Source organism: Microvirga sp., from assembly GCF_014699075.1.
GTDB lineage: Bacteria > Pseudomonadota > Alphaproteobacteria > Rhizobiales > Beijerinckiaceae > Microvirga.
The window spans coordinates 335390-390132 of record NZ_JACXAB010000002.1 but is presented as its reverse complement, the minus strand read 5'-3'; the positions used below and the strand labels follow the sequence as shown (position 1 = coordinate 390132).

Genomic DNA, 54743 nt, shown 5'->3' with positions numbered 1-54743 from the left:
CCCGGAGGCGGTCACCGGCCTGCACGGTGTCGAGCTGGACCTCTTCCTCAGTTCCGTGGTCCCGGATGAGCCTTGCCGTCTTGGGGGCAAGGTCGAGCAAGGCACGGATGGCACCGCTGGTGCTCTCACGGGCGCGCAGTTCGAGAACCTGGCCCAGTAGGACGAGGACAGTGATGACCGCGGCGGCTTCGAAGTAGACGGCGACCGAGCCGTCATGGCCGCGGAAGGCCGCCGGGAAAATGTCCGGTGCGAGCGTGGCCACCACGCTGTAGAGCCAAGCCACACCCGTACCCATGGCGATGAGCGTGAACATGTTGAGACTGCGGTTCTTGAGAGACTGCCAGCCGCGTTCGAAGAAAGGCCAGCCGGCCCACAGCACGACGGGCGTAGCGAGGGCGAGCTGGATCCAGTTCGATGTGCTGCGCGGCACGAGGTGTTCGAGCCCGGTGAGATGGGCGCCCATCTCCAGTGCGAACACCGGAACGGTCAGGGCGAGCGCAATCCAGAACCGTCGCGTCATGTCGATGAGCTCGGCGTTGGGCTTCACCTCCGCACTGACGAGGACAGGTTCCAAGGCCATGCCGCAGATCGGGCACGAGCCCGGGCCGACCTGCCGGATCTCGGGATGCATCGGACAGGTGTAGATTGTGCCCGCGGGCACGGCCTCCGCCTTCCGGGCTGTTGCCGGCTCAACGTACTTCGCGGGCTCGGCCATGAACTTCGACTGGCAGCCGGAGGAGCAGAAGTAATACGGCTTGCCCTCGTACTGCGCCCTGTGCGGGGTCTGGTGCGGATCGACCATCATTCCGCAGACCGGATCCTTCACCTTCCCGGCATCCGCCGCGGGCTCATGGTGGTGCCCCGTATGGGCGCCATGATCGTGGTGGTGGGCGTGGCCCTGGTGGCCGTGCTCTTCATTGGTCGGGCTGTGGGTCATGGCGGTTCTCCGCTGATGCCTCTATGGGATACGGTCAGCCTAAGGCTTCCCACGATGGGAAGGTCAAGCGTCCCTGTCACGGTGGCTGTGCCAATGCGGGCTCGATCAGTCCTCTGCCTCTGCAATGAACTGGACATGGGATCAGAACCACCCGAACGTCAGGGCCACCACCGCGAAGTACCGGGCCGTCTTCGCCACCGCCACGATGGCGAGAAAGACCGGGAACGGCTCCCGCAGCACGCCGGCGACAATCGTGAGCGGATCGCCAATGAACGGCACCCAGCTGAGAAGCAGCGACCAGCGTCCGTAGCGATGATACCAAGCCTCGGCCCGCTTGATTGACTCGCGCTTGAGCGGGAACCAGGGCCGATCCTCGAAGGTGGCAAGCAGGCGCCCCAGCAGCCAGTTCGCCGCCGAGCCGAGGGTGTTGCCGACGCTCGCCACGATTACGAGCAGCCACCACGTGTAGTGCTCCGAGACCAGGAGCCCGAACAGCACGACCTCGGACTGGAACGGCAGGACCGTCGCGGACAGGAACGCCGCCGCAAACAGTCCGCCATATTCCAGGAGGTGGTTCAACGCACGATCCCTTCCTGGGCGATGGCCCCGGCTTCATTGAACCGGACGGACAGGATGTCTGGCACGTCCTCATCGCCAGGGCGCCGCTCGACTGGACGGGCATCGAGCTGGGCGCGTCGGGAGGGCGTCAGCAGCCGCAGGAATCGCTTTGAGGCAACGACGCCCAGGTTGGCCTGCTTGGATCGCCGCTCCATCCGCGGCAGGGCGTTCATCGCGGGTCCGAGCAGCGTGAACTCGGCGCGCCGCCCGTCATCGAAGACGCCGGCGAGGACAAAGCCGCAGTGGAGCGTGGCGATGACGTGGGTGCCAGACGGCATTTCGTCATGGCTTCTCCAGGTGTTCAGGGGGCGCAGGATCTCGTTGGCTGCGTCGAAAGCCCGGGCCGCCTGGTCCTCGGGCGAGCCGTCGAGGAACACGGCGAGCACACCGTCCCCCAGATACTTGTCAACGATGCCGCCGTGGCGTGAGACCGCGTCGTGGACGAAGCGCCGGAACGCCATCAAATCATCGATGACCTCGCGGCCCGGCCGTTCCCGGGTCAGCGCGGAGAAGCCGCGGATGTCGACGGCGAGCAGACAGGCATGGCGCTCGGTGACCTCCGCTGTCTCCTCGTTGGCGACCACCTCGGCGGCGATCCCCTCGGGCAGGAAGCGCGCCAGGAGCATCCGGTCCCATCGCGCCTTCAGCACGGCCGCCCAGGCCAGCCGCGTGCGATGCACCGCGTAGAGGACGAAGCCGGCCGCAACGGCGAACGACAGGAACCCGAGCGTCTGCCGGAACGCGAAGGCGGGCGTGGGCCCGGTCGCGGGAAGTGATGCGGAATGCGTGAGCAGGGCAAGCGAGGCGAGCCAACCTCCGGCCACGATCCCGGTAAAGACGGCGACAAGATCACGGCGCAACCGCATCCCGGTCTGGATCAGGAGGAGAATGGCCGGCAGCAGGCTGACCGCGTCCGTCGCGAGGAAGAGATCATGGGCATCGCGCGGCAGGTGGTCGGCGATGACGTAGACCGCCAGCACCGCGTCGGTCACCGTCGCGGCCCACGGCAGCCATTGACCACCGACGGCAAAGCGTGACGCGAAGGCCAGCACGACGGTCGTCAGGCAGTAGACCACCAGCACGATCCAGTGGCCTTCCCGGTGCCCATGACCGTATTCGAGGAAGGCGCCGGCCCCGAGGATCGCCAGGACCAGAAGCCGTGGCACCAGGGCCCGACGGTCGAAGTCGTTCTCCATGTACTCGGGCAGCCCGCTGGCTGAATGCCGACCGCGGACGGGCCTGCCCAGGCCATCGCTCCGCGGTGGGGACGGATCCCAGCGGATCAGGTTCAGCATCCGGTGCGGTTGCGTGGCTGCCCCGGGGCCCCGTCGGCGATCTTTGCGGTGTCCGGACCGGCACTCCGGGTCGAGCCGGTGGCGACGGGACCGACATGGAGCGTCAGCGGGCTCTCATAGGAGCCGAGAACCAGGCGCCCCGGAACCGTCGTGTCCGGCTCCAGGTCCCGGGCGAGGGGCCCGACCTCGATCCAGACCTTGCGGCCATCCAGGCTCGCCGTGGCGCCCGGCCTGACCGGCAGCGTCCCGATCTCGCCGGTGTGTCCCTGGCCGAAGGATCCCATGATCCGCGACGGCTCCCCATCCGGCAGGCGCAGCCCCGTGATCAGAACGCGGTCCTCTCCGGAGTTCTCGACCGAGAAGGTGACGATGGCCGTTTCACCGGCCCGAGCCGGGGTGGCGGCGACCTGCGTGACCGTGACATCGCCGAAGACGGCTCCCTCGTCGTCAGCCCTGGCGGAGCAAGGCTGCAGGATAGAATAGGTTGCCATCGTCGCAACAGCCGCCCCGACGGCAACGAACCGCTTCATCGAATGCATAGAGGTTTCCTTGTTGTTCTTCGACGCCGCCGGCCGCCGCGGCGACTCCGAAAGCGCGGCGGCCGGCGACGGTCCGCCCGGCGTTGGGACCGGACGGAGTCCCGTGGCTACCTGCCCTTGCGGATGCTGACGACGGAGATCTGGCCGTTCACGCGGTCAGCCTGGAACTGAACCTTGTCCCCCGCCTTCACGCCCTTGAGCACCGCCGGATCCTGCGCCCGGAACACCATGGTCATGGCATCCATGTTCAGATTCGGGATCGGCCCATGGTCGATGGTGACTTTGCCCTGGGCGGTGTCGACCTTCTCGACCGTGCCGGACACCGTGGGGAGGTTCGTCGCGGCGGCCGGCTGAGCCGCAGGCCGGGTCGGGGCCGCCTGGGCCCTGCCGGTCTCGATCCTCACGACGGAGATCTGGCCGTTCACGCGGTCGGCCTGGAACTGGATCTTGTCGCCTTCCTTCACACCCTGGAGGATGGCAGGGTCCTGAGCACGGAAGACCATCGTCATGGCGTCCATGTTGAGGTTCGGGATTGCGCCGTGGTCGATGGTGACCTTGCCGCCAGCGGCATCCACCTTCTCAACCGTGCCGGAGACTATCGGGAGATTGGTTGCAGCGGGCTGCGCGGCGGGTTGCGCCGGAGCGGCGGCCTGGGTCTGCGGGGCCGGGGCGGCCTGCGCGCGCTGGTCCAAAGGCCCCGATCCGTGGGGTGGCTGGTCCGGCTGCGCGCGGTAGTCAGCCTGACGGCTGCGGACCTGCCACTCCTTTACCTCGGAAATCTGCTTCTGCTGCTCGTCCAGGATCTTCTGGGCCAACTGGCGCAACTGCCGGTCGCCGCCGTGCTCCAGTTGCGTCCTTGCCAGGAAGATCAGGTCCTCGTGGTGGGCTACGACGAGCGTGGCGAAATCCTTGTCAGGGTCGCCGGCAAGCTTCGTGTCCTTGAAGCGGCCGTTCATGACTTCGAGCACCCGCTCGAAGGCGGCCACCGCCCCCTTGGCGGGCTGCGCCTGAGCGATGCGGTCCGGTCCGATGGCGACGACGGCCAGCACGGCTCCGACGGCGGTCAGGGTGACAGTCAGGCGTTTCATGCAATTTCCCTCTGTTGCGGCGGAAAAGCCGCCCCGCGGCGGCAAACCCGCGGGGCGGATGGGCCTTACGAGCCCTTCTTGATCGACGTGACGCTGATCTGGCCGTTCACGCGGTCAGCGGTGAACTGCACCTTGTCGCCGGCCTTCAGGCCCTTGAGCAGGGTCAGGTCCTGGGCGCGGAACACCATCGTCATGGCGTCCATGTCGAGGTTCTTGATCGGGCCATGGTCGATGGTGACCTTGCCCTGCGCGGTGTCGACCTTCTCGACGGTGCCGGACACGACCGGCAAGTCCTGCGCGAGGGCGGCACCCGACAAAGTGAGGCCGGTGATCAGGGCCGTGGCGGCCAGGTTGATGCGCTTCATCGGAAGCTCCTGTGTGTGGGTTGGTTGAAGTCTGGTAGCCCGCGCCGTCACTTGACGACGACGGTGCCATGCATGCCGGACTCGTAGTGGCCGGGGATCAGGCAGGCGAATTCGAAGGTGCCGGGCTTGGTGAATTGCCACACCATCTCCCCGCCCTTGCTGACGGCCAGGTGCCGGGCATTCGGATCGTCGTGCTCCATGTCCGGGTTCTTCTGCATCTCGATCTTGTGCTTGGCGTTGCTCTCGACGGTGTCGAGGACAAACTCGTGATCGACCTTGCCGTTGTTCTTGAGGACGAACTTGACCTGCTCGCCCTGGCGCACCTCCACCTTGTCGGGGAAGTAGACCATCTTGCCGTCGTCGGTTTCCCGCATGCTGATCGACACGACGCGGGCCGGCTTCTTCGGGTCGCCGGGCTTGCCGTATGCGGCTTCCTTGTCGTGCCCGTGTCCGGCGGCTCCGGGACCCGCAAGCGCGAGGCCGGCCGAGAGGGCAAGGGCCGCGAGGCCGGTGCCAAAGGTCAGGATGTGCTTCATCGTTGAATGCTCCTAGTCTGCTATGGATCAGTGATTGCCGTGTCCGCCGGCTTTGGCCGCGCGGACGGGACGCTTGCGGGGATCGACGGCTTTGAACTCCGTCGCCTTGACGCCGCTGTCTGGGGACGCGCCGCGGGCTGGCTCGGCGAGCTTCTCGCCGGTCCACTCGTAGGCGACCGTACCCTCCGGGTGCTTGTACCAGCCCGGATCCTTGTAATCGTCAGCCGCGATGTCCGGACGGACCTTCACGACCGAGAACATGCCGCCCATCTCGATGGGCCCGAACTGACCGTAGCCGGTCATCATCGGCAGCGTGTTGTCGGGCAGAGGCATTTCCATCGAGCCCATCTCGCCCATGCCGCTGCCGCCCATCGGCATGTAGCCCGGCGCGACCTTCTTGAGGGCCGGCGCAGTCTTCTTCATGTTGACGCCGATGTAGGTTCGGACGTCGTGGCCCATGGCATTCATGGTATGGTGGCTCTTGTGGCAGTGGATGGCCCAATCTCCGGGAACGTCCGCGACGAACTCGAAGGCCCGCATCTGCCCGACCGCCACATCGACGGAAACTTCAGGCCATTGGGCGGACTCGGGCACCCAGCCACCGTCCGTGCCCGTTACCTTGAAGTCGTAGCCGTGCATGTGGATCGGATGGTTGGTCATCGTCAGATTGCCGAAGCGGATGCGGACCTTGTCGCCCTGACGGGCCACGAGGTGATCGATCCCCGGGAAAACCCGTGAGTTCCAGCACCAAAGATTGAAGTCCGTCATCTCGTTGACGCGAGGCACGTACGAGCCAGCCTCGATGTCGAACGCATTGAGCAGGAACACGAAGTCGCGGTCGACGCGGCGCTCGGCCGGATCGCGCGGATGCACGACGAAGAAGCCCATCATGCCCATCGCCATCTGGACCATCTCGTCCGAATGGGGGTGGTACATGAAGGTGCCGGACTTGCGCAGGATGAACTCGTACACAAACGTCTTCCCAGGCGGAATGTGCGGTTGGTTGAGGCCGCCGACGCCGTCCATGCCGTTGGGCAGGAGCTGGCCGTGCCAGTGCACCGCCGTGTTCTCCGGCAGCTTGTTGGTCACGAAGATGCGCACCTTGTCGCCCTCGACCGCCTCGATGGTCGGCCCCGGCGATTGGCCGTTGTAGCCCCACAGATGCGCCTTCATGCCGGGCGCGAGCTCGCGCACGACGGGCTCGGCGACGAGATGGAACTCCTTCCAGTCGCCGTTCTGGCGCCACGGCAGCGTCCAGCCGTTCAGCGTCACGACGGGCTGGTAGTCCGGCCCGCTCTTCGGGTAGAGCGGCGGCTGCATGGTGGCCTCGGTCATGGTGGGCGCCTCGGGCAGGCCCGCGGCCTGCGTGCGCCCGCTGATCATGCTGGCTCCGGCGAGGGCCAATCCCCCTGCGCCGAGAAAACCTCTTCGCGATACGGTCATTGGGTGTCTCCTCTAGGATTTCAGTGTCCGCCGGCGGCGGCCCCGCCGCCGGCCGCGGCCGTGGTGGTCTCGCCGCCTTCGCCGCCGCCGACCCCGCCGCCGATCAGGGCGGCCTTGAGGTCGGTGTCCGCGATCCAGAAGTCGCGGCGGGCGTTGATGGCGTCGACGTTGCTGAGGATGCGGGCCCGGGCGTCGAGGATGAGCTGGCTCACGTCGACGAGCATGCCGCTGTACTGGAGCAGGGCCTCGTCCTGGATCCGCTTCTGCAACGGCAGAACCCGGCTCTGGTAGTGGCGGGCGAGGTCGTAGTTGCCGCGGTAGCGCAGGTAGGCCTCGCGCGCCTCGGAGCGCACATTGACGGCGCGCTCGGCGAGGCGATTGGCTGCCGCCATATAGGTTTCCTGGGCATTGCGAACGGCGGTGCCGCCGAAGTCGAAAATCGGGATCGTGAACTCGACCTCCAGCCCGCGCCGCTTGATCCGTTCACTCTCGACCACGGTCTCGCCGTCCTCGGTGAAGACGGACGTGGAGCGCTCGTAGCTGGACAGGCCGGCGAGCTCGACGTCGGTCACGAAGCGCGTGGCATTGGTCAGCCCGAACTGGCTCGCGACCCCGGTCAGATCGTTGCGCAGGGCCTGGAGGTCGACACGTTTCTCCAGCGCCTGACGCTCGATGTCTTTGGCCGAGGCAATGCGGGCCGGCAGCGGCGGCAACGAGTTCGGCAGACGGAATTCAATGTCCCGCCCCCACAGCCCGAGCTGCCGGATCAGGCGTTCGCGGGCGACCTTCTGCTCGATCCGGGCGCGGGCGAGCTGGGCTCCGAGTTCCTGGTAGAAGGCATGCTCGCGGGCCTGCTCCAGCTTGTTGAGCGAGCCGCTCTCGCCAAGCTGCTTGGCGAGTTCCGAGGCGGTCTCCGCCGTCCCGAGCGCCTGCTGCGTGAAGGCGACCTGCTGGTTGGCCGCAATCGCGCGATAGTATTCCCGGCGCGTCTCAGCCGCGAGCCGCAGCACGGCCTCCGCGGTGCGGAACTGGGCCGCCCGGAACTGCTGCTGGGCGATGGCCGCGCGTGCCGGCAGGGTGGCGAGCTCGAACAGTCCGATGACGATCTGGCGTTCGATCTCCAACTCCAGGCTGCCGCCGAGGCGCGACAGGGCCACCGTCGGGTTCGGGGGCAACGTCGCCTGAACGTACTCGGCCTCCGAGACGCCAAGCTCGTTGAAGTCCGCCTGCAGACCCCGGTTCTTGAGCAGCGCGATCTGCACGGCGCTGTCCGCTGTGAGCGGACGGCGGAGCAACTCCTCGGCCCGCTGTTGGGTGGCAATCGCTTCGGCCTCGTTCGTAACCTTGACGACGTCCTTGTTGAGTTCGGTGTAGGCCACGTTCTGCGCCACCGAGAGCCCCGCGTCGGGCGAGAACGAGACGCAGCCGCCCAGGAAAAGGGTAACGGCCACCCCTCCAAGCAGCTTCAGGCGCTGGCCGGATGTCCCCTTGCCGTCTTGTTTGTTCATTGTCTTGCCTTCCTTAGCGCGTGCGTTGGCGCGCCGCCCCCTGGCGGCTGATGTGCCTGTTGGTCCAGTCATGGGTCACCGCCCGCGCCGGGCGGCGTCGTCGGAGTCGCCCCGCTCCGGATCGCCCTCTGGCGCCACACGCCGGTTGAGCTCACGCCAGTCGCCGGGCTCGACGACGTCGTAGCTGCGCACGCCCGCCGTGACGGAGGCATAGCCCGGGCTGCGGGTTCCGATGGAAGGATCGGCGGGCGCGGCCAAGTAAGTGGGAAGGGTGGTGGGCACGCATGCGCCAAGGCCGAGGCCAAGGACGACAAAGGGGATTAGCTTCATCATGGGGTCCGTCTCCGGGCGGACCTCCACAGGGCGGTTCTGAAACGGGGCCGGGTGTTGGCGGACCAAGGGTCCATCCATCACGGGCCTGGCGTTCTGATCGCGTTCTGGGAAGGGTGACCGGTTCGAGCTTCAGGGCGGTCGCAGCCGGCTCTCAGGAGCGGGCACGCCGGTTCGTGCGGGCCTGATGGCCCGCGCCTGGCTCAGACGGTTCGCGGGGGGCGGTCGAGGCCGCCCGTGGTGATGCCGCCAACCTGCTCATCACCGGCCACAATCATAGGAGCCTGAGAGACGGTCGGGGAGTAGACGGTGGGGGCCGCACTCTCCTGGAAGGCGTGGCATGTGCTCATGCTGCAGCAAACGGGGCCGGAGCAATCCTGAAAGCCCTGATGGTGATCGGTCGAAGCACCCAGGGCAGCTTCGTGGGGCGACGCCAGTTCATCGGCGTGCTCGTGATCCCCGTCGACGGCGGCATGCTCGTGCCCGGCGTCGACCCTGACGGCGTGGTGGTTTCCAGCCGACGCGGCCGCCTGCGGCACGGAGATCGGAATGATCGCCATGGTGATTGCAAGCAGAGCAACAATGATGGCGCCCATCAGCCGCAAGGGGAAAACGCTCCAATTCGTCGGAAATGGATATGTGTCACGAAAGGTTGGATTCGACAAGGTGTGGCTGGACAGAATGCCTGCGGCATTCCTGGTCGGGGGGGGTGACGGCAGAACATCAGGATCCCTGCCTCAGCTGCGATCCCGGCTTCTCTGCACCTTGCCACGGTGGCAAGGTCAATACCCTGTGGGGCTGGTGCGGAGGCCGCCGCCCTCTCCAGGGCTGGGCAACCTGCAGATATGCGTTTCCCAACAGCGAACCGGGCGCGGTTCGCCTTCAAGGGGTTCGAGTGCTTGGAGCAGGTGCTCCGCCACCTCCAGCCGGTCCTGGGCCATGCCCTCCCTTGAGGACGACCAGAATCGTGTGGTCAAGCGGGCGCCGGGCAGCCATGTTCATCCCGTCATCAACGAATTCAATGATGCATCCCGACGTCGTTGGACGGTCAAGCACGCCATCAGTCCAAACGCCGCCCAAGCCTTCTCGTTCATCCGTCCGTCACAGGGGCATGATGCTTGGGGCTGGCGGAGATGATGGGCTTGGTGTGCCGGGCAGCCTTAACCCGACAGGCTGATGGACAGCCTCGACCCGATAGCCGGCCCGTGGAGGGCCCGCAGAAGGGTGGATCCGAATTTGCATTCTCCTTGCCTGAGTGCGCCGGGGATCCGCCTGCAACGACAGCAGGCTAGTCAGCCAGCGCGAGGCGATCCAATGCCGGCCGGCTTCCGCGCCCCTGACCGTCGGCTCGGAGGGAGTGCGGACATGCGAAGCGTTCGCTGGAGGCGGGCTGGAACCGCGTCGCACGCCGATGCCAGCCCGGCCGTGGCCGCTCGTCTCGGCCGAGCAGAATCATGGGGCGTGCCTACAGGTTGGGTCAGTCCAGCGGCCCGGGCGCACCCGGGCCAAGTTCGCCCATGCCGCTTGCGCTACTTGTTGCGCTTGAGCCAGCTGTTGTAGTGCTGGTTGTCGACTGCCGCGGCTCCGTTTCGGGCCAAGGTCTCTTGCAGCGGCGTCGGTCTGTATCCAGGGGGGAAGCTGCCCTCCGGAAACCGTCCGGTCAGCCTGCGGTAGGGTCTTTGCGCGCCCGGGTAGGCTTGTCCCGCGTCGTTGTAGCCGGACGTGGCAGGGTGCCCGGACATGGCAGGCTGGGCCTGCGCGGCACCTGAAATGATCGTCGCAACGGCGAACGCGAGGAGAAGGCGTTTCATGGGAATGAGGCTCCGATCTTGTTGGGAGCGCAAGCTTGGCGCTCCTATATTCAAGTTCGGCGCGAAAGGCCTTTTGGTTACAGCGCCTTGCGCACGACGTGTCAGGCATTCCAGCGCATCCGATGGTCGCCACACCGACACCCGGAAGGGCAACCTGAGACCGGGATACGGGACTTCGCGCCTGGCAGCAGGGCCTCAGCATCCGACGGCGCGATCACTGCGCGGCAGTGATTTGAGAAGCTGGGCATGACCCATTTCATCTCTCATTACAGTTTGCCGATCCACGCCATCGGACCGAGGTGCATCCGAGGACGGCCTGTTCGTTGTAAGTTTCTGCGGGGCAGAGCACGGGCAGGTTCTGCCTTGCCGGCTCCGGCTGCGGAACAAGCGCCAGATCCATCGGTCTTTCCCGAATGGCACCAGAAGCAGCCGGATCCAAGTGAGTGAGCGCGGCAGCGCAGAGCTAAACGATCACACCTCAGGGAAATGCGGTCGACGCCATCCGGACCAGCCCGCTTGCCTGCGGAGGAGCCCCATGCACCGTCACCCGGGCTCGCCCTTCGCCTCAGCCGATCCCCAGGCAAAGGCTCTCGGCGGGCAGGATCTCGCGCCATTCCGCCACGAGTTGCCGGTAGGCCTCTCCCACGGGCCTGATCCGCCGGTCGAGGTCGAAGAGCCCGAGCGGGTTCACGCGCCCGTTGTCCTCGCGCAGCGCCGTGTCCCAATCGATCTGATCGATCAGGCTGTACCAGGTAAAGCCGATGATGGGCACACCATCCTGGCGCAGGCGCACCATGTTCGCCCACTCCTTCATCAGCCAGCCCGGCGCGCGCTCCGCGTCGGCCAGGTTCGTCTCGGTGTGCATCACCGGCAGGTGGTAGCGGTCGTAGTACTGCCTGGTGATGATGTAGTAGCCGAAGATTTCGCCGGATGCGGTGACCGGCCCATCCTGTGCCGGCACCAGATGCTCGTTCGTGACATAGTAGTCGTTGCCCATGATGCAGAACGGCTTCACCGCCCGGCCCGCGCGCATGAACCAGTGGTACTCCCCGCGGGTCATCCCGTGGTCCTGGAGGTACTCGTACATGCAGGCGCGCACGTCGACGCCGTAGCACAGGTCGAGGGACAGGAAGCGCTTCTGGTTGTGGAAGTCGGCGCGCTCCTCGGCCACCGGCTTCTCGGCGTGGAAGTATTCCGTCGACTCGCTCTGAATGAAAAACGTGCCCTGCGGCCCCCGGGCGCGCAGGATTTCCTCCTCCGCCAGGAGATTGGCTTGAACCAAGTGCTTGAGCGCCGTGACGAAGCCGCGGTCTGAAGTGAGGCGCTCGTTCCACCACCCGATCTGGCCGGAAAAGGTCGCCGTGATGAAGATCTCATTCACGGGCGTGTAGAACCGGACCCACGGATAACGCGCCGCGAAGGCGCCGGCATAGGCCGCGAAGAGTTCCGGCCACTCCGGGTTCTGGAAGTTCCCGATCCAATCCGGCACGCCAAAATGGCACAGGTCGACGATGGGCACGATGCCGAGCCGCCGCAGCTCGGCGAGCGCCGCGTCGGCATAGGACCAGTCGTAGCGGTCCGGCCCCGCGTGGACCCGGTAATAGGGCGGCCCCCAGCGCAGGTACTCCAGGCCGAGGTCTCGCACCAGGGCGAAGTCTTCCTGCCAGCGCCCGTAATGCCCTGTCTTCTCCATCTCGTCGACGCGCTGCGTGGCGCCATCACGCCCGAGGATCGTCGGGTAGCTGTTCTCGATGCCGGTCGCGAACATGAACCGATGGGCGGCCCCGGGCAGCCGGCGGACTGGCGAGAGGGAGGCATGACGCTCTTGAATCAGCATTCCGGTCCTCCCAACCGCTGGGCCCGGTGGCTGCTGTCCGCCGCGAGGACGGCTCCGCCGCAGCGGGATGCCTTTCCCTCGGCCGCGAACCGCTCCGCCACCCCGCAGCCGGTGCTGGTGATCTCCCACTTGTCCGTCAGCCGCATCTGCGCCTCCCGCAACCCCGCCTCACAGCACAAAGCGATCCCAGCTCGCATAGTGCTCCCCGCTGCGCCGGCCCCGCGGCAAGCTCAAGCCCATCAGCGCCAACCCGAGAGCGACGCTCACTGACGCGGCGGTCGCATCGGCACCGTCCAGCGCCCAGGGCGCCGCGGTGAGCCACGCCCCGAACAGCAGGTTGATGAAACGCAGAGTGCGCGCAACCTCCGCGGTCGCGATGATCGCGACCGTGATCGTCAGGGCGCCGACGACGTGGTCGCTGTTCGCCATCGCGCCCGAGGTGCCAAGGACCAAACGGGTCAGCATCAGGAACCCGCCGATGGCCATCGCGCCGGCCAGTGTCCATGGCAGCGTGATGCCACGGGTTGTGTCCGCCCAGAACTTGGCCGGGCTCGCGAGGGCGTCAGAGGTGTCCTCGCGGCCGCCCTCCACGGCATCGCCTTGGAAAAACGTGCGCAGCAGCGGCTTGCCCCGGCGATGGGCCCAGGAGAGGAACTGTCCCATCGCGATCACCTCGTCGAGGGCGAACGGGATCATGATCAGCATCGCCAGCGCGGCGATGAGCGCCGGCGTGCTCCAGGTGCCGATCATGATCGGCTGGATGATGATGAAGTAGATGCTCACCACCCCGAGTGGGATCACGAGAATGCCGAAGAACGTCACCATCCAGGGCATGGTCCGCCAGCGGTCACGGGTTCCCATGACCGCCATCAGGATCTCCAGCATGTAGGCCACCGCGCCCAGGCCTGCGTCGGGGATCGGCCAGGCCTTTGACATGGCGGAGGTGATGATTTCCTCGGTTCCGTTCCTCGGGTCTGCCAGGTCGCCGGCAAAGAACGGCTCCCAGGCGTAATCGACGTGGCCGAGTTGATAGGCGGTGAGCATACGCGCGATCAGAAGTCCGACGAGTCCCATCGCGGCGATGGGCAGCCGCTGCGCCCCGGTCGACGGGCCGAACGTCCAGCCGGGTGGAACCGACTTCGGGTCCATCATGCCGGCCATGCTCATCCCCGGCATCATCGGCACGATCACGGAGAATGCGATGACCAACCCGCCCACGATGAGGTCGTTCTGGTACTGCGCCGCGCTCGGGCTCCAGAACAGGAGCGGCGCGAACAGAAGCCAGAGGCCGATAAAGGTGTTGGCCCATGGCGCGAACCAAGCCGTCCGCCGGTGCAGCGACAGTGCGGCGAAGACGGTGATGAGCAGGCCGCTGACCAGGTCGCTCGCCATCAGCACGCCTGCCCGCCACTCGACCGACGGCAGCCCGCGCTCGACTGTCACCGCCCGCACCGCTGCGCCAACTGTTTCGCTCGTCACCGCGTCGTAGACGAGGGGGCTCGCCGCGAGCCACAGGCCCAAGCCCATGTTGGCGAAATGCGCCCAGCGTGTCCGGCGGGCGTCCTCCTCCATCATCGCCATGTGATCGTGACCGCCCATGCCGGGCTTCGCGCAGGCGTCCGCCGCGGCACCGATCCCGTCGGCATGGCTCATCCCGGCATGGCCGGTTCCCTGGCCGCCCGCCTCATGGCCTTGGGCCGGCGGGCCTTGCCAGGCGACCAGCGCCGGGTTGAGCTTGTTCGTCTTGTACCAGCCGACCGGGTCCCGTTTCAGCGCGGCCACGATGCGCGGGAGCGTGCCGCGGAGGGAGTGCTTCGGCTCCCAGTCGAGCAGGCGCCGGGCCTGCGCGATGTCGAGGATGTAGTGGTCGTTGGACTGCTCGACCATCCACGGCTTGATGAAGTCGTCGTCGCCCAACACCTCGTTTTGGATCCAGGAGCCTGCCAGGGCGAGCGATTTGGGCATCCGGATTGTCGCCCAGTCTTCTCCATGCAGGCTGCGGCCGACAATGTTCTGCACCTCGGCATAGCCGAGCGCGTCGGGCTCGCCCACCAGCAGCGGCAGTTCGGGCGCGAGCGCGCGCCGGCGGTCAACAACCCGGAGAATGGCCTCGGCGAGGTCGTCGATGTGGAGAAACGACTGCCCGGCGCAAAGCATGCCCGGATAAAGGTGCGCCGTCACCCGTTGCTCATAGATGCGCGCCACCTGCTCCGCGATGAAAGGTGAGTGGCCGACGTCGTCGTAGACGCCCGCGATGCGCAGGAAGACCACCGGAATGCGGCCGTGCCGCTCGCGCAGCACGGCTTCCGTGTGGACCTTCGATTCCGGATAGGCCCAGGTGGGCTCGACGGGAGAGCGCTCGTTGATGGTCTCGTCGGGCCGCCCCGTGGGCTTGTGGACCAGCATGGTGCTGGCGAACACGAACTGCCCGACTTCGAAAGCCTGGAGACCGTCGATCAGCCTGCGCGTGCCCTGGACCGTGATCTGGTCGTAGAGCGGGTTGGGCTCGCCCGAGACGTCATAATAGGCGGCAAGATGGATGACTGACGCGATGCGCGCCCCGAACCGGCGGCGCACCTCGTCGAGCGCCGTCTTCACCTTGTCGTCCGAGCTCAGGTCGAAGTCGACGGCGTGCGCCGGCGCGGGGGGATCCGGGGGGCCGGCGCGGTCGAGCCCGACGAGCGTGTAGCGGTCGGCCAGGCGCCTGATGAGCGCTCGCCCGATGAACCCGCTGGCGCCCGTGATGAGGACAATGTCCCGTTCCGTGCCCATGCTGTGCTTCCTCCCGGCATCCGGTGCCCCGCCGCCGGCCCCAGGCCGACGATCATGATCGGCCGAGGCGGGAGGAGGCGTCTTGTGCCAGTTCGACAGCAGGAGCCGATTGGTTACATCCCCATGGCTGGATCGATGCCGCTCTGCCGGCTGCGTGAGAACGGCCGGCGCAACCTGCGGCGGGCATCATGGCGGCTCGGCCCAGCGGCCGACACGGCTCGGCGGGAAGCTCCAGGTCCAGGCCGGCACCAATCCAGCACCTTCGCGGCGAGCCCACCGTTCACAGGCGCGTGAGGCGTGTAACCACCGTGCCGTCGCCTCCGAATAACAGGGAGAATGCGCCGCCTCCCGCGGCGAGAAGGCAAGGCAATGTTCCTCATATCAGCACTGGCAGCCCTCCTGCTCCTCCTCGCGGCCATCGCGCGGTCGCGCGTCCCGACCGTCGCGCCGGCTCCTGTCCGGGTCCGGCGTCCAGGATCCCATACGCCGCACCCGGACGCCTGAGGGCGGTGTCGAAGCCCTTGGGCTTCATCGTCAGACAAGTCGCTCCCACAAACCCCGACAGCCTGAACAAGGAACAGCACATGGGTTCGAGCTCCGATCACGATCCGAAAACCGCCGTCAAGACGGGTGGCAGGCTTGGCCACAGCCAGCGGCCAGCGGCGAGCGGCTTCCCGTGGGCGATGGCCCTGTGCCTGGGGGCCGGCCTGCTGATCGTGCTGTTTGCCGTTGCCCGGCTTTTCGAGTGAGGCCGGGGCACCATCGCCGCCGCCCGATTGTGCGCCTGCGCGGCAGGGGGGCTGCGCCATCCAAGGATCGAAGCCCAGAACCGGGCGTTTTTTCACCGGGCGCGCGGGTTCGCGCCATTGGCCGACAAGGAAACCGCACATGACCCACGACCGAGCCAAGGCGGCTTCGTGTTGCAACCACGATGCTTCGGTCCACGCCCACCTGGGCGGCCCGGCCGACACGGGCATGCACCCAGCCGGCGCCGACGCGGAGCACCGCGTGAAGGACCCGGTCTGCGGCATGATGGTCGACCCGCACACCACGCCCTATCGGGCACAGCACGGCGGACACCCGTTTTATTTCTGCTCGGCCGGATGCCGGGACAAGTTCGAAAAGGACCCGGCCCGCTACCTGTCCCCGCAGGCCGTCAAGAATACCGACGAGCCCGTCCCGGAGGGCACGATCTACACATGCCCGATGCATCCCGAGGTCAGGCAGGTCGGGCCAGGGTCCTGCCCCATCTGCGGCATGGCGCTCGAACCCGACATCATCACCGCGGATGCTGGTCCGAACCCGGAACTCGTCGACGTGACGCGCCGGTTCTGGATCGGCACGGCCCTGACCGTTCCCGTCGTGCTCCTGTCCATGGGCGGCGATCTGATGGGGCTCACCCACGTGATTGGCCAGCAGGCCTCCAACTGGGTGCAACTCGCCCTCGCCACCCCGGTGGTGCTCTGGGCCGGCTGGCCGTTCTTCGTGCGCGGCTGGCAATCCGTGGTGGCGCGCAGCCTCAACATGTTCACCCTGATCGCACTCGGCGTCGGCGCGGCCTGGGGCTACAGCACCGTCGCGACCCTTGCCCCCGGCCTGTTCCCGGCGGCCCTGCGGGGGCCCGACGGCGCCATCCCGGCCTACTTCGAGGCAGCGGCCGTGATCACCGTCCTGGTTCTCCTCGGGCAGGTGCTGGAGCTCAAGGCCCGCGACCAGACCTCCGGCGCCATCCGGGCCCTGCTCGACCTCACGCCCAAGACAGCGCGGCGCCTCAGTGCGGACGGCGTCGACGAGGAGATCGCCTTAGACGCGGTCGGTGTCGGCGACCGGCTGCGGGTCCGTCCGGGCGAAAAGGTGCCGGTCGACGGCGAGGTCCTGGAGGGACGCTGCTCGGTCGACGAATCCATGGTCACGGGCGAGTCGATGCCCGTCACCAAGGAGCCCGGATCCAAGGTGACGGCGGGCACCCTCAACCAGACCGGCAGCTTCGTCATGCGTGCCGAGAGGGTCGGGCGCGACACCATGCTCGCGCGCATCGTGCAGATGGTCGCCGACGCCCAGCGCTCCCGCGCCCCGATCCAACGGCTCGTCGATCAGGTCGCCGGATGGTTCGTGCCCGCAGTGATCGTGATCGCGGCGCTCGCCTTCCTCGCGTGGTTCTTCTTCGGCCCCGAGCCGCGGCTCTCCTTCGCCCTCATCGCCGCGGTCGCGGTGCTTATCATTGCGTGCCCGTGCGCGCTCGGGCTCGCCACGCCCATGTCGATCATGGTCGGCGTCGGGCGGGGCGCCCAAGGCGGGGTTCTCATCAGGAACGCCGAGGCGCTGGAGCGGATGGAAAAGGTCGACACCCTCGTTGTCGACAAGACCGGCACCCTCACCGAGGGCAAGCCCGCCGTGACCGCGGTGGTGCCGGCGCCAGGCTTCGGGGAGGATGAGATCCTGCGCCTCGCCGCCAGCGTCGAGCGCGCCAGCGAGCACCCGCTCGCCACGGCCATCGTCGCCGCGGCGACGCAGCGGCGCCTCGCCCTGGCCGACCCGGAGGGGTTCGATTCCCCCACCGGCAAGGGCGCCCTCGGGACGGTGGACGGCAGGGCCGTGGTGCTGGGCAACGCCCGCTTCCTCGCGGAGCGGGGCGTCGACGTCGCCCCCCTGTCGCAAGCCGCGGACGAACTCCGGCGCGAGGGCGCCACGGCGATCTTCGTCGGCATCGACGGACGCGCCGCGGGCACCATCGCCATCGCCGACCCGGTGAAGGCCACGACCCCCGAGGCGCTGGCCGGGCTCAAGGCCGAAGGCATCCGCGTCGTGATGCTCACCGGCGACAACCGGACCACCGCGCAGGCCGTCGCCCGCCGGCTCGGCATCACCGAGGTCGAGGCGGAGGTGCTGCCGGAGGAGAAGAGTGCCGTGGTCAACCGCCACAAGGCCGCGGGCCGGGTGGTTGCCATGGCAGGCGACGGGGTCAACGACGCCCCGGCGCTTGCCGCGGCCGACGTCGGCATCGCGATGGGCACCGGCACCGACGTGGCCATCGAAAGCGCCGGCGTCACGCTGCTCAAGGGCGACCTCAACGGCATCGTGCGGGCACGGCGGCTGTCGCAGGCCACCATGCGCAACATCCGTCAGAACCTGTTCTGGGCCTTCATCTACAACGCCCTCGGGGTGCCCGTAGCGGCCGGCGTGCTCTTCCCGATCCTTGGCGTCCTGCTGTCGCCGATCATCGCCGCCGCGGCCATGGCGCTGTCGTCCGTCAGCGTGATCGCCAACGCGCTGCGGCTCCGCGTCGCCCGGATCTGATGCCCGGGCGCGGGCGTCGGCGGGCGGGAGCCGACCAAGTTTTACCCCGCTGCCGATGCCGCGGGTAGCGCAATGCCTCTGCCCGGGCCTCGGCGCCACCTCAAGCGCGCCGGCCCAGAAAACTTCAAAGTGGAGATCCTAATCGTGAACTTGCCTTCGCTCATCGCTGTCGCCGCCGTCGCGCTCGCCAGCCTCACAGCCGACCCTGCGTCGGCGCACTCGCTCGACAGCCTCCAGGGCGAGATGCACAAAAAGGAGAAGTACTTCGAGGTGAAGGACCGGCCCGCTCCGGAATTCACGCTGCGGGACGCCAAGGGAAACGATCATCGCCTCTCCGCGCTTCGCGGCAAGGTCGTCATCGTCAATTTCATTTACTTGGGCTGCACGGACGTGTGCCCGCTCCACACTGAAAAGATCGCCGAGATCCAGGGCATGGTGAACAGCACGCCGATGCGCGATCAGGTGCAGTTCCTGACCATCACCACCGACCCGGACCGTGACAAGCCGGAGGTCTTGAGCGCCTTCGGTGCGGAGCGCGGGCTCGATTTACGGAATTGGGCGTTCCTGACGACCACACCCGGGATGCCCGAGGAGGCGACCCGCAAGCTGGCGGAACAGTTCGGGCACAAGTTCACCAAGACTGCCGACGGCATGCAGATGCATGGCATCGTCACCCACGTCATCGACCGCGAGGGACGCTGGCGCGCGAACTTCCACGGCCTGCAGTTCGAACCCACGAACCTGGTCGTCTACATCAACGCCCTGGTGAATGACCGCGACCGCCACGACGTGGAGCGAAGCCCTTCGTTGTGGGAGCGCCTGCGGTCCTTTTTCTGACCGCGGCTGCCGTGCGGGCGATTTCCGTCCCGCCGCACGAATCCTCAACCGGGTCCAAGTGCCGCTTTGCCCAGTCCTCATAGGCAGGAAAGCCCAAGCCGCAGCACTGACAGGCCGCCGACGGCCGGGCCCAGCGAATAGGAAGCCTCGCCGGCCGACGCGCGCGCTTACGCCTTGTCGCCTTCGTAGATCGGGACGGTGAAGCGCGAGATCCCTGGCGCCCACGGCACCCTAGGGCGCGAGCGACCGCGCCACCTCCCAACATGCTGACATTGCTGCTCTGGAGGTTGAGAGGGGCGGCAGTTCGAAGAGCGCCCATGTCGGTCATGCGCCGTGCATGAGGAGGGCCTGCGCAGCGTGGCGCGGGTTTCCCGCGCGGTGGGCCCATGAGTCCGATCATGCGAACGCCGTGCACGAACTCGTGCCGTTTGCGTCCCGCATTCAGCTGTGGGTTCGCCGCATTGGCACACGCGCGGGAGCCTGCCAGCGGGAGTCTTGCACCGCAGCAGGGAGAAAGTCTCTCCCGGGGCGAACAAGGCGCGGCCCCTGGCCGCTGCCGGTCAGGCCGGGGGAGGGGCCGGAGACGCCACTGCGCCTCCGGCGGGACGGCTTATTGCGCTGGGCTGAGCGACTGAACGGTGTAGCTGCCGTCCGTGCCCTTGTTCAGGGTGAACTTCACCTTGGCCCCGGGCTTCACCTGGGTGAGGTCGACCGACGGCGCGGTCGCCATCTCCATCGACATGGCCGGCCAGCCGAACGCCGGGATGGGCTCGTGGTTGAGCTTGATCTTGCGCTGCTGGGCGCTGACCGACTCGACGGTGCCGGTCGCCGAGGCGCTCGTCGCCGCCGTGGCCGCCGGCGCCTTGCCGCCGCCCATGCCGGGCATGTTCTGCATGTTGCCCATGTTGCCGCCGGAGTTGCTCTGGGCGTGCGCCGGCAGGGCCAGGGCCGCGGCGGCGAGGCCGCCCAGGACCAGGGCCTTCAGGGCCGGGCCGCGCAGGCGCGGTGCGAGGATGAGGTTCGACATCGGGATCTCCTGTTGTGGTCGAATGCGGTTCTTCACGTCGCGTGAAGGCTGTGTCGCGGGCGCGGAAAGGTTCGATGCCAAACGCAGCCGGCGCGCGCCCACGATGGCGCCGGCCCCAACCGTCGGGTCGGGTCGAAACGGGGTGAAGGGAGGCACGCCGCTCATGACGCCGCCACGGCCACGTCGGGCTGGGAATGGTGCAGCTCGGCGGGGGGCTTTTGCCGCAGCAGGCGGAGGGGTTGGCGCCGGCCGCGCAGGGCCTGGTCCGGCACGGGCTCCCACATGGCACCGTTCCCGAGCTGCCCTGCCGCCCGCAGGGCGGGCTCGGACACGAGAAGGCGAACGCCGAGCGCGCCGGCGAGCTCCTCGATCCGGTTGGCGGCGTTGACGGTGTCGCCGATAACCGTGAACTCCAGGCGCTCCTCGTCGCCGAGCGCTCCCGCGGTGACCTCGCCGTAGTGGATGCCGATCCCCACCTCGACAGGGCCGAGTCCCGCCGCGGCGCGCTCTTCGTTCCAGCGGTCTGTCGCATCGAGGATGTCCAGGCCGCATTGGACGGCATTGCCGGCGTCCGCCTCGGTCGGATGCGGCACGCCGAACACGGCCATGATCCCGTCGCCGATGAACTTGTCGATGACGCCGCCCCGCCGCGTCACCGGCGCCGCCATCCGGCGGCGGTACTCGCTGAGGAACAGGGCGAGCGCGTCTGCGGTCATCCGCTCGGCCATCGGGGTGAAGCCGCGCACGTCGATGAACATCACGGCGGCCTGCTGCGGCCGGAAGGATGCGGTCACCGGCTCGAAGCGTGCGAGTTGGTCGGCGATGCCCGCGCTGAAGAAGCGGGACAGGTTGGAGCGCAGCCGCGCCTCGCGGATGGCGTCCGCAAGCGCCCGGCGCGTCCGGCCCACGGCCACGAACAGCACGACGGCCGTGAGCGCCACGACGGAGAGGCGGGTGATCTCCCCTGGCAAGACGAAAGCGGCATCCGGTGCCTGCGTCCCGGTCGCGACCCACAGCACCGCCCAGCCCGCCACGTACAGGCCTGCGGTGTAGAGGACCAGGTAGGGCCGGTGCCGGACCGCGGCAATCGCCAGGAGGAGGAAGATCAGAGACGCGATTGGAGCGGCCAAGATGCCGGACGCCGACGTTCCGAACGCAAGGGCCAGCGGGCCGATGCAGTGCAGGAGGAGGCCAACGTCGAGGGTGGCGAACACCCAGGGCAGCCAGGGCCGAAAAAAGCCGATCCAGGCCAGTACCAGACTCACGGTCGCGAACGCTCCCAAGGCGACAAAGGAGAACATGGCCATGTGCGCATGCTCCAGCGCGCCTCCGGCCCAGAACACGGCCGTGATGGCGGAGAACACCAGGAGCCGCAGGACGGCGAGGAGAGCCTCGGTGTCCTTCTCCGCGTGCGCCAGGCTCCGGTCGATGTGCGACCTCATCACAGAGCTCCTCGGGCGGCGAGGGCCCCGCGGACAGAGCACCGGCACCCGTGGGGTAGGCGGCCTAGGCGGCGGCTTTGATCCATGGTGGTCACTTGCATGACAGGCACATTCATGACGCTCACTCGGCCGCCCGCGGCAACGCGTTTCCGGGGCGTGCGGACAGGGTCTCGGGGCTGCCGTCGCGGCTCGGGATCGTGTCCTGCCGTCGCGGCAGCCTGCGCCCTTTCACGAGGGCGTAGATCGCCGGGATGACCACGAGCGTCAGCACCGTCGACGAGACCATGCCGCCGATCATGGGCACGGCGATGCGCTGCATGATCTCCGATCCGGCGCCCGTGCTCCACAGGATCGGAATCAGGCCCGCCATGATGGCGACGACGGTCATCATCTTCGGCCGCACCCGCTCCACGGCGCCGACCATGATCGACGCGTAGAGGTCCTCGCGGCTGAAGGCGCGGCCCTGGGCAGCACGCTCCGCCTGCACCTCCTTCATCGCGTGATCGAGGTAGATCAGCATGATGACGCCGGTCTCGGCCGCCACACCGGCAAGCGCGATAAAGCCGACCGCCACGGCCACTGACATGTTGAAGCCGAGCCACCACATCAGCCACAGCCCGCCGACCAGCGCGAACGGCAGCGACAGCATCACAATCAACGTCTCGGTGAGCCGCTTGAAGTTGAGGTAAAGCAGCAGAAAGATGATCAGGAGCGTAACGGGAACCACAATCTTGAGGCGCGCCTCGGCGCGTTCCAGGTACTCGAACTGACCGCTCCATTGGACGTAGTAGCCCGGCGGGAACTTGACCTCGTTGGCAACTGCCTGCCGGGCCTCGGCGACATAGCCGCCGAGATCGCGTCCGGTGATGTCGACGAAGATGTAGACCGCAAGCTGGCCGTTCTCCGTGCGGATCGAGGTCGCGCCCCGATTGAGCTTCACCTCCGCGACCTCGCCCAAGGGCACGGCGCCCCCGTTTGACATCGGCACCTGCACTTCGGTGGCGATGGCCTGCGGGTTCGAGCGCAGCTCGCGGGGATAGCGCACGTTGACGCTGTAACGCTCGCGCCCTTCGACCGTGTTGGTCACCGTCTCACCGCCGAGCGCCATGGCGATCACGTCCTGCACGTCGCCGACCGTCAGCCCGTAGCGCCCAAGCGCCTCCCGGTTTGGCGTGATGTCAAGGTAGTAGCCCCCGATGACCCGCTCAGCAAATGCACTCGATGTGCCGGGCACCGCCTTGACCACGGCCTCGACCTGGCGCGAGATCTTCTCCATCTCGGCAAGGTCGGTGCCGAACACCTTGATGCCGACAGGGGTGCGGATGCCGGTCGAGAGCATGTCGATGCGCGCCCGGATCGGCATGGTCCAGGCGTTCGACACGCCGGGGAACTGCAGCGCCTTGTCCATCTCGGCCTTGAGGCTGTCGATGGTGACGCCGGCCCGCCACTCGCTCTTTGGCTTCAGGTTGATGATCGTCTCGAACATCTCCGTTGGCGCAGGGTCGGTGGCTGTCGAGGCGCGGCCGGCCTTGCCATAGACCGAGGCAACCTCAGGGAACGACTTGATGATCCGATCCTGGGTTGCCAGAAGCTCGGCGGCCTTGGTGACCGACAGGCCCGGCAAGGTGGTGGGCATGTACATCAGCGTGCCCTCGTTCAGGGTCGGCATGAACTCGGAGCCGATCTGGCGCGCAGGCCAGACGCTGGCGCCGAGCGCCACGAGGGCGACGAGGATCGTCAACACCTTGGCCTTGAGCACGCCCCGGATGACCGGCCGGTAGATCCAGATCAGAAAGCGGTTCAATGGATTCTTGTGCTCCGGAATGATCCGCCCGCGCACAAAGATCACCATCAGGGCCGGGACGAGCGTCACGGACAGGAAGGCGGCGGAGGCCATGGCAAAGGTCTTGGTGAAGGCGAGCGGCCCGAAGAGGCGGCCTTCCTGGTTCTCCAGCGTGAAGATCGGCAGGAACGACACGGTGATGATCAGCAGGCTGAAGAACAGGGCCGGGCCAACCTCGCTTGCGGCCTCGATCAGGATCTCGACGCGTGGCTTGTCCTTGGGGGCCCGTTCCAGGTGCTTGTGGGCGTTCTCGATCATGACGATAGCCGCATCGATCATTGCCCCGACCGCAATCGCAATGCCGCCCAGGCTCATGATGTTGGATCCAAGCCCGATCATCTTCATGGCGACGAAGCTGATTAGGATACCAACCGGCAGCATCAGGATCGCAACAAGCGCGCTGCGCAGGTGGAGCAGGAACACGATGCAGACGAGCGCGACGATAACGCTCTCCTCGATCAGCGTGAACTTGAGCGTCTCGATGGCGGCCTCGATCAGCTGCGAGCGGTCATAGACGGGAACAATCTCGGTGCCCGCGGGCAGGCTCGGCAGGACCTCCGCAAGGCGCTGCTTCACGCTCTCGATCACGTTCAACGCATTGGCCCCGAAGCGCTGCAGGATGATGCCGCTTGCGACCTCGCCTTCGCCGTTGAGCTCGGTGATGCCGCGCCGCTCGTCAGGCCCCAATTCGACACGGGCGATGTCGCCCAGGCGCAGGGGCGTGCCGGCATCGGTCTTGAGCACGATGCTCTCGATGTCCTGAATGTTCTTCAGGTAGCCGCGGCCACGCACCATGAACTCGAACTCGGAGAGCTCCACGGTGCGCCCGCCGACGTCCATGTTGCTGCCGCGGATGGCGTCGCGGATCATGGTCATCGAGACGCCCTGCGCCCGCAGGCGGCGCGGATCGACCACGACATTGTACTGCTTGACGAAGCCGCCGACCGCGGCGACTTCGGCGACGCCCTCGGCCTTGGCGGCGGCGAAGCGCACTTTCCAGTCCTGCACCGAGCGCAGTTCCGCCAGGGTGAGATCCTTGGCCAAGAGGGCATACTGGTAGACCCAGCCGACGCCAGTGGCGTCAGGGCCAAGGGTCGGCGTCACCCCCGCAGGGAGGCGACTTCCTGCGGCATTGAGGAATTCGAGCACTCGCGAGCGCGCCCAGTACGGGTCCGTGCCGTCCTCGAAGATGATGTAGACGAATGAGACGCCGAAGAACGAGAAGCCCCGCACCACTTTGGATTTCGGTACGGTCAGCATGGCGGTGGTGAGCGGATAGGTGACCTGATCCTCCACCACCTGCGGCGCCTGACCCGGGTAATCCGTGTAGACGATAACCTGCACGTCGGAGAGGTCGGGGATGGCATCGAGCGGCAGGCTGCGCAGGGAGTACAGCCCCGCCGCGACCGCGAACAGCGTCCCGATCAGGACGAGCATGAGGTTGCGGGACGACCAAGCGATGGTACCGGCGATCATTGGGGCTTCTCTTCGGCAGGAGCCGTCATGCCCTGCAGAGCGGCTTTCAGGTTGCTTTCGGCATCAATGAGGAAGTTGGCGGACGTCACCACCTGATCCCCTGACGCGACGCCCTCGCGGATCTCGACGAAGCCGTTCCCGCGGGCGCCGACCTTGACCTGGCGCGGCTCGAAGCGGCCCTCGCCCTTGTCGACGATCACGATCTGACGTGTGCCGGTGTCGATGAGCGCGCTGTCGGGCACGGCCACGACGGGCTTGCCGGAGCCGGTGGCGAACTCGACGTCCGCGTACATGTCCGGCAGCAGTGCCCCGTCCCGGTTGGGGATCTCGATCCGCACCCGGGCCGTGCGGGTTTCCGGGTTCACCTGCGGGTAGATCAGGTCAACGCGGCCCGAGAACGTCTGCCCCGGCAGGCTGCGCACCCTGAGGGTCACTGCCTGGCCCGGCTGGACGGCACCCAGGTCGTGTTCGGGCACGTCCGCGAGGATCCAGACGGTCGAGATGTCGGCCAGCCGGAACAGCACGTCACCGGGCATAGCCCGCATGCCCTCGATAGCGCTGCGCTCCAGGATGACGCCGTCACGCGGTGCTGACCAGGTGATCGACAGCGGCACCTTTCGGGTGCGCTCGATCTCGGCGATCACCTCCGGGGGCACGTTGAGGTTTTCAAGCCGGCGCCGGGCGCCGTCCAGTACAAGCGGGCGCCCGGCGCCCGAATTCGTGCCCTCGTTGAGGACGCTGAGGTACTGCGCGCTCGCCGCTGCGATGTCAGGGGAATAGAGGCGCAACAGCGGATCGCCTTTGCGCACCCGCTCGCCGGTGGTCACGTCCTCGACCTTGTCGATGAAGCCCTCGGAGCGCAGCGAGATCACGGCGATGCGGCGCTCGTCGAGCTTCACGGTGCCAGGGGCGCGGACCGGACGGATCACCACGCGGCGCTCGACAGCCTCCGAGCGCACGCCCGTGCGCTGCAGCTTGCCCGGTGAGACCGTGACGGTCGATCCATCCTCCGCCTCGCCTTCGTAGACCGGGATGTAGTCCATCCCCATCGAGTCCTTCTTCGGCACCGGTGAGGTATCGGGCAGGCCCATAGGGTTGCGGTAGTACAGGATCTTCTTCCCGCCGGCCTGATCGGCAGCAGGCTGTCCGGCCGGCGCGTCCTTCGGCTTCTCATCAAAGCTCACGTCTGCGCTGGCCGGCACCGGCAGGAAATCCCGGCCGTCCTCCGTCTTCTTCGGCGAGATCGAGTAGGCCGGCTGGCCGTCGGGATGTCGGTAGTAGGCGACCGGCCCCCCAGCGGCCGGCGCAGGGCCGTTCAGGATCGCTACGGCCGGGGCCGGGATCCAGCCCGGCAACGGCCAGTTGGTCCGGCCGCCATGGAACCCCGCCGCGAACCCGCCCGCCAGCGCCGTGGCCGCCAGCACGGCGAGCGCGAGCCGCTTCAGGGTTCGTCCGCGGCGCGGCGGCTGGGCCCTCTCGGGAGCCGTGCCGGGCTCGAAGGGGTCATGGCTCGCGAAGGGGTCCTGGCGTTCCAGTGAGTGGAGGGGGGAGATCTGGTCCATTACTGCACCGCCTTGAGAATAAGCTTGCCTTGCACGGTGCCGGCCTCGCCGGGCACCTTCGCGGCGAGCGACACTTGCCAGCCGCCCTCCATCGCGAGATTGGTCTTGAACAGGTAGGTGCCGGGCTTGTCGGCCGGCTGCGGCTCCAGAGGCGCCGTCATCATCGCCATGTCCTCGGGGGCCATGTCGATGCGGCGGGCGAAGATCACCGCATCAGGCACGGGCTTGCCGGTCGGCTTATGGACGAGCTCGACAGCGACCAGAGCCTCACCCGAGCGGGCCTGCGGACTAACCAGCCGAAATTCGTAGCCGTTCAGAGCCTCGGACGAGACCGGGGTGACGGCACGGGCGGGGAGCAGGCTGGCGAGCGCTGCCGTGACCTGTGGTGGCACCCAGCCCGGCAGGGTGAGCTCGCCCGCGCCGACACGGTAGCCGGCCGCGGTGGCCGCGCCGAGCACGACGAGGAACAGGAGCGTGATGACAGCTTTCTTCATGATTGCAGCCTCGTAGATTCTCGTGTGGGGAGTCCGGAGCGAAGCATCATGGAACCGCCGTCACGATGAGCTTGCCGCGGACGTAGCCGTCCGCATCCGGCACCTTCGCCATGAGCACGAGCGACCAGTCGCCCTCCATGACGAGGTCGGTCTCGAAGCGGAAATAACCCGGCAGTACGTCGGGCACCGGCTCCAGCGGCGCCGTCATCTCACCCATGCCGTCCGGCGACATGTCCAGCCGGCTGATGAACACGACCGCATCGGGCACCACCTTCCCGGTCTGTCGATGCACAAGCCGCACGGTCAGGACGGCGCCGTAACCCTGCTTGAGTTCACGGTCGACGAGCTCGAATTGGTAATCGGACGCGCCGACGTCCTGTGCCAAGCTTGGGCTGGCGAGAACGGAAAGTGCTATCACGACAGCCATCGTCATGGCCCGGAGAGCCGCCTGCACGGCCCGGCCTCCAAAGGGACGGGCGGCGCTCCTGTGCGGCAAACCTGGCGACACGATGTTCAAGACTCTCACGGAAAATCCCCAATTGTAGGTGAGTTCGCTGGCACCAATGAAACGGTTACAGCCCCCACGGCGATTTGAGCGCCGCGGACCGGAACCGGTTTGGGCGCCATTCCCTGTGCCTCACGCCGCGTCCTGAGAGGGAGTTCGGTGGGGAGGCGGCGCTGGTTACACGCCGTGGCCATCCGGCTCGGTGAATAAGCGGTGTTGCAGGCGCAGTGGAAACGGCTTGGCCTTGTCGCGCGGCGGCTGCAGCTCACAGGTGCGGGATGTAACCAAACCCGCAATCCCAGCGAACTATCCCGAAGAATGGCGGTTGGTCGCCCAGGAGCCTGCCGCGCTTGCGACGGGTCGAGAACAGGAGAGGACTTCGATGCAACCCTTTGAGCAGAACCCCACCGCCTATGGCACCGGCCTGGCCCGGACGGCTGCACAGGTCGACCAAGGCCTGCGCAGCTTCATGCTTGGCGTGTACAACAACATGGTCCTGGGCCTTGGCATCTCGGCGCTCGTGGCTCTCGGTGTCAACATGGCGGCCACCACGAGCGACCCCGGATCCGCCGCCGGGCAGGTCGGAGGCGTCACTCTCACGGCGTTCGGCCGCCTTCTGTACACCACGCCGCTGATGTGGCTGGTGGCACTGGCGCCTCTGGCCTTCATCTTCTTCTTCACGTTCCGGATGGACCGGATGTCGGCGGCGTCCGCCCGCACCACCTTCTTCGCCTTCGCGGCGGTGATGGGCGCTTCGCTCTCGACGCTGCTCATCCGCTACACCGGCGCGAGCGTCGTGCAGGTGTTCTTCATCACGGCGGCCTCCTTCGGTGCGCTGTCGCTGTGGGGCTACACCACCCGCCGCAGCCTGTCGGGCATGGGCTCGTTCCTGATGATGGGCCTCGTCGGCCTGATCATTGCCTCGATTGTGAACATTTTCGTCGCATCGAGCGCGCTCCAGTTCGGCATTTCCGTAATCGGCGTTCTGATCTTCGCAGGCCTTACCGCCTACGACACGCAGAAGCTGAAGGAGATGTACCTCATGGGCGGCCTTGACGCCGAAGCTGCGGCCAAGGTGTCGATCTTCGGCGCCCTGACGCTCTATCTCGACTTCATCAACATGTTCCAGTTCCTGTTGTCGCTCGTGGGCGTCAATCGCAGCGAGTAGCCTGCCATGCGGTCCGCGCCGGACGCCGTCACATTGGATGTAACCAAAGCCATGCGCCCTGCGAAGTGATCCTGGGCCTCCGGTGGCACCCGCCACCGGAGGCCCAGGATTGTGTGCGCCCCTCGGGCGCCTCTTGGTGGGCTTGACGCCCATGACATGAAGGAGCTGCGCCCATGGCTTTAACCGCACACGTCGCCATCGCATCGCTGCTTCTGATGATCGGCGTGAAACCGGCGGGCGCCCAGACTGCAGAGGCGGCGAGGCCCGACCCGGAGGCGGCCCGGCGCGGGGCGTATCTCGCCACGGCCGGCAACTGCGCCAACTGCCACACCAACGGCGCCGGCGGCGGGGCGGCCTTCGCCGGCGGGCGGGCTCTGCCGACCCCGTTCGGGGTCTTCTTCGCACCGAACATCACGCCCGATCCGACGCACGGCATCGGCGCGTGGAGTCTGGAGGATTTCAGCCGGGCCCTGCGCCGCGGCGTGTCCCCGCGCAACGAGCATTACTATCCTGTCTTTCCCTATACCTCGTATACGGGGATGACCGACGGCGACATCGCCGACCTGTGGGCCTTTCTGCGCCAGGTTCCGACCGTTCCCCAGCCGGACCGGCCCCACGAGTTGGGATTCCCCTTCAACGTGCGGCTCGCGATGGCGCCGTGGAAGATCCTGTTCCTGGATCGCGGCCCGCTGGCGCCGGAGCCGGCCCGCAGCCCGGAATGGAACCGGGGCCGCTACCTCGTCAACGCGGTCGCTCACTGCGCCGATTGCCACGCGCCCCGCAATCCCTTGGGCGCGGTCGACCGCGCCCGGCATATGTCGGGGACGCGCGAGCGGCTCGAAGGCTACGAGGTGCCCAACATCACCCCCGACATCGAGACCGGCATCGGGCGATGGACCGTGCAGGACCTCGCCGGCTTGCTGGCCGGGCGCGGAATGCGCGCGATGCATGTCGGCGGGCCCATGCGGGAGGTGGTCTCCAACACGGCGCGCCTCACCGAGGCCGACCGGCTCGCGATGGCGACCTACTTGAAGTCGCTGCCGCCCCGCTACGGCGAGGTCCGGCCCGGCGGCAGGATGTGTGGCGGCATGATGGGTGGGATGATGGGCGGCGGTATGATGGGTATGTGCCGATGATGGGCCGGGAGGAGTTGAGATGCTGAGATTGGCGGCCATGATCGCGACGGCGGCCGTCGCGCTGGGACCGTTGGCGTTCACGGGGGTGGCCGGGCGCGGCGCGCGGCTGTTCAGGATCCTCTTCGCCCTGCTGCTTGCCGCGGCCGCGGCCGCGGCGGCGACCGGCCTTTTGGCCGGGGAGGCGTTGTTTTGAGAGCGGATGGTCCCGGACCGGCGGTCACGGTCCTGCGGGCGGGTCCCGTGCCACGGTCGGTTGGCCGGGGTCCGTGCGCAAAGCGCGCGCCGGGCTGTGCCACTCGACAAACAGATCCGGATCCGCTCCCTTCCGAACAGCGCCGGCCTGCCCATCGCCGACGCGAGTTTGGACAGGGGATCGGGTCTTCCAGGATGATCGTCAGGACATCGACTGTGCGCCGTGCCGTGCTCATGACAGAGCCCGCGCTGCCTGTTGCGGAACTCGCGCAAACCGCGCCCTTCAGCCCCGACCAGCGTCACGCCATCGGGGAGGTCGTCTGCGAATGCCCCCTGCCAAGCGCGGAGCCGCCGCGGCAGGCGACCGCGACCATGCGCCAATGCGGCAAGGCCCGATGCCGAGCGCCCCGGTCGCCAACGGGCATTCCGGCGGAGCGAAGCTGGAAACGCGGGATTTACCATGGCCGGTGCACGGATTCCCGCGCCGCTGGACATTCGGACACACCGGCCTTGCGCCCTCACCATGGGCTGCTATCTTGGATTCGATGACCTGGGCTTCCCTCCACCGCCTGTGCGCGCTCGTGCTGGCCCTCACCCTGGCGGTGGGGCTGGCGACGCATGGGGTCAAGGCGGCGCAGATGAGCGCCCAGATGGCCGCCGCGGCGATGAGCGCGCCGATGCCTGACGGCTGTGACGGATGCGATCAGGACGGCAATGCAATGCCGGCCTGCGCCGCCCTGTGCGCGGCCATGATCGCCGTCCTCCCGCTCCCGCCCGACCTCGTGTCGGATGCGCGGGCGCCCGCGCATCCTGTCTTGGTCCTTCGGGCGACGGGTTTGCGCGGCCCGCCCGAGCCCTTTCCGCCGAAACCCAACATCCTGAGCTGAGGCGCGCCGCTCGCGGCCGCGCCTGAACCCGCGCGCCGGTGGTCGACACCGCGCGCCGGGCGCCCGTGTTCGCCCGGGCCGCCCCCACACGTTTCAGGATGAAGACCATGTCAAATCGCTCCGGGCCGGCGCTCAGCCGCCGCGCCCTTCTGGCCGGCGGTGCGGGCCTCGCGCTCGCCGCCAGCCTTCCGCCCGGCCCCCGGGCCCATGAGGGCTCCCATGACGCAGAGTTCCGGCTGCTCGCCGCACCTGGCGAGGCGGCGCTCGCCGGCGCTGCACGTCCGGCAACCCCGGTGTGGACCTATAACGGCGCGGTCCCTGGCCCCGGGATCCGGGTCCGCCAGGGCGAGCGCGTGCGCGTCCTCGTGGAAAACCGGTTGCCCGAGGAGACCACAGTGCATTGGCACGGGCTGCGGGTGCCGAACCCGATGGACGGCGTGCCCCATCTCACCCAGGCGCCCATCCGCCCCGGCGAGAGCTTTACGTATGAGTTTGCCTGCGAGGACGCGGGCACGTTCTGGTACCACCCGCACCAGAGGAGCCATGCCCAGGTCGGGCGCGGCCTCTCCGGCCCGTTCATCGTGGAGGAGCGCGAGCCCTATCCGGTCGACCGCGATGTCACCTGGATGCTGGGCGACTGGCGCCTTCTCAAGGACGGGTCGATCAGCGACGACTTCGGCAACCTGCACGATGTCAGCCACGCCGGCCGCATCGGCAACACGGCGACGGTCAACGGGGCCGTGGCCCAAGCCTTCGAGGTCCGCCGCGGCGAACGCATGCGGCTCCGTCTCGTCAACGCCGCCAACGCCCGCATCTTCGGCCTGGAGTTCGAAGGGCACGACCCCTGGATCGTGGCCCTCGACGGCCACCCGGTCGAGCCGCACGCGCCCGAGGGTGGGCGGGTGGTGATCGGACCGGCCATGCGCGTCGACCTGGTGATCGACATGACGGGTCGGCCCGGCGGCCGGTTCAAGGTCACGGACGCCTTCTACAAGGGTCTCGACTACCGGCTGCTCGATCTCGCCTATGCCGGCGGGCCCCTGCGCGAGCCTCGGGAGACTGCTGTCCTGCCACTGCCCGCGAACCCGGTGCGGGAGCCGGACCTGTCCTCCGCCCAACGCCACGATGTGGTTCTCGCCGGCGGCATGATGGGGACGATGGCCGGGGCGATGGTGCATGGCGAGATGACCGACGTCCGCGCCATGCTGCGCCAGAGCCTGGTGTGGGCCATGAACGGCGTCGCCGCCACGGGGCACGTCCACGAGCCGATGGCCACGCTCGCCCACGGCAGCTCCCACATCCTCGCGATCAAAAACGAGACGGAGTGGTGGCACCCGATGCATCTGCACGGCCACACCTTCCGGGTGCTCGGCCGCGACGGCGTGCCAACCCGCCGTCGCGAATGGCAGGACACGGTGCTGGTCGCGCCGCGCGAGCGGGTCGAGATCGCCTTCCTGGCCGACAACCCCGGCGACTGGATGTTCCACTGCCACGTCCTGGAACACCAGGCGGGCGGAATGATGGGCTCCATCCGCGTCGCCTGACACCACGATCCTCAAGGAGAAATCACATGCGCATCCTCAACACCGCCGCCCTCGCCCTCGCCCTGACGCTCGCCGGTCCCGTGCTGGCACAGAGCGCAAAGCAGGCCACACTCTACAAGAACCCGCAATGCAGCTGCTGCGAGGAGTACGTGAAGTACCTTCGCGAGAACGGCTTCGAGGTGAAGGTCGTGACCACCCACGACCTGCCGCTGGTCAAGAAGGAGCACGGCGTCCCCACCGACCTTGAAGGCTGCCACACCACCCTCGTCGACGACTACGTCGTCGAGGGGCACGTGCCGCTGAAGTCCCTCAACAAGCTCCTCACGGAGCGCCCGGCGATCAAGGGCATCTCGCTCCCGGGCATGCCGATGGGCTCTCCTGGGATGGCCGGTCAGAAGATGGAGCCGTTCACGATGTACGAGATCTCGGGCGACGCCACGCCCAAAATCTTCGCGGTCGAGTGAAGGAACGAACCATGATGCATGACATGATGAGCGGCCCGATGGGCTGGATGATGGGGGGCATGGGCCTCGTCGGGCTCCTGCTTGGCGTCGCGCTGGTCCTCGCGATCATCGCACTGGTCAAGGCCATTGCCGGGAGCGGGCGATGATATCGCTTCTCCTCGCCCTCCTCGTCCTCGCGGCGGCGCCGGCCGCCGCGACGGAGCGCCCCGCCGCCTTCGTTCTCCACCACGAGCCGCGCCCCGTGCCCGATCTGCGCTTCGTCGACGGCGAGGGGGGCACGCGGACCCTTGCGGACTTCCGGGGCAAGGTCGTGCTCCTGAACGTGTGGGCGACCTGGTGCCCACCGTGCCGCCAGGAGATGCCGGCGCTGGACCGCCTGCAGGCGATGCTTGGCGGCCCGGGCTTCGAGGTGGTCGCCCTGTCCGTCGACCGTGCCGGGGTGGGGCCGGTGCGCCGGTTCTACGGCGAGACCGGGGTCGGCCGGATCGCGGTGTATCTCGACGCGTCGGGGCGGGCCCTGCGCGACCTCAACGCGGTCGGCCTGCCGACCACGCTCCTTCTCGACCGGGAGGGGCGGGAGGTCGGGCGGCTGATCGGACCGACGGTCTGGGATGCGCCCGAGATGGTCCAGATCCTGCGCGAACGCATCGGTCCCGCTTCGGATGGAGGGGCGCCATGAGAACGCCACTGATCCCGCGCGCGCGCCGCGCATTGATGAATGCGCGGCGGTGTAACCGAACACCCATGTGGCACGAACTAAGGGGTGAACGCTCATGATTGCGAACGAAGCCGAGCTGCGGGCGCTCATGACGGCCGGCCTGAACGGCGATGCGGCGGCCCACCGCGCGCTCCTGGACAGGCTCAGCCGCCACCTGCGGGCCTACTACAAGAACAAGCTCGCGCGGATCGGGCGGAGCGCGGACGAGGCGGAGGATCTGGTGCAGGACGCGCTGATGGCGATCCATACCCGACGGCACACCTACGACCCGGGCGAGCTCTTCACCCCGTGGGTGCACGCCATCGCGCGCTACAAGCTCATCGACCACCTGCGCCACACGAAGACCTCCATGACGGATGTGCCCATCGAGGATGCCGCCGACTTCGAGGCCCAGGACGACCATGCCGGGGCGGAGAGCGCCCTTGACCTCAACCGCCTGCTCGCGCGGCTGCCCGAGAAGATGCGGCGCGCGATCCGGCACGTTAAGATCGACGGCCTGAGCGTCGCCGAGACCGCCGCCCGTTGCGGCATGTCGGAATCGGCGGTCAAGGTGAGCGTGCATCGAGGCCTCAAGGCCATGGCGGCGGCAATCGCCCGAGGAAGGACCACATGAAGACCGACGACCTGATCAACATGCTCAGCATGAACGTTGAGCCGGTGGACCGCGGCCAGCTCAGGCGCAGCCTCGGCCTCGCGGTGGCGCTCGGGGCCGGTGGGGCGCTCGTTGCGGCCCTGCTGACGCTCGGGGTCCGTCCGGACCTGCACGAGCCCGGCGCCCTGGCCTTTCTCGGCCTGAAGCTCGCCTTCTCGGCGGGCGTCGTCCTGATGGCCTCGCTGCTGCTGACGCGCCTCGCCCGCCCGGGCGGAGAGCGCCGGACCCGTCCCGTTCTGGCGCTGCTGCCGTTCGCCGCCATCGTGCTGCTCGCGGGCCTGAGCCTCGCCTATGCACCGAGCACCCATTGGGAGGCGATGATCGTGGGCGACATGTGGCTTGAGTGCCTCGTGTCGATCCCGATCATCGCCATCGTGCCCTTTGCGGTGATTGTCTGGACCGTGCACCGGTTTGCGGCGCCCACGGACCTGGCGCGGACCGGTGCCTTCGCCGGCCTCGCCGCCGGCGGCGTGAGCGCGATGGGCTATGCGCTGCACTGCATGGACGACTCCCTGCCGTTCATCGCGCTCTGGTACGGCGGCACCATCATCCTGTGCACCGTGGCCGGAGCGCTGCTCGGTCCGCGTCTGCTGCGTTGGTGACCGGAGACACCCGCGGCCAACTGCGTCGTCGGGCGGTCAGCAGGCCTGTGAACGGCCGGCCCAGTCTTGCGAAGTCCTGATGACGTATACGCAGCGTCCGGCTGGGCACGGGAGCCCTGATGCAAAGCGTTGGGCCGGAGGGCTTCATGGCACGACAATCCGCATTTCGGGCGCAACGGTCCGACATCACCTGGCACAAGGGCCGGCGTCCGAGGCGGCGCATCCGGTCGAGCCAAGCCAAGGCCGGCGTGCGTGCCTTGCGCAGGCTCGTCTGGCTTTTGCTGGGGGCCATGGCCGTGTTCATGGTGCTGTCATTTCAAGGCATCGGCCAGGGCACGCGTCCGGCCCCATCCTCGCGGGCTTTCCTGGACCGTGCGCGCTCGACTTCCACGCCCTCAAGGTCGCCTGCAGCCGCAGGAGCGTCACAGAACCAAGGCTTAGCCGACATATCCGGGGCGCAGATGCCTTGACGATGTCGGGACCGGCCCTTCACGACCGCGTGAGCATGTAACCGATCCGCGGCTGCCTCCGAACTTATGGTCAGAAGTGCATGGAGCACATCAACGGAGGTCTCCACATGAACGCAAGCAACGGTTCCGTCATGACGAAGTCGAGCCGCCTGCCGCAGCCATTCAGCCGGCTCGGATGGGGCGGGCGGCGTACCTGGATCGCCCTAGCGGCGATCCTGCTGGTCGGCGGCGCCGCATTGAACTGGGGCTGGCTCGTGGCCGCGGGTATTGCACCGTTGCTGTTGGCCCTGGCGCCGTGCGCGGCCATGTGCGCGCTCGGCCTGTGCATGAAGGGCGGCAACGCCTGCAAGAGCGAGAGCAATGGCGCCGTCCCGGTGCGGGCGGCCAACGCTGGCCAAGGGGGCGCGGAACCGGCCTGACCGCAACTGAACCCATTCACAACATTCAACACGACATCCAAGGAGATGCAGACATGAACACCTTCACAAAGACAACTCTCGCCCTCGCCGCGCTCGGTGCGACCGTGGCAATGGCTCCGGCGCTCCACGCCCAGGGTGCCCCCGCCCCGGCCGCACCGCAAGGCCAGGGCATGGGCAACATGGGCGGCATGGACAACATGGGCGGCATGGGGAACATGAGTGGCATGGGGAACATGAGTGGCAACATGAGCGGCGGTGGCATGGCCGGCATGATGAAAATGATGGAGGACTGCAATCGCATGATGCAGTCGATGAAAAATCAGAATCCGTCGCGCGAGACCCCGCCGGCCACCCCCGAACAGAAGGGGTAGGCGGCGCGACGGGCGGCCGCCGCGTCACTACCTCCCCCTGCGGCGGCCGCATCCCCCATCACGGACAGGGCCGGAGGCCGGCGAAGTCCGTCTTCCGTGGACGGAGAAGGATCGGTCGCCGCCCCCTGCGAGGCGGCAGCAAGCCAAAGGAGTGCCATCATGCCCCGTAGTTTCGATGCGCTTGAGCGCCAGGTGTTCCTGGCCTTCGAGCAGGCTGTTGCGGACAAGCGCTTGGACGTGGCAGACCATCTGCTTTACGCCCTTGAGGCGCTCGATCCGGAGTTCGAGGGACCCGCGATCCGTCGCGCCTGCCGTTCGATCCTGGAACCAGCCTCGGGGGCGGAGGACGCCGACACCGCTCCCCCGAGCCGGCACTGACCCTAGCCGATCACGAGCCCTGCGGAGCGGTGTCGCGCCGGCCGGGCCCATCAGAAATGAAAGAGCGCTGCGATGAGATCTTCACGAGGACCCTGTTGGCTCGCCCTTGCCGTGATCGGCCCGTTGGTGGTCATCGGCGCGACTGCGTCGAAGGCATCGGAGACCGTGCGCGTCGCGGAGTTGCCGCGCCAGACGCATATCCACGGGCTTGCCGTGGACCGTCAGGACCCGTCGCGGCTCCTGATCGCGACCCATCACGGCCTTTTCCGGGCTGGCCCGGACGGACGCGCGGAGAGGATTTCGGAGGTTCAGGACTTCATGGGGTTCACCCCGCATCCGACAGACCCGAAGACGCTGTTCGCGAGCGGGCACCCCGCACGCGGAGGCAACCTGGGTTTCATCGCCTCCACTGACGGCGGTGCCACCTGGCGGCAGGTCTCGCCGGGCGTGAAGGGACCCGTCGATTTCCACCAGATGAGCGTGAGCAGCGCGGACCCCGCGACGATCTATGGCGCGTACGGCGGGCTCCAGGTGAGCCGGGACGCCGGCAGGACCTGGACGGTCGTGGGCCCCATCCCGGACAAGCTGATCGACCTCGCCGCTTCCGCCAAGACATCCGACACGCTCTACGCCGCCACGGAGAATGGCCTCCTTGTGAGCAGTGACGGCGGCAAGGGCTGGACGACCGTCCTCGCCGGGGCGCCCGTGAGTCTGGTCGAGGTGACCCCGGACGGTTCGCTCTACGCATACGTCGTCGGGCGTGGCCTCCTGCGCTCCGACGCCGAGTCGCTGGCGTTCGCAACCATCAGTGACGACTTCGGCGGGGGCGTTCCTCTGCATCTTACGGGAGATCCCGCCAATCCGGCTCGCCTCTTCGTCGCAACGGCGCGCGGCCGCGTGCTCACCAGCACGGACCGGGGACAGACATGGTCTGAGCTGGGAGCCGGTGGCTCTTAGATGGCTCCGGGCGCAGACCATCCCCGGGGGCACCGCGCCCTCATCCGGGGGAGCCGGTGCTCCGGCGGGGCTGTCTCGGCACGGGCTTCGGAGAACGGGCACCAACGATCAGAGGAGGCGAATTGACCACCGGCGCAACCCACACGGCCACGGGCCGCCATCCCGGGATCACTCGTTCCTGGCACGCGGCACTGCGCCGTTACTTGATTGCCATGGCCCTGGGCAACCTCGCTTGGGAATTCGCCCACATGCCGCTCTACACGCTCTGGACGACCGGATCCTGGGCTGAAATCGCGTTTGCGGCCGTCCATTGCACGGGCGGGGACATCCTCATTGCCCTCTCCAGCCTGACCATCGCCTTGCTGACCGTCGGCACCGGCGCCTGGCCGGCCGAGCGGTTTCGCACCGTGGCTGCGCTGACCGTTGCCTTCGGGCTTGGCTATACGACCTTCAGCGAGTGGCTCAACATCGTGGTCCGGGCGGCGTGGGCCTATTCCGACCTAATGCCCGTGTTCCCGGTGTTCGGCTTCCATGTCGGGCTGTCCCCGCTGCTGCAGTGGATCGTCGTCCCGCTCGCCGCCTTCGCATGGGCCGCCCGAACCGGGAATGAACGCCACCCTGTCGAGCCTCTCAGTGCGGTCTGACAGGACGGCTAGGCTGCGCCCCCACCGGCCCTGGCTCGCGGTGGGTGCCGTCACCGTCGTAGGAGCCGCGACGGCTTGGTTTGGTCTTCGTCTCTGGGCCGCGGACCCGATGGTGGCCCATGGTCGGCAGCTCTACGACGCCCACTGCGCCTCCTGCCATGGCCTGAAGCTCGAAGGCCAGCCGGACTGGCAGACGCCGAAGGTGAACGGCCGCCTGCCGGCACCTCCCCACGACGAGAACGGGCACACCTGGCATCACAGCGACCACGAGCTCTTCCTGATCACCAAGAAGGGCATGGGAGCGGTTGTGCCGGGGCACGAAAGCGACATGCCGGCGTTTGAGGGAATGCTGGCCGACCAGGAGATCGAGGCGGTGCTCGCCTACATCCGGAGCACATGGCCGGAGCGGGCTCGCCGCTACCAGGACGAACGCAGCCGGGCGGACGCTGCTCGCCAGAAGTAGCGGCGGCACCGTAGAGACCCGCCGCCACAAGGGAGAAAGGCGAGGAATTATGCACGGCGCCCCGGCTCGGGCGAGAGGATGTCGAGCACCGGGCACTCGGGGGCGGTGCCGCCCTCGCACCGGTCGATGGTCTGCCCGAGCAGCCGCTCAAGTTTCCTGAGGTCGGCGATCTTCATGCGGATGTCGTCCAAGTGTCTTGCGGCAATCTCACGAACGTCGCCGCACGGGGCCCGCTCCGGCCCGCCCAGCGCCAGAAGCGCCTTGATCTCGTCCAGCGTGAACCCGAGCTCGCGGCCGCGTCGGATGAAGGCCAGTACGCGTGTATGGTGGTGATCATAGACCCTTCGGCCCCCCTCACTTCGGGGTGGCGCGGGCAGCATCCCGATCCTCTCGTAGTAGCGGATGGTCTCGATGTTCACCCCTGTGAGCCGTGACAGCTCGCCGATGGGGAACGTGTCACCTCGCGAATGCGTGATCGCCTCCATCAAAAATCCTCTTGCTCCTGTAGTCACTACAGGATGCACGGTGGCTCCATCGACGTAAAGGAGATTGTTTGATGCGTTCATTGACCCGTGCAGAGGCACGTGACCTGGAGAGCCGGCCAGCGAGCGAGAGCGCTCCCCGTGACAGCCAAGGTCTGCTGGCGGTGGGAGGCCTTCTGGCCGCGCTCGGAGCCTCGTCCTGCTGCATCCTGCCACTCGCGCTCTTCGGTTTCGGGGTGGGTGGAGCATGGATTGGCAACCTGACCGCGCTGGCGCCCTACCAGCCCGCCTTCGTGGCCGTGGCGGTGGCCTTCCTGACGTTTGGCTTCTGGCGGATCTATCGTCAGCCCAAGGCTGCCTGTGCGCCGGGAAGCTCCTGTGCGCGGCCGGGATCGAGCCGCATCGCCAAAATCGGCCTCTGGACGGCTGCCGTGCTCGTCCTGGCGGCCGTCACCTTCCCCTACACCGCCCCGCTGTTGATCAGCCTGTGAGGAGACCTGAGATGAAGACCCTGTTTCGTATCGCCCTGACCGCCTCCGCCCTGATGCTCGCGGGTGGAGCAATAGCCGCGCCACGGACCGTCACGCTTGAGGTTGAGAACGTGAGCTGCGTGAGCTGCGCCCCGATTGTGAAGAAGGCGCTCTCCCGCGTTCCGGGCGTCAGCCAAGTCACAGTCATTGAAGCTGACGGCATGGCGACGGCGACCGTCACCTTCGACGATGAAAAGGTCACGCCCGAGGCGCTGACCCAGGCAACGACCAATGCCGGCTTTCCCTCGACCGTGAAAGGCTCTTCATAAACCACGTCCCGACCGAAACACACGAAAGTTGAGATCATGAGTGACTGCTGCGCCACAGGCGCGAAGAACGGCAACGACTGCTACGATCTGGTGGTGGTTGGGGCCGGGTCGGCCGGGTTTTCCGCTGCCATCACGGCTGCCGAGCAGGGAGCGCAGGTCGCCCTTGTTGGCTACGGCACGCTGGGCGGCAGCTGCGTCAATGTCGGCTGCGTGCCCTCAAAGGCCCTGATCCGGGCCACCGAGGCGGTGCACCACGCGAACACAGCCTCGCGCTTTGCCGGGATCGACGGAACCGCGCGGGTCGCCGACTGGCAGGCCCTGGTCGCCCAGAAGGACGATCTCGTCGCGAGCCTGCGCCAGGCCAAGTACGCCGACCTCCTGCCGGCCTACAACAATGTCGCCTACCATGAGGGCCAGGCCCGGCTCGTCGACGGCGGCGTGGAGGCTGGCGGCAAGCGCCTCGCCTCCGACCGCATCATCATCGCGACCGGCACGCGGCCGGCCCTGCCGGCCATCCCGGGCATGGCCGACGTGTCCGCGCTCGACAGCACGGCGGCGCTGTCCCTGACCGAGCTGCCCCATTCGATGATTGTGGTCGGCGGCGGCTACATCGGAGCCGAGCTCGCGCAGACCTTCGCGCGCTCCGGGGTCGAGGTGACGCTGGTCTTCCGCAGCCGCCTTCTGCCCGAGGCCGAGCCTGAGATCGGGACGGCCCTTGCCGGCTACCTGGCAAACGAGGGCATCACGGTCATGGGCGGTTTGGCCTACGGCTCCGTTCGCAGGACGGAGGATGGGGTCGCGCTCACGGTCGTCAGGGATGGGCTTGCGCAGACCATCCGCGCCGAACGCATTCTGGTCGCAACCGGACGCGCCCCCAACACGGAAAGCCTCGGCCTTGCGGAGGCGGGTGTCGCCCAGACCCCCACCGGTGCCATTCTCGTCGACGACCGGATGCGCACCAGCAAGGCCGGCGTCTATGCGGCCGGTGACGTCACGGGCAAGGACCAGTTCGTCTACATGGCCGCCTACGGGGCGAAGCTTGCAGCCAAGAATGCCCTGAACGGCGACAGCCTGCGCTATGACAACTCGGCCATGCCGGCGGTGGTCTTCACCGATCCGCAGGTCGGCAGTGTCGGCCTGACAGAGGCGCAGGCCCGGTCTGCCGGCCATGACGTGCGGACCTCGGTGCTGTCGCTCGACAACGTGCCCCGGGCGCTGGCCGCCCGCGACACGCGGGGCGTGATCAAGCTCGTGGCGGACCGGGGCACCCGCAAGCTGCTCGGGGCCCACATCCTGGCGCCCGAAGGTGCGGACAGCATCCAGACGGCGGCCATGGCGATCCGCGGCGGGCTCACGATCGATGATCTGGCGGAGGCGATCTTCCCGTACCTGACCACCGTCGAGGGGCTCAAGCTCGCCGCCCAGACCTTCGACAAGGACGTCAAGAAGCTGTCCTGCTGCGCAGGATAGCGCCGGCCAACTCCATGGAGGATTGAGCCATGACCATCACCGTGAACCCCACACGGGAGCGTGCGGCGGAGATCAGGCCGGGCGTGTTGCGCCCGGACTGGTCGGCCGCGACGACGCCGGCTGTCCGACAGGCCCTCGCCGGACGCATGACGGCCCGTTCGGGCCTGCTCGACAAGTGGTCGCACGCGCTCGAAGCGAGCGAGGACATCGTCTGGCGGACCGTCCTGCGGCTCTACGCGGCCAAGGGGCGGCCTCCAAACATCGACGAGATCGCTGCCACGACGGGGATCGACGGAGGCCGTGTCGGCGCGCTCCTGCGCAAGCTGCAACTGCGGGATCTCGTCGGCCTCGACGCCGGGGCGGAGACCATCTGGCTGGCCTATCCCTTCACGGAGCGGGCGACCGGACACCGAGTCGAACTCGACGGCCAGGTCCTGAATGCCCTGTGCGCCATCGACGCCCTCGGCGTCGCCGCGATGTACGGCACCGATGTCACCGTGGAGTCGCAATGCCGTTCCTGCGGCGAGACGATACGCGTCACAACCGCCGATGTAGGCCAAGCGCTGCGGAGCGTGTCCCATCCCGAGGCGGTCGTCTGGTACGACTTTGCGTACACCGACAACGCGGCCTCATCGTGCTGTCCGGCCATCGCGTTCTTCTGCTCCGACGGGCACCTGCAACGCTGGCTCGGCAGCCAGGCAAGCCCGCGCGCGGGAGCCCGCCTGAACATGAACGAGGCCCTGGAGGTCGGCCGCGCGATATTCGGGCCTGTCCTCGCCGCCGCAAGGCAAGACGACGGGTCGGAGGATCTGCCGTGAATGACAAACTGGTCGCGATGCTTGTCACCTTCGTCGTCGTGCTTCCCCTCTACGCGATGTGCTGCCTCGGGCCGGCTGCGGTTGTCGGCTTGGTCGGAGGCCTGCTTGGGTGGCTCAGCGGATCCGTTAGCCTGGGCGTTGTCAGCTTTGCCGCAACCGCGGCTCTGCTGGTGTCCTGGCGGATGCACCAGAGAAAGGCTGCTTCCGCCGCCTCTCCGGGTACCTCACGCGAATTGCCGGGCAGCCCATGTTGCACGACGGAAACCCGTGCCTTGCAGTTTCCGGACCGGGTTGTGGTGAAAGTCGGGATCAGGAGGCAGGATGTCGAAGCGAGACATTGAGGAGGGCTCCGTCCTGGCGGTGGCGTTCAATGGGGATGGCCTTGTCCCGGCAGTCGCTACGGACGTGGTGACGGGGGAGGTCCTGATGCTGGCGTGGATGAACGCGGAGGCGCTGAACCGGACCATCGAGACCGGCGAGGCCTGGTACTGGAGCCGGTCCCGCCGGGAGCTCTGGCACAAGGGCGCGACCAGCGGCCAGATCCAGCATGTCCAGGAGCTGCGGGTCGACTGCGACCAGGACACCGTTTGGCTCAAGGTCCGGGTCGGCGGCGATGGTGGCTGTTGCCACACCGGACGGACAGGCTGCTTTTACCGTGTGATCGAGGATGGACCTGAGGGGCCAACTCTCCGCCCGGCGTGAGCGCCGACCGTCGTTCGGTGCTCAGAAATTCCTTAACCCGCCGGAAACCTGTAGCAACTCCAGATCTGTTTCCCCATCGTTCGTGGAGCGATTGCCCCGACGGCGTGGTGACCGCGGTTACGGATCGTCGCTCTTGAACGGAGCTGCCCGAAGCACAGGAGGCCAGCATGGCCAAGAGCTACGACCTGATTGTGATTGGATCGGGAACCGCCGCGATGGTGGCCAGCCACCGGATGGCCTCTGCCGGCCGGAAGGTCGCCGTGGCCGACTACCGCCCGTTCGGCGGCACCTGCGCCCTGCGCGGCTGCGACCCCAAGAAGATGCTGGTAACCGGGGCACAGGTCATCGACGACGTTCGGCGCATGACGGGACGCGGCGTGGCGGCCGACGACGCGCGGATTGTTTGGCGCGACATCATCGCGTTCAAGCGGACGTTCACCGGGCCAGTCCCGGAGAAACAGGAGAAGCGCTATGCCGAGCACGGCATCGATGCGTACCACACCCAGGCCCGCTTCGTCGCCCCGAACGCGGTCGAGCTGGACGGCGGGGACCGGCTCGAAGCGCAGCATATCCTGATCTCCACCGGAGCACGGCCGGCGCCGCTCGGCTTCCCAGGCGAGGAGTTCCTTATCACGAACGAGAAGTTCCTCGAACTGGAGGAACTGCCGGAGCGCATTGTCCTGGTCGGCGGTGGCTACATCGCCGCCGAGTTTTCGCACATCGCGGCCCGCGTCGGCGCGAAGGTCACGATCATCCAGCGTGGTGGACACATATTGCCCCACTTCGATGCTGACCTCGTCGGCTGGCTGATGGAGAAGTTCCGAGAGATCGGCATTGACGTGCGTACCCGGACTTCGGTCGAGGGCGTGGAGAAAACCGACCGCGGCTTCCTGGTCCGGGCCCGGGCGAATGCCGACGGCGGCCAACCCGTGACGGTCGAGGCCGACCTGGTGGTCCACGCCGCCGGGCGTATCCCCGATCTCGACTTTCTCGACCTTCAGGCCGCAGATGTCGAGCGGGATCAGCGTGGGCACCTGAAGCTCAACGAGTTCCTTCAGAGCGTCTCCAATCGGGCGGTCTATGCCGCCGGTGATGCCGCCCGGATGGGACCGCCACTGACACCTGTGTCGAGCCACGACGCCAAGGCCGTCGTGCGCAACCTCCTCGATGGCAACCGGCATCGGCCCGACTACCGTGGCATCCCGAGCGTCGCCTTCACGATCCCGCCCATCGCCAGCGTCGGCCTGAGCGAGCAGGAGGCGCGCGAGAAGGGCCTGAAGTTCTGCGTGCAGAGCCAGCTCGTACCAAATTGGTACACGGCACGCCGCCTCGCCGAGACCGTATACGGCTTCAAGGTGCTGGTCGATGAAGAGACGGATCTCGTCATTGGAGCCCATCTCGTCGGGCCTCACGTGGACGAGGTGATCAACCTCTTCGGTCTGGCGATCCGTCACGGGCTCACCGCCGAGGACCTGAAGACGACGATGTTCGCCTACCCGACCGGGGCATCAGATATTGGCTACATGCTGTAGATCTGTCTCCCAGGAAGCGGCGGTCGGCTACTCGGCCGCCTTGACCTCGTGCCTCATGGCTACTGCCGCAAGACGCCTGGCTTCCTTCTCGGCCGCGTCCTTGCGCTCGCTGTAGCGGTCGGTGAGGTAGTCGGAACGGTCGCGGGTCAGCAGCGTGAACTTCACCAGTTCCTCCATCACGTCCACGACACGGTCGTAGTAGGAGGAGGGCTTCATCCGCCCGGCTTCGTCGAATTCCTGGAAGGCCTTGGCAACCGAGGACTGGTTCGGGATCGTCACCATCCGCATCCAGCGCCCGAGCACCCGCAGTTGGTTGACGGCGTTGAAGGACTGCGAGCCGCCGCAGACCTGCATCACGGCCAACGTACGCCCCTGCGTCGGGCGCACTGAACCCGTCGCGAGCGGGATCCAGTCGATCTGGGCCTTCATCACCGCGCTCATGGCCCCGTGCCGTTCCGGGCTGCACCAGACCTGGCCCTCGGACCAGAGCGACAGCTCCCGCAGCTCCTGGACCTTGGGATGGTCGCTGGCGGTGGCGTCTGGCAGCGGCAACCCATGCGGGTCGAACACCCGGGTCTCGGCGCCAAAGTGCCGGAGCAGGCGCTCCGCCTCGAGCATCAGGAAACGGCTGTAGGAGCGCTCCCGCAGGGAGCCATATAGCAGGAGGATACGGGGAGGGTGCGTGGACGGCTTCCCCGGCTCCAGCCTGCCGAGATCGGGCACGTCGAGGACCGAGAAGTCAATGTTGGGGAGATCACTCACCGGGCTGGACTCCCCGCTTGGGGCTGGCCGCAGGCAGCCTGTGACGCACGGCGCCGTGCTCGTACCAGCCCTGGCTGCGGTTCACGATCCAGACGACGGACAGCATCACGGGCACCTCGATCAGGACGCCGACCACGGTCGCTAAAGCCGCCCCCGAGTTGAAGCCAAACAGGCTGATGGCGGCGGCCACTGCCAACTCGAAGAAGTTCGATGCACCGATCAGGGCCGAGGGACCGGCGACGCAATGCTGCTCGCCCGCGATGCGGTTGAGCAGGTAGGCCAAGCCGGAGTTGAAGTAGACCTGGATCAGGATCGGCACGGCCAGCATGGCGATGATCAGGGGCTGTGCCAGGATCTGCTCGCCCTGGAAGCCGAACAGCAGCACTAGGGTGGCGAGCAGTGACACCAGCGACAGCGGCTGCAAGACCCGGAGCAGTCCGGTCAGGGATGCCTCGCCACCCTGGGCGATCAGTCGCGAGCGCATGAACTGGGCCAAGATCACCGGAAGGACGATGTAGAGCACGACCGAGAGCAGGAGCGTGTCCCACGGCACGGTGATCGCGGACAGTCCGAGCAGCAGGCCGACGATGGGCGCGAAGGCCACCACCATGATGACGTCGTTGAGGGCGACTTGGCTCAGGGTGAAGTGGGGCTCGCCCTTGGTCAGGTGGCTCCAGACGAACACCATCGCCGTGCACGGTGCCGCTGCCAGGATGATCAGGCCGGCGATGTAGGAGTTGATCTGGTCGGCGGGCAGGTAGGGCCTGAACACGTAGCCGATGAAGAGCCAGCCGAGCGCCGCCATCGAGAACGGCTTCACGGCCCAGTTGATGAAGAGCGTCACGCCGATGCCGCGCCAGTGCTCGCGCACCCGCCCCAGGGAGGCGAAGTCGATCTTGATCAGCATCGGGATAACCATCAGCCAGATCAGGGCGGCCACGGGCAGGTTGACCTTGGCGATCTCCAGCGTGCCGACGGCGTGGAACACGCCCGGCATCAGGTGGCCAAGCGCGATGCCCGCGACGATGCACAGGGCGACCCAGAGGGTCAGGTAGCGTTCGAAGATGGACATGCTGAATCCTTCAGGCGGTAGCCGCGCGGTGTCCGGAGGCGTCGACGACGATCCCGCCGTCCTCCTTGATGAACTCGCCGAGCTGCGGCGGCAGGAGGTCGAGCACGGCCTCGGACGGCCTGCACAGGCGTACGCCCTCGGGCGAGACGACGATGGGGCGGTTGATCAGGATCGGGTGCACCATCATGGCGTCGAGGAGCTGGTCATCGGTCAGGTGAGGGTTGTCGAGGCCGAGCTCATGGTAGGGCGTGCCCTTCTCGCGGATGACGTCGCGGACACTGACGCCCATGCGGCCGATGAGCTGGCGCAGCAGGAGCCGCGTCGGTGGGGTCTTCAGGTACTCGATCACGTGCGGCTCGATGCCGGCGTTGCGGATCAGGCCGAGCGTGTTGCGGGACGTTCCGCAGTCCGGATGGTGGTAGATGATGACGTCCATGGGGAACCTCAGGCCTGGCGGCGGTCGAAGGGAAGCACGGTCGCCGGGGTAGCGCCCTCGAGGCGGCCGATGTCCCGCAGGTGACGGGTCAGGGCGATCTGGTCGAGGCTCGCCATCGGCAGAGCGAGGAAGGCGGAGATCCGGTTCTTGAGGTACTTGGCGGCTTGGACGAAGGCCCGCTCCTTCTCGATGTCGGTGCCCTCGACGGCCGCGGGATCCTCGATGCCCCAGTGGGCGGTGGCCGGATGGCCCAGCCACACAGGGCAAGCCTCGCCCGCGGCGCTGTCGCAGACCGTGAAGATGAAGTCCATCACGGGCGCATCCGGTCCGGCGAACTCATCCCAGCTCTTCGAGCGGAAGCCGTCCGTTGGATAGCCGAGGCTGTCGAGTACCTTCAGGGCGAACGGATTGACGGTCCCCTTCGGCTGGCTGCCGGCTGAGAATGCGTTGAAGCGGCCGGCGCCGTCCTTGCGCAGGATGCCCTCGGCCAGGACGGATCGGGCGGTGTTGCCCGTGCACAGGAACAGGACGTTGTAGGGACGGTCAGCCATTGGCGGTCTCCTTCGGGGAACAGCAGGGGGCGAGGGCATCGATCAAGGGAGCGCACACACCGGGATGGCCGCCGCAGCAGTCCTTGAGCAGGAAGGTCACGACCTCGCGCAGCCGGTCGAGATCGGCGCGATAGATGATCGAGCGGCTCCGGCGCTCGGATCGCACGAGGCCCGCTCGGGAGAGGATGCCGAGATGGCTCGACATCGTGTTGTGCGGGACGGCTAGCTCGCGGGCGATGTCGCCCGCTGGAAGGCCTTCGGGTTCGTGCTTCACCAGCAGCCGGAACACGTCGAGCCGGGTTGATTGGGCGAGCGCCGCAAGAGCGAGGATGACGTTCTCTGATTCCATATGTCGAGATATATGGAACAGAGCGACTGCAGTCAACCGTCACTAGTCGAACTACGCATTCCGTGCTGCATGCACAAGGCTGGTTAAATAGGCTCAGTACCCGGGGCACCGGCACCTCACCACGTCCGTCAGGACCCTGATGATCCGGCACTTGGCCAAAGCAGCCTAGGCTGAGGCTTCCCAAAGGTTTTCACCATGCGGCGAACGTCTCCACCGAAGGCTTTGAAGCTCGGCATTAACACACTCCCCTGGGGCCGCCGCTGACACGGCGTCTAGCACCTAGTTCCACTCAAAGTGAGCCGCCGCTGACGCGACGTCTTGCACTTTTCGTCTCACTAGGTGCCCAAATAACGAGTCGGTCTTGATGACACCTTGCGCGGCATCATCAAAACCTCTGCCTCGTTGGTCTCAATGTAGGAAACGCTCGAAATAAAGCCGTTAAGACCTAATCTTGGTCAAATAAAACCCGCCGAAAGGGCACGCCTCCCCATATCCACCCTGTGGAAGTGGTCCTCACGCCCTCCGCTCAGGCGAGGATCCCTCTCGGCAAGCTTCCGGTTTCCCCCGACGGCGCCCTCGATCGGCATGATGGCCCGACCCTCGCTGACATCGCCACCGTGCGCCTCGCTCCTTGGCTTGGGCCGCATGGGATCTTCACCATCGACGCCCACCAGGTCGGACGGCTCCCCGACGCCGATCTTCTGCCGGCAGTCGACAGCGATGATATCGATCCTGCCACTGATAGTTTGCGGCCGGCGACCCGCTACGCCATTCGCACCCTCAAGGGCCAAGAGCCGACAGGTGCCGTGAAGGATCACCTGCAGGCAACAATCGCCCGCATGCCGAAGCGGGGGCAGAAGGGGCGCTGGTGGATGGCTCCTGAGGCCATCACCCTGCCTCTTGATCGCCCGGCACTCCTGATCCCGCGCATTGGCCGCAAGCTCCGGACTATCCGGCTAGAGCCAGGCATCCTCCCCATCAACCATAACCTCTATGTGGTCTCCGCCGGTCCTGATCTCTCACTCGAAGCCATTCAGGAGATCCTGCAAAGTGAGGAGACCCAAGCATGGGTCTTAAGAAACGCTCCGCCGCTCGAGAACGGCTATCTCGACATCAGGGCAGGGCTGCTGCGCCGAATTCCCATTCCCGGATCTTTGAGCCTGAAGACGACGAACGTCCAAGGCTAAACCCCTAAAGTGGGTACAAGGAAAAGGCACGCGGCCATGATCACTTGCATCTTTACCGACAACCTCCACTGCCGCGGCCTAATCTCCCGACTGCGTTCGGTCCGTCATGCTCTCGACCAGATCCATGCATCGTTCGGCACAGTCAAGGAACTGACCATTCTGGATGGCAGTGACCGGATTCTTGCGTTCATTCCGACCCGCATTACCAGCGGGGAACTGAGGGTCTGGGATTACCGGACCAGCAAGTTTCTCGACCCTAAGATTCTTTTGCGGTCGGGCGCCATCTTTGCCTCGTCCGTTGCCACCGACAGCATGCAGGAAGCCTTTCAGCGCGAGATTCTCGACCGCGATGCCTGCAGCGCTGCCCCGTTGCCGCTGGCCGCCTGATCTTCCCTCCATACCAGGACAATTCCATGAGCGCTCTCGATGAGAAGCGTCGGCTAGCGGCCGATGCTGAATGCAGCACGTTTGATTTCGGCTACGAGTTCAAGGACGCCTCAGGCTGGGAATGGACCACTCCCGGCAACCACTGGGAGAAACCGATCTTCTTCTTCGCCGATGATCGGGACGCGCCCTCCATTAGCGGCACCCTTCACATCAAGTTTCACGATGGATCAGCTGAGATCGCCGAATCCCATGCCACCATCCTAGGCCAGGTGATTGAGGGCCGCTCGTCCGCTCACCAGACCGTCTCGGCAAGCGAAGTCGAAAGCCCCGACACGAAGATAGTGAAGATCGTCTATCAGGTCGTCGCCTTCATGCCTGCTGCCGACGCCCACTGGGCGCAGCATTCAAATGCTGAAAAAGCCCTCCGCGAGATCGATGAGGGTGACTGGATCGGCTGCGAAATCGTCGGTTCGGTCGAAAGGATCCCCGACGACAAGATCCGTGACGAGCTCATCGCGATCGGCAACGACCGCACCTTCTTCGATGACATCCTCAATGATGACGACGAGGACGATTCCGCTACTTCAGGCCAGGAGTAATTCTCGTGGAACAGCTTGCTCTGTTTTCGTTTCCGGAGCCTCCGCCGCCAATAGAGATTCCTTATGACATTGGCGAAAAACCAGACTTGACCTCATACGACTACTACATCGTGGCGTTCAGCGGCGGGAAGGACAGTTGTAGTGCACTCTTGCATCTCCTTGAATCCGGGGTTGACCGGTCTCGCATTGAGCTTTTCCACCATGATGTAGATGGTCGGAACCCATTCTTCGATTGGCCAATCACTACCTCGTATTGCGAGGCCGTAGCTAAGGCTTTCGGCGTTCCACTTTATATGAGTTGGAGGGAAGGGGGATTCTTGCGTGAGATGCTCCGCAACGGAACACCCACAGCCCCAGTAATTTTCGAAAAGCCAGATGGGACGCTCGGGAAAGCAGGCGGCGATGGGCCGATTGGCACCCGGTTGCGCTACCCCCAGGTTACAGCAAATTTACAAACTCGCTATTGCTCGGCCGCTACCAAAATCGACGTCGGGGCCGCTGCCCTCAGAGGGCAAGATCGGTTCCTTGGGAAGCGCACTCTCTTCATCACAGGCGAGCGTGCACAGGAGAGTGCAGCTCGATCGCGCTATGCATCCCTCGAGCGTCACCGATCGGACACTCGCGATGGAACGCGCCGTGTCCGTCATATCGACCATTGGCGTCCCATTCTGCAATGGTCCGAGCAAGAAGTATGGGCAATCATGCAGCGGCACGGCTTGAATCCCCACCCGTGCTACTGGCTGGGACTTTCCCGCGCTTCATGTGCCTTTTGCATTTTCGGCGGAGCCGATCAGTGGGCCACCCTGAAACATATCTGGCCCGAGCGCTTCGAGATTGTTGCTGGCTATGAAGAACAATTCGGCGTCACTATCAAGCGCAATATGAGCGTGCGTGACCTTGCCGCGAAGGGCAAGCCATACCCATCTGCGCTGGCTTCACCAGAGATCGCGCGCCTCGCGCTGTCCGAAACATACAATGTCCCTGTCCTTGTGGACCCTCAATCTTGGATGCATCCCCCTGGTGCATTCGGTGAAGGGGGAGGACCGACATGAGTGTCCCAATGAACCGAATCCTTAGATCATACATCGTCACGATGTCGGGACCCGACAACATTGACCAGACGATCAACGTCCAGGTTGAAAGCCTCCCTAACACTCCGATGCTGGACGATGCCGGGGACATTCTCCAGGCCGCCCAGAAGCGATGCGCTGCCGCTGTCGTTGATTATGACAGCTTCAACTCGGATAGCGAGTACCTGAATACGCTCGACGCCCGAGCTGCCGAGTGCCACGTTGTCTCGATCCGCAAGCCCGGCGACCTGGCAAGGTACATCTACGAGGGTTATGTCGGCGAGAACGACGAAAGGGTCTTCACTGGTCCGGTTCTGGCGGTTGATGCCGATGAGGCCGACTTCGCCGCCCGATGGGGCATCGCTCTCCAGGCAGGAACCCTAAGGGGGAAGATCCTCAAGGATCCTGACCGCTTTTTCGAGGCGCTCGATGCTGTGGAGGTTCGCCGCTGCGAGGAGAGCCCCGTCGGCCTCCCGGAACTCGTGAGCAGCGCCCGTGCCCTCATTGCGGCCCATGACCGGGACGAACCCACCTCTGACTTGATCGACGAACTGGCGGTTCTGATCGCCCTCGTCCCCTCCCAAACCCCAGAAGCCGCCGCCGCGGCAAAGGCCTGATTGCCATGACGAGCTATTTCATTGACGTGCGTTTCGAACGCCAGCTGACTGATGACCTGCCGATTATCGGCCTGACTGACGAGCAGGCGAAGAACGGGAAGGTTCTTGGCGGTCACCTCGTTCGCCAGTTCGTCGGCGAACTACAGGAAGCCTATGACCAGGGTGGCGTTGCGGGTCACTTCGAGGTCGAGCGTGTGGTTCTCAACTCCGGAGACGACATCTGGCGCCACGGCGATCCCCTCCCGCCGTACACGCTCGAGGAAGCCGTGGCCGAGTTGGTGCCGGAACTCGACAAGGTCAAGGCAAACCTTCCTGAGGAAGTCCAGTTCCGCCTCGCAAAGGTGCTGGCAATGCTGCCCACGCCACCGGCTGGCACTCAGGCCGAAACCGCGCTCGGCGAAAACCAGCCTCCAGTGGACCTCTCGCCGATCGGGCGGATTCCGGCTCCCAATTTGGCGGCCTGATCACCTTCCTTCCGTCCTCCTTTTACCGCGCAAGGCCCACCATGACCGCTGCTCAACCCGATACGGTAACCCGCCAATACGAAGTCAGCTTCGAAGGGCAGGATGCCCCTGTTCACGTGGACCTGGAAGCTCCAGCCAGGCGTCTGATGATCGACAACTTCCTCTTCGCCGTCGCTAGAGCCCAGGAGATTCTCTCCGCCTCAGAGCCCGATGCTGAAACCCGCCGGATCACCGGATTCCGGAAGGCGGGTGAAACCATCCGCTTTGCGGTCGAAGGGGAATACACCAACGGCGGCACGCCTCCGACCTGGATCGACAGCGTTTTCGCCGTGGATGAGGAGGATGCCGAATTCGCCACGAAACTCGCGGTCGCCCTCAACGAAGGCTGGGATTTCAGCAATCTCGTGAGCCTGCGCAAGCACATGAAGATCATCCCGGTCCTCGAGTGCCGGCCGGAACCCTATTCAAAGGACGATATCACGGCCTCTCTGGCCGACTTTCTGTCAGCCTATAATGCCGGCGAGAACGTCACCCGCCACATTTCCCACCTGACGAAGATGGTGGAAACCTGCGGTCATAACATCCGGGAAGGCGGACCCATTGTTCCGATCGGCGACCTGACGCCGAAATTCGGTGAAGACGCCTTCAACCGGATCACGCAGAACCGTCTCCGGGCGATCGAGTTCCGGCTGATCGTTGAACCTCAGTCAGGGCTGGAGACCGTCACGAACCAGATCGGGGACGGGCAAACCCCGACCGACGATAGTCAAGCATATGCCCTGGTTCTCTGCGCAGCACCGAAGATGGCGCTCGCAATCCGGCGGGCCCTCCCGTGGCTCGAGGGGACCGGCATCGCCGACAGTGACCCGCCCGAGTACCTCGCCCTGAAGTCAGCCCTCGAGCAGGCAATCTGCTGAACGCCAAATCCCAGAAAGATCGTCCATGAGCGCCGTCACACTTTCCTCGACTCCCGAACTGATCGCGGAATACGCCAAGCCCGACCAGGATATCTTCGGAAATCCTATCACGGTCGGTGCCATGGTCCGTTCCTACGATCTCGCCGTGCTGCTGGAGGATGGCCGGATCTACGGCATGGAAACAGCCAACCGGCCTGGTGTCCGGGTCGACTACATTGAAGGAGAGGTCCATGCCATCGGAGAGATCTTTCTCGACGGCTGCCCTCGCTACACGATCAAGATCACCAAGGAATGCTACGGCGCCGACGGGGTGGACACCTCGGATGTCTGCTACGGCGCAGGGCATTTCGTCCACCCGCCGCTAAACGGCACGCCCAAGTCCATGGGAGGCGTCACCTTCGGGGTGGTGGCTGTCGCCTAACCCGCAGTCCCTGAAGCCCGCCTACTCAATCCAGAGGCCACGATGCGACCCCTCAATTATGACATGCTGAATATCGTTATCGCGGTTCAGCGCCTGAAGAGCTTCATGATCGCCGACTCCGCCATCCGGGAGGCCGCGGGCCAGGAGAGCCCCAGTTGGTTCAAGTCGGCGGACGCCTACTATTCAGAGATTCCGGACAGCGTGATGAAGGTTGCTGGCCTTCACAAGAACCGCAGTGACTTCGAAAAGATTCTCGCCTTCCAGGTCACGGACGAGATGATGAAGACGAACATCCACAATCTCTCGCGCTTCCAATTCCCCGCCGACGATCGCGGCGAGTACCCGGCAGATTCTGGAGCCGTGAAGCCTCAGGCATGACCCGCGCCAACGACATCAAGGCGCCCGACGGCTACCTTCTCGGCGGCCTTCGGCGTGTCCGAAGCGATGGAACGATCCTGTTCCAGCGGGGGTGGTGGAAGGCTCCCGCCGAATGGATCGGCAAGGAAGTCTGGGTGCACGAGGACGAACTGGGAAGCCCAGGCATGCGCGACCGCGAGGTCATCATTCGGGCGGCTCCTCCCGGTATCTACATCGCAACCGCCATCCTTGAGGGCGTCGCTGTGGTCTGCCACCGCACAGTTCGTCCAGATGCGAAGCTCGGATGGCGCGATCCTGTCAAACTGGCATGGGCCAACCGGCATACCGAGCACCCCACTAATCAAGCTGACCCTGCGGGAAACCTATAGGGATCGAGATCAGGATTCTTCCTCTGGCGAAACAGTTGAGGATCCCCAGAAATGATTCAGCATGGCACGGCTCCCTTCCTTGAATGCTCCAGCCGGGGAGATCGCCGGTTCAGCGCCTTCGCGGCACGGATCAAGGGCTGCGGAAACAGGTCCATCGAAGAGATCTATCAGGCCGCCAAGGTTTTTGCTGACGGCTCGACGGGGCTGAGCTGGCGCGAGGCTAAGGGCAAGCGCGCTGTGAACGCCGACGAGGTGAGGGCGCTCTACTCCGTTCTCTGGGACGAGTACGTTGCCGAGAACCCAAACCTTCTGACTGTCCTGACGGAGGCCACCGGCCTGCAGGACCTGTTCGGTCAGGCTGGCCACGCGTGCCAGGCGACCGAGCTCTGGCGCATCCGCTGCGTTGCTCTCGGCGTAGCTCCATAATGCAGAGGTGATCATGAGCGACCTTCCCGCCCTCTCAACAATGGCCAGGAAAGCCCTTGAGGTGCTTAAAGATGGCGGGGAGTTCCGCTATGCGCTCGAGATGAGCGCCTACACCAGACGGGAGCAGTTCAAGGCACGTCTGAAGACCGCCACCGGTCGGACGGTCCGCGGTATCGGCGTCAGTACGATGTATGAACTGAAGGGGCACGGACTGATCGTCCCGGCAAACAGCACGTCGGTATCCACCTACTACCGCTGGAATTCATCGCACAGTAGTAGTCAGGCCGACGAGATCAATAAATGCGGATC

At 66.5% G+C, this 54743-nt stretch carries 67 protein-coding genes (2 of these 67 running past the window's edge); 40 read left to right on the top strand and 27 right to left on the bottom strand.

Annotated features, from left to right (window positions below):
- The 15 genes from IC232_RS05135 to IC232_RS05065 all read right to left on the bottom strand — a co-directional run.
- On the bottom strand, positions 1–937 hold the 5' end (the start) of the coding sequence (locus IC232_RS05135) for a heavy metal translocating P-type ATPase (protein ID WP_190843842.1). 1460 nt of this gene lie to the left of the window's left edge; only the first 937 of its 2397 coding nucleotides appear in the window; its start codon is at positions 935–937; the stop codon falls past the left edge of the window.
- Positions 938–1078: 141 nt separating this feature from the next.
- On the bottom strand, positions 1079–1516 hold the full coding sequence (locus IC232_RS05130) for a YqaA family protein (protein WP_190843841.1): 438 nt from the start codon (positions 1514–1516) through the stop codon (positions 1079–1081).
- Complete coding sequence (locus tag IC232_RS05125) at positions 1513–2751, bottom strand: adenylate/guanylate cyclase domain-containing protein (RefSeq protein ID WP_190843840.1); 1239 nt, start codon at positions 2749–2751, stop codon at positions 1513–1515. The genes IC232_RS05130 and IC232_RS05125 overlap by 4 nt, the downstream gene beginning before the upstream one ends.
- Before the next feature lie 92 nt (positions 2752–2843).
- Entirely contained in the window at positions 2844–3389 is a 546-nt protein-coding gene (locus tag IC232_RS05120) for a hypothetical protein (RefSeq protein ID WP_190843839.1), read from the bottom strand.
- Positions 3390–3496: 107 nt separating this feature from the next.
- Positions 3497–4477 (bottom strand): copper-binding protein, encoded by a 981-nt coding sequence (locus IC232_RS05115; protein WP_246812039.1) that lies wholly within the window; start codon positions 4475–4477, stop codon positions 3497–3499.
- Between the two features lie 65 nt (positions 4478–4542).
- Positions 4543–4842 (bottom strand): copper-binding protein, encoded by a 300-nt coding sequence (locus IC232_RS05110; RefSeq protein WP_190843838.1) that lies wholly within the window; start codon positions 4840–4842, stop codon positions 4543–4545.
- A gap of 47 nt (positions 4843–4889) precedes the next feature.
- Positions 4890–5378 carry a plastocyanin/azurin family copper-binding protein gene (locus IC232_RS05105; RefSeq protein ID WP_190843837.1) on the bottom strand — a complete coding sequence of 163 codons (489 nt, stop codon included), beginning with the start codon at positions 5376–5378 and terminating at the stop codon, positions 4890–4892.
- Between the two features lie 27 nt (positions 5379–5405).
- Positions 5406–6821, bottom strand: coding sequence for a multicopper oxidase family protein (locus IC232_RS05100; protein WP_190843836.1), 1416 nt, complete (start codon positions 6819–6821; stop codon positions 5406–5408).
- A 20-nt stretch (positions 6822–6841) separates the two neighbouring features.
- Complete coding sequence (locus IC232_RS05095; RefSeq protein ID WP_190843835.1) at positions 6842–8329, bottom strand: TolC family protein; 1488 nt, start codon at positions 8327–8329, stop codon at positions 6842–6844.
- Positions 8330–8404: 75 nt separating this feature from the next.
- On the bottom strand, positions 8405–8662 hold the full coding sequence (locus tag IC232_RS05090; RefSeq protein WP_190843834.1) for a hypothetical protein: 258 nt from the start codon (positions 8660–8662) through the stop codon (positions 8405–8407).
- Positions 8663–8862: 200 nt separating this feature from the next.
- Complete coding sequence (locus IC232_RS05085; protein WP_190843833.1) at positions 8863–9264, bottom strand: hypothetical protein; 402 nt, start codon at positions 9262–9264, stop codon at positions 8863–8865.
- A 924-nt stretch (positions 9265–10188) separates the two neighbouring features.
- Positions 10189–10470, bottom strand: coding sequence for a hypothetical protein (locus tag IC232_RS05080; protein ID WP_190843832.1), 282 nt, complete (start codon positions 10468–10470; stop codon positions 10189–10191).
- A 565-nt stretch (positions 10471–11035) separates the two neighbouring features.
- On the bottom strand, positions 11036–12307 hold the full coding sequence (locus tag IC232_RS05075) for a family 1 glycosylhydrolase (RefSeq protein WP_246812038.1): 1272 nt from the start codon (positions 12305–12307) through the stop codon (positions 11036–11038).
- Entirely contained in the window at positions 12301–12504 is a 204-nt protein-coding gene (locus tag IC232_RS05070; RefSeq protein WP_190843831.1) for a hypothetical protein, read from the bottom strand. Before IC232_RS05070 ends, IC232_RS05075 begins: the two co-directional genes overlap by 7 nt.
- The gene (locus IC232_RS05065) at positions 12476–15079 is read right to left on the bottom strand and encodes an NAD-dependent epimerase/dehydratase family protein (RefSeq protein WP_190843830.1); all 2604 of its coding nucleotides are present in this window, start codon (positions 15077–15079) and stop codon (positions 12476–12478) included. Before IC232_RS05065 ends, IC232_RS05070 begins: the two co-directional genes overlap by 29 nt.
- Positions 15080–15448: 369 nt before the next feature.
- On the opposite strand from IC232_RS05065, the gene IC232_RS32830 reads away from it, so the two are divergent.
- The 4 genes from IC232_RS32830 (at position 15449) to IC232_RS05050 (ending at position 19213) form a co-directional block, all read left to right on the top strand.
- Positions 15449–15583, top strand: a complete 135-nt coding sequence (locus IC232_RS32830; protein ID WP_281413347.1) for a hypothetical protein — start codon at positions 15449–15451, stop codon at positions 15581–15583.
- An 80-nt stretch (positions 15584–15663) separates the two neighbouring features.
- A complete protein-coding gene (locus tag IC232_RS05060; RefSeq protein WP_190843829.1) occupies positions 15664–15828 on the top strand; it encodes a hypothetical protein in 165 nt (54 codons plus the stop codon).
- A 139-nt stretch (positions 15829–15967) separates the two neighbouring features.
- Complete coding sequence (locus IC232_RS05055) at positions 15968–18376, top strand: heavy metal translocating P-type ATPase (protein ID WP_190843828.1); 2409 nt, start codon at positions 15968–15970, stop codon at positions 18374–18376.
- 144 nt (positions 18377–18520) lie between these two features.
- Positions 18521–19213 carry an SCO family protein gene (locus IC232_RS05050; RefSeq protein ID WP_312895109.1) on the top strand — a complete coding sequence of 231 codons (693 nt, stop codon included), beginning with the start codon at positions 18521–18523 and terminating at the stop codon, positions 19211–19213.
- Between the two features lie 610 nt (positions 19214–19823).
- Here IC232_RS05050 and IC232_RS05045 read toward each other — a convergent pair.
- The 6 genes from IC232_RS05045 to IC232_RS05020 all read right to left on the bottom strand — a co-directional run bounded on the left by IC232_RS05045 (position 19824) and on the right by IC232_RS05020 (position 27583).
- Positions 19824–20240, bottom strand: coding sequence for a copper-binding protein (locus IC232_RS05045; protein WP_246812037.1), 417 nt, complete (start codon positions 20238–20240; stop codon positions 19824–19826).
- A 161-nt stretch (positions 20241–20401) separates the two neighbouring features.
- The gene (locus tag IC232_RS05040; RefSeq protein ID WP_190843826.1) at positions 20402–21682 is read right to left on the bottom strand and encodes an adenylate/guanylate cyclase domain-containing protein; all 1281 of its coding nucleotides are present in this window, start codon (positions 21680–21682) and stop codon (positions 20402–20404) included.
- Positions 21683–21803: 121 nt separating this feature from the next.
- Positions 21804–25001, bottom strand: coding sequence for an efflux RND transporter permease subunit (locus tag IC232_RS05035; RefSeq protein WP_190843825.1), 3198 nt, complete (start codon positions 24999–25001; stop codon positions 21804–21806).
- Entirely contained in the window at positions 24998–26563 is a 1566-nt protein-coding gene (locus IC232_RS05030; protein WP_190843824.1) for an efflux RND transporter periplasmic adaptor subunit, read from the bottom strand. The genes IC232_RS05035 and IC232_RS05030 overlap by 4 nt, the downstream gene beginning before the upstream one ends.
- On the bottom strand, positions 26563–27057 hold the full coding sequence (locus IC232_RS05025) for a FixH family protein (protein ID WP_190843823.1): 495 nt from the start codon (positions 27055–27057) through the stop codon (positions 26563–26565). The genes IC232_RS05030 and IC232_RS05025 overlap by 1 nt, the downstream gene beginning before the upstream one ends.
- 46 nt (positions 27058–27103) lie before the next feature.
- On the bottom strand, positions 27104–27583 hold the full coding sequence (locus IC232_RS05020) for a FixH family protein (RefSeq protein WP_312895108.1): 480 nt from the start codon (positions 27581–27583) through the stop codon (positions 27104–27106).
- A 361-nt stretch (positions 27584–27944) separates the two neighbouring features.
- Here IC232_RS05020 and IC232_RS05015 point away from each other — a divergent pair, with 361 nt between their 5' ends.
- The 17 genes from IC232_RS05015 to IC232_RS04940 all read left to right on the top strand — a co-directional run bounded on the left by IC232_RS05015 (position 27945) and on the right by IC232_RS04940 (position 38627).
- Positions 27945–28730, top strand: coding sequence for a Bax inhibitor-1/YccA family protein (locus IC232_RS05015; RefSeq protein WP_190843822.1), 786 nt, complete (start codon positions 27945–27947; stop codon positions 28728–28730).
- Between the two features lie 173 nt (positions 28731–28903).
- Positions 28904–29866: a c-type cytochrome gene (locus IC232_RS05010; protein WP_190843821.1), complete on the top strand. Its 963-nt coding sequence runs from the start codon at positions 28904–28906 to the stop codon at positions 29864–29866.
- Between the two features lie 37 nt (positions 29867–29903).
- Positions 29904–30059 (top strand): hypothetical protein, encoded by a 156-nt coding sequence (locus IC232_RS05005; protein ID WP_190843820.1) that lies wholly within the window; start codon positions 29904–29906, stop codon positions 30057–30059.
- A 535-nt stretch (positions 30060–30594) separates the two neighbouring features.
- Positions 30595–30945 carry a hypothetical protein gene (locus IC232_RS05000; protein ID WP_190843819.1) on the top strand — a complete coding sequence of 117 codons (351 nt, stop codon included), beginning with the start codon at positions 30595–30597 and terminating at the stop codon, positions 30943–30945.
- 236 nt (positions 30946–31181) lie between these two features.
- The gene (locus IC232_RS04995) at positions 31182–32489 is read left to right on the top strand and encodes a multicopper oxidase family protein (RefSeq protein WP_246812053.1); all 1308 of its coding nucleotides are present in this window, start codon (positions 31182–31184) and stop codon (positions 32487–32489) included.
- 26 nt (positions 32490–32515) lie between these two features.
- The gene (locus IC232_RS04990; protein ID WP_190843817.1) at positions 32516–32953 is read left to right on the top strand and encodes a DUF411 domain-containing protein; all 438 of its coding nucleotides are present in this window, start codon (positions 32516–32518) and stop codon (positions 32951–32953) included.
- Between the two features lie 11 nt (positions 32954–32964).
- Complete coding sequence (locus IC232_RS32825; protein ID WP_281413345.1) at positions 32965–33099, top strand: hypothetical protein; 135 nt, start codon at positions 32965–32967, stop codon at positions 33097–33099.
- Complete coding sequence (locus IC232_RS04985; protein WP_190843816.1) at positions 33096–33632, top strand: TlpA family protein disulfide reductase; 537 nt, start codon at positions 33096–33098, stop codon at positions 33630–33632. The genes IC232_RS32825 and IC232_RS04985 overlap by 4 nt, the downstream gene beginning before the upstream one ends.
- A gap of 94 nt (positions 33633–33726) precedes the next feature.
- Positions 33727–34284, top strand: a complete 558-nt coding sequence (locus IC232_RS04980; RefSeq protein ID WP_190843815.1) for a sigma-70 family RNA polymerase sigma factor — start codon at positions 33727–33729, stop codon at positions 34282–34284.
- Positions 34281–34925 (top strand): NrsF family protein, encoded by a 645-nt coding sequence (locus IC232_RS04975; protein WP_190843814.1) that lies wholly within the window; start codon positions 34281–34283, stop codon positions 34923–34925. The genes IC232_RS04980 and IC232_RS04975 overlap by 4 nt, the downstream gene beginning before the upstream one ends.
- 146 nt (positions 34926–35071) lie before the next feature.
- A complete protein-coding gene (locus tag IC232_RS04970) occupies positions 35072–35395 on the top strand; it encodes a hypothetical protein (RefSeq protein ID WP_190843813.1) in 324 nt (107 codons plus the stop codon).
- A gap of 107 nt (positions 35396–35502) precedes the next feature.
- Positions 35503–35814 (top strand): hypothetical protein, encoded by a 312-nt coding sequence (locus tag IC232_RS04965; RefSeq protein ID WP_210335233.1) that lies wholly within the window; start codon positions 35503–35505, stop codon positions 35812–35814.
- Between the two features lie 53 nt (positions 35815–35867).
- A complete protein-coding gene (locus tag IC232_RS04960) occupies positions 35868–36185 on the top strand; it encodes a hypothetical protein (RefSeq protein WP_190843812.1) in 318 nt (105 codons plus the stop codon).
- Between the two features lie 159 nt (positions 36186–36344).
- Entirely contained in the window at positions 36345–36563 is a 219-nt protein-coding gene (locus tag IC232_RS04955; RefSeq protein WP_190843811.1) for a hypothetical protein, read from the top strand.
- Between the two features lie 72 nt (positions 36564–36635).
- Complete coding sequence (locus IC232_RS04950; RefSeq protein WP_190843810.1) at positions 36636–37520, top strand: F510_1955 family glycosylhydrolase; 885 nt, start codon at positions 36636–36638, stop codon at positions 37518–37520.
- A 122-nt stretch (positions 37521–37642) separates the two neighbouring features.
- Positions 37643–38164: a hypothetical protein gene (locus IC232_RS04945; protein ID WP_210335224.1), complete on the top strand. Its 522-nt coding sequence runs from the start codon at positions 37643–37645 to the stop codon at positions 38162–38164.
- On the top strand, positions 38154–38627 hold the full coding sequence (locus IC232_RS04940; RefSeq protein WP_312895107.1) for a cytochrome c: 474 nt from the start codon (positions 38154–38156) through the stop codon (positions 38625–38627). The genes IC232_RS04945 and IC232_RS04940 overlap by 11 nt, the downstream gene beginning before the upstream one ends.
- 47 nt (positions 38628–38674) lie before the next feature.
- Here IC232_RS04940 and IC232_RS04935 read toward each other — a convergent pair whose 3' ends face one another.
- Positions 38675–39112, bottom strand: coding sequence for a MerR family transcriptional regulator (locus tag IC232_RS04935; protein ID WP_190843808.1), 438 nt, complete (start codon positions 39110–39112; stop codon positions 38675–38677).
- A 71-nt stretch (positions 39113–39183) separates the two neighbouring features.
- Between IC232_RS04935 and IC232_RS04930 the strand changes: the two genes are divergently transcribed.
- The 7 genes from IC232_RS04930 to IC232_RS04900 all read left to right on the top strand — a co-directional run bounded on the left by IC232_RS04930 (position 39184) and on the right by IC232_RS04900 (position 44430).
- Positions 39184–39600: a mercuric transporter MerT family protein gene (locus tag IC232_RS04930; RefSeq protein ID WP_190843807.1), complete on the top strand. Its 417-nt coding sequence runs from the start codon at positions 39184–39186 to the stop codon at positions 39598–39600.
- 11 nt (positions 39601–39611) lie between these two features.
- Entirely contained in the window at positions 39612–39908 is a 297-nt protein-coding gene (locus IC232_RS04925; protein WP_190843806.1) for a cation transporter, read from the top strand.
- 36 nt (positions 39909–39944) lie between these two features.
- On the top strand, positions 39945–41378 hold the full coding sequence (merA, locus tag IC232_RS04920; protein WP_190843805.1) for a mercury(II) reductase: 1434 nt from the start codon (positions 39945–39947) through the stop codon (positions 41376–41378).
- A 41-nt stretch (positions 41379–41419) separates the two neighbouring features.
- On the top strand, positions 41420–42196 hold the full coding sequence (locus IC232_RS04915; protein ID WP_190843804.1) for an alkylmercury lyase family protein: 777 nt from the start codon (positions 41420–41422) through the stop codon (positions 42194–42196).
- Positions 42193–42537 (top strand): hypothetical protein, encoded by a 345-nt coding sequence (locus tag IC232_RS04910; RefSeq protein WP_190843803.1) that lies wholly within the window; start codon positions 42193–42195, stop codon positions 42535–42537. Before IC232_RS04915 ends, IC232_RS04910 begins: the two co-directional genes overlap by 4 nt.
- Positions 42518–42898 (top strand): phosphoribosyl-AMP cyclohydrolase, encoded by a 381-nt coding sequence (gene hisI / locus IC232_RS04905; protein WP_190843802.1) that lies wholly within the window; start codon positions 42518–42520, stop codon positions 42896–42898. Before IC232_RS04910 ends, hisI begins: the two co-directional genes overlap by 20 nt.
- Positions 42899–43065: 167 nt before the next feature.
- Positions 43066–44430, top strand: a complete 1365-nt coding sequence (locus IC232_RS04900; protein WP_190843801.1) for a dihydrolipoyl dehydrogenase family protein — start codon at positions 43066–43068, stop codon at positions 44428–44430.
- A 27-nt stretch (positions 44431–44457) separates the two neighbouring features.
- Here the strand turns inward: IC232_RS04900 and arsH are convergent, their stop codons facing one another.
- From arsH to IC232_RS04875, 5 genes are read right to left on the bottom strand one after another with little or no spacing between them, the layout of a single operon-like run.
- Complete coding sequence (gene arsH / locus IC232_RS04895) at positions 44458–45192, bottom strand: arsenical resistance protein ArsH (protein ID WP_190843800.1); 735 nt, start codon at positions 45190–45192, stop codon at positions 44458–44460.
- Positions 45185–46264 (bottom strand): ACR3 family arsenite efflux transporter, encoded by a 1080-nt coding sequence (arsB, locus tag IC232_RS04890; protein WP_190843799.1) that lies wholly within the window; start codon positions 46262–46264, stop codon positions 45185–45187. The genes arsH and arsB overlap by 8 nt, the downstream gene beginning before the upstream one ends.
- Positions 46265–46274: 10 nt before the next feature.
- The gene (gene arsC, locus IC232_RS04885; protein ID WP_190843798.1) at positions 46275–46700 is read right to left on the bottom strand and encodes an arsenate reductase (glutaredoxin); all 426 of its coding nucleotides are present in this window, start codon (positions 46698–46700) and stop codon (positions 46275–46277) included.
- 8 nt (positions 46701–46708) lie between these two features.
- A complete protein-coding gene (locus IC232_RS04880; protein ID WP_190843797.1) occupies positions 46709–47251 on the bottom strand; it encodes an arsenate reductase ArsC in 543 nt (180 codons plus the stop codon).
- Complete coding sequence (locus IC232_RS04875; RefSeq protein ID WP_190843796.1) at positions 47244–47600, bottom strand: ArsR/SmtB family transcription factor; 357 nt, start codon at positions 47598–47600, stop codon at positions 47244–47246. Before IC232_RS04875 ends, IC232_RS04880 begins: the two co-directional genes overlap by 8 nt.
- Positions 47601–48100: 500 nt before the next feature.
- Between IC232_RS04875 and IC232_RS04870 the strand changes: the two genes are divergently transcribed.
- The 12 genes in view from IC232_RS04870 to IC232_RS04815 are tightly spaced (at most 51 nt apart) and all read left to right on the top strand, a layout consistent with a single transcriptional unit that may run on beyond the window.
- Positions 48101–48787: a hypothetical protein gene (locus tag IC232_RS04870; protein WP_190843795.1), complete on the top strand. Its 687-nt coding sequence runs from the start codon at positions 48101–48103 to the stop codon at positions 48785–48787.
- Positions 48788–48823: 36 nt separating this feature from the next.
- On the top strand, positions 48824–49174 hold the full coding sequence (locus tag IC232_RS04865) for a hypothetical protein (RefSeq protein ID WP_190843794.1): 351 nt from the start codon (positions 48824–48826) through the stop codon (positions 49172–49174).
- Between the two features lie 26 nt (positions 49175–49200).
- The gene (locus IC232_RS04860) at positions 49201–49773 is read left to right on the top strand and encodes a hypothetical protein (protein ID WP_190843793.1); all 573 of its coding nucleotides are present in this window, start codon (positions 49201–49203) and stop codon (positions 49771–49773) included.
- A gap of 5 nt (positions 49774–49778) precedes the next feature.
- Complete coding sequence (locus tag IC232_RS04855; protein ID WP_210335223.1) at positions 49779–50825, top strand: phosphoadenosine phosphosulfate reductase family protein; 1047 nt, start codon at positions 49779–49781, stop codon at positions 50823–50825.
- A gap of 8 nt (positions 50826–50833) precedes the next feature.
- Positions 50834–51460, top strand: a complete 627-nt coding sequence (locus IC232_RS04850) for a hypothetical protein (RefSeq protein ID WP_190843792.1) — start codon at positions 50834–50836, stop codon at positions 51458–51460.
- A gap of 5 nt (positions 51461–51465) precedes the next feature.
- Positions 51466–51924 (top strand): hypothetical protein, encoded by a 459-nt coding sequence (locus IC232_RS04845; protein ID WP_190843791.1) that lies wholly within the window; start codon positions 51466–51468, stop codon positions 51922–51924.
- Positions 51925–51965: 41 nt separating this feature from the next.
- Positions 51966–52841, top strand: coding sequence for a hypothetical protein (locus IC232_RS04840; RefSeq protein WP_190843790.1), 876 nt, complete (start codon positions 51966–51968; stop codon positions 52839–52841).
- 25 nt (positions 52842–52866) lie between these two features.
- A complete protein-coding gene (locus IC232_RS04835) occupies positions 52867–53262 on the top strand; it encodes a hypothetical protein (protein ID WP_190843789.1) in 396 nt (131 codons plus the stop codon).
- Between the two features lie 42 nt (positions 53263–53304).
- Entirely contained in the window at positions 53305–53640 is a 336-nt protein-coding gene (locus IC232_RS04830) for a hypothetical protein (RefSeq protein ID WP_190843788.1), read from the top strand.
- Positions 53637–54008: a hypothetical protein gene (locus IC232_RS04825; RefSeq protein WP_190843787.1), complete on the top strand. Its 372-nt coding sequence runs from the start codon at positions 53637–53639 to the stop codon at positions 54006–54008. The genes IC232_RS04830 and IC232_RS04825 overlap by 4 nt, the downstream gene beginning before the upstream one ends.
- Before the next feature lie 51 nt (positions 54009–54059).
- Positions 54060–54434 carry a hypothetical protein gene (locus IC232_RS04820; protein WP_190843786.1) on the top strand — a complete coding sequence of 125 codons (375 nt, stop codon included), beginning with the start codon at positions 54060–54062 and terminating at the stop codon, positions 54432–54434.
- A gap of 13 nt (positions 54435–54447) precedes the next feature.
- Positions 54448–54743: the 5' portion of a hypothetical protein gene (locus IC232_RS04815; RefSeq protein WP_190843785.1), read on the top strand. The gene runs 10 nt beyond the window's last position; only the first 296 of its 306 coding nucleotides appear in the window; its start codon is at positions 54448–54450; the stop codon falls past the right edge of the window.

What these genes read in the sequence shown, in the direction of transcription:
- IC232_RS05125 (WP_190843840.1), bottom strand. Translation starts at nt 2,751, where the DNA reads ATGGAGAACGACTTCGACCGTCGGGCCCTGGTGCCACGGCTTCTGGTC.
- IC232_RS05120 (WP_190843839.1), bottom strand. Translation starts at nt 3,389, where the DNA reads ATGCATTCGATGAAGCGGTTCGTTGCCGTCGGGGCGGCTGTTGCGACG.
- IC232_RS05115 (WP_246812039.1), bottom strand. Translation starts at nt 4,477, where the DNA reads ATGAAACGCCTGACTGTCACCCTGACCGCCGTCGGAGCCGTGCTGGCC.
- IC232_RS05110 (WP_190843838.1), bottom strand. Translation starts at nt 4,842, where the DNA reads ATGAAGCGCATCAACCTGGCCGCCACGGCCCTGATCACCGGCCTCACT.
- IC232_RS05105 (WP_190843837.1), bottom strand. Translation starts at nt 5,378, where the DNA reads ATGAAGCACATCCTGACCTTTGGCACCGGCCTCGCGGCCCTTGCCCTC.
- IC232_RS05100 (WP_190843836.1), bottom strand. Translation starts at nt 6,821, where the DNA reads ATGACCGTATCGCGAAGAGGTTTTCTCGGCGCAGGGGGATTGGCCCTC.
- IC232_RS05095 (WP_190843835.1), bottom strand. Translation starts at nt 8,329, where the DNA reads ATGAACAAACAAGACGGCAAGGGGACATCCGGCCAGCGCCTGAAGCTG.
- IC232_RS05090 (WP_190843834.1), bottom strand. Translation starts at nt 8,662, where the DNA reads ATGATGAAGCTAATCCCCTTTGTCGTCCTTGGCCTCGGCCTTGGCGCA.
- IC232_RS05080 (WP_190843832.1), bottom strand. Translation starts at nt 10,470, where the DNA reads ATGAAACGCCTTCTCCTCGCGTTCGCCGTTGCGACGATCATTTCAGGT.
- IC232_RS05075 (WP_246812038.1), bottom strand. Translation starts at nt 12,307, where the DNA reads ATGCTGATTCAAGAGCGTCATGCCTCCCTCTCGCCAGTCCGCCGGCTG.
- IC232_RS05070 (WP_190843831.1), bottom strand. Translation starts at nt 12,504, where the DNA reads ATGCGAGCTGGGATCGCTTTGTGCTGTGAGGCGGGGTTGCGGGAGGCG.
- IC232_RS05065 (WP_190843830.1), bottom strand. Translation starts at nt 15,079, where the DNA reads ATGGGCACGGAACGGGACATTGTCCTCATCACGGGCGCCAGCGGGTTC.
- IC232_RS32830 (WP_281413347.1), top strand. Translation starts at nt 15,449, where the DNA reads ATGTTCCTCATATCAGCACTGGCAGCCCTCCTGCTCCTCCTCGCGGCC.
- IC232_RS05060 (WP_190843829.1), top strand. Translation starts at nt 15,664, where the DNA reads ATGGGTTCGAGCTCCGATCACGATCCGAAAACCGCCGTCAAGACGGGT.
- IC232_RS05055 (WP_190843828.1), top strand. Translation starts at nt 15,968, where the DNA reads ATGACCCACGACCGAGCCAAGGCGGCTTCGTGTTGCAACCACGATGCT.
- IC232_RS05045 (WP_246812037.1), bottom strand. Translation starts at nt 20,240, where the DNA reads ATGTCGAACCTCATCCTCGCACCGCGCCTGCGCGGCCCGGCCCTGAAG.
- IC232_RS05040 (WP_190843826.1), bottom strand. Translation starts at nt 21,682, where the DNA reads ATGAGGTCGCACATCGACCGGAGCCTGGCGCACGCGGAGAAGGACACC.
- IC232_RS05035 (WP_190843825.1), bottom strand. Translation starts at nt 25,001, where the DNA reads ATGATCGCCGGTACCATCGCTTGGTCGTCCCGCAACCTCATGCTCGTC.
- IC232_RS05030 (WP_190843824.1), bottom strand. Translation starts at nt 26,563, where the DNA reads ATGGACCAGATCTCCCCCCTCCACTCACTGGAACGCCAGGACCCCTTC.
- IC232_RS05025 (WP_190843823.1), bottom strand. Translation starts at nt 27,057, where the DNA reads ATGAAGAAAGCTGTCATCACGCTCCTGTTCCTCGTCGTGCTCGGCGCG.
- IC232_RS05015 (WP_190843822.1), top strand. Translation starts at nt 27,945, where the DNA reads ATGCAACCCTTTGAGCAGAACCCCACCGCCTATGGCACCGGCCTGGCC.
- IC232_RS05010 (WP_190843821.1), top strand. Translation starts at nt 28,904, where the DNA reads ATGGCTTTAACCGCACACGTCGCCATCGCATCGCTGCTTCTGATGATC.
- IC232_RS05005 (WP_190843820.1), top strand. Translation starts at nt 29,904, where the DNA reads ATGATCGCGACGGCGGCCGTCGCGCTGGGACCGTTGGCGTTCACGGGG.
- IC232_RS04990 (WP_190843817.1), top strand. Translation starts at nt 32,516, where the DNA reads ATGCGCATCCTCAACACCGCCGCCCTCGCCCTCGCCCTGACGCTCGCC.
- IC232_RS32825 (WP_281413345.1), top strand. Translation starts at nt 32,965, where the DNA reads ATGATGCATGACATGATGAGCGGCCCGATGGGCTGGATGATGGGGGGC.
- IC232_RS04985 (WP_190843816.1), top strand. Translation starts at nt 33,096, where the DNA reads ATGATATCGCTTCTCCTCGCCCTCCTCGTCCTCGCGGCGGCGCCGGCC.
- IC232_RS04980 (WP_190843815.1), top strand. Translation starts at nt 33,727, where the DNA reads ATGATTGCGAACGAAGCCGAGCTGCGGGCGCTCATGACGGCCGGCCTG.
- IC232_RS04975 (WP_190843814.1), top strand. Translation starts at nt 34,281, where the DNA reads ATGAAGACCGACGACCTGATCAACATGCTCAGCATGAACGTTGAGCCG.
- IC232_RS04970 (WP_190843813.1), top strand. Translation starts at nt 35,072, where the DNA reads ATGGCACGACAATCCGCATTTCGGGCGCAACGGTCCGACATCACCTGG.
- IC232_RS04965 (WP_210335233.1), top strand. Translation starts at nt 35,503, where the DNA reads ATGAACGCAAGCAACGGTTCCGTCATGACGAAGTCGAGCCGCCTGCCG.
- IC232_RS04960 (WP_190843812.1), top strand. Translation starts at nt 35,868, where the DNA reads ATGAACACCTTCACAAAGACAACTCTCGCCCTCGCCGCGCTCGGTGCG.
- IC232_RS04955 (WP_190843811.1), top strand. Translation starts at nt 36,345, where the DNA reads ATGCCCCGTAGTTTCGATGCGCTTGAGCGCCAGGTGTTCCTGGCCTTC.
- IC232_RS04950 (WP_190843810.1), top strand. Translation starts at nt 36,636, where the DNA reads ATGAGATCTTCACGAGGACCCTGTTGGCTCGCCCTTGCCGTGATCGGC.
- IC232_RS04935 (WP_190843808.1), bottom strand. Translation starts at nt 39,112, where the DNA reads ATGGAGGCGATCACGCATTCGCGAGGTGACACGTTCCCCATCGGCGAG.
- IC232_RS04930 (WP_190843807.1), top strand. Translation starts at nt 39,184, where the DNA reads ATGCGTTCATTGACCCGTGCAGAGGCACGTGACCTGGAGAGCCGGCCA.
- IC232_RS04925 (WP_190843806.1), top strand. Translation starts at nt 39,612, where the DNA reads ATGAAGACCCTGTTTCGTATCGCCCTGACCGCCTCCGCCCTGATGCTC.
- merA (WP_190843805.1), top strand. Translation starts at nt 39,945, where the DNA reads ATGAGTGACTGCTGCGCCACAGGCGCGAAGAACGGCAACGACTGCTAC.
- hisI (WP_190843802.1), top strand. Translation starts at nt 42,518, where the DNA reads ATGTCGAAGCGAGACATTGAGGAGGGCTCCGTCCTGGCGGTGGCGTTC.
- IC232_RS04900 (WP_190843801.1), top strand. Translation starts at nt 43,066, where the DNA reads ATGGCCAAGAGCTACGACCTGATTGTGATTGGATCGGGAACCGCCGCG.
- arsB (WP_190843799.1), bottom strand. Translation starts at nt 46,264, where the DNA reads ATGTCCATCTTCGAACGCTACCTGACCCTCTGGGTCGCCCTGTGCATC.
- arsC (WP_190843798.1), bottom strand. Translation starts at nt 46,700, where the DNA reads ATGGACGTCATCATCTACCACCATCCGGACTGCGGAACGTCCCGCAAC.
- IC232_RS04880 (WP_190843797.1), bottom strand. Translation starts at nt 47,251, where the DNA reads ATGGCTGACCGTCCCTACAACGTCCTGTTCCTGTGCACGGGCAACACC.
- IC232_RS04875 (WP_190843796.1), bottom strand. Translation starts at nt 47,600, where the DNA reads ATGGAATCAGAGAACGTCATCCTCGCTCTTGCGGCGCTCGCCCAATCA.
- IC232_RS04865 (WP_190843794.1), top strand. Translation starts at nt 48,824, where the DNA reads ATGATCACTTGCATCTTTACCGACAACCTCCACTGCCGCGGCCTAATC.
- IC232_RS04860 (WP_190843793.1), top strand. Translation starts at nt 49,201, where the DNA reads ATGAGCGCTCTCGATGAGAAGCGTCGGCTAGCGGCCGATGCTGAATGC.
- IC232_RS04850 (WP_190843792.1), top strand. Translation starts at nt 50,834, where the DNA reads ATGAACCGAATCCTTAGATCATACATCGTCACGATGTCGGGACCCGAC.
- IC232_RS04845 (WP_190843791.1), top strand. Translation starts at nt 51,466, where the DNA reads ATGACGAGCTATTTCATTGACGTGCGTTTCGAACGCCAGCTGACTGAT.
- IC232_RS04840 (WP_190843790.1), top strand. Translation starts at nt 51,966, where the DNA reads ATGACCGCTGCTCAACCCGATACGGTAACCCGCCAATACGAAGTCAGC.
- IC232_RS04835 (WP_190843789.1), top strand. Translation starts at nt 52,867, where the DNA reads ATGAGCGCCGTCACACTTTCCTCGACTCCCGAACTGATCGCGGAATAC.
- IC232_RS04830 (WP_190843788.1), top strand. Translation starts at nt 53,305, where the DNA reads ATGCGACCCCTCAATTATGACATGCTGAATATCGTTATCGCGGTTCAG.
- IC232_RS04825 (WP_190843787.1), top strand. Translation starts at nt 53,637, where the DNA reads ATGACCCGCGCCAACGACATCAAGGCGCCCGACGGCTACCTTCTCGGC.
- IC232_RS04820 (WP_190843786.1), top strand. Translation starts at nt 54,060, where the DNA reads ATGATTCAGCATGGCACGGCTCCCTTCCTTGAATGCTCCAGCCGGGGA.